The organism is Stappia sp. MMSF_3263 (genome assembly GCF_030733745.1).
Lineage (GTDB): Bacteria > Pseudomonadota > Alphaproteobacteria > Rhizobiales > Stappiaceae > Stappia.
Map to the genome: position 1 here is coordinate 1 of NZ_JASHIK010000017.1, position 57,241 is coordinate 57,241.

The window sequence follows — 57,241 nt, forward strand, 5'->3', positions numbered from 1 at the left end:
CCCCCCCCCCCCCCCCCCCCGCTTCCTGCCCTTTCTCAGGCAGGTAAACCTGCACAGGGACCACGCGCGTGCTCGGCTACACGATCAAACGACTGCTGCAGATGATCTTCGTCCTGTGGATCGTCTCGATCATCGTCTTCCTGATGATGAGCTTCACCGGCGATCCCGTCTTCATGGTGATCCCTATCGATTCCACGGATGCGGAGATCGAACAGGCGCGCCGCATTCTCGGCCTCGACCGCTCGCTCCCCGAGCAGTACCTGATCTTCCTCGAAGGTCTGCTGCGCGGCGATTTCGGCCGTTCCTACGTCTACCGCCAGCCGGCGCTCGACCTGATCCTGGAGCGCCTCCCGGCGACGCTGGAGATCGTCGTCGTGGCGATGGCGATCGCCGCGACGGTGGCGATCCCGCTCGGCGTCTATGCCGGCGCCAATCCGAACCGGCCGGAAAGCCGGGCGATCATGTCCGGCTCGCTTCTGGGCATTTCCCTGCCGAGCTTCTGGGTCGGGATGATGCTGATCTTCATCTTCGCGGTGAACTGGCGCGTCTTCCCCTCTTCCGGACGCGGCGACACCGTCGAGTTTCTCGGCCTCAAGACCTCGCTGCTGACCGCCGATGGCTGGCATCACATCCTGCTGCCCTCGATCACCCTGTCGCTCGGCACGATGGCGATCCTTTTGCGTATCACCCGCGCCGGGATGATGGAGGTGACCCGGCAGGATTTCATGAAATTCGCTCGTGCCAAGGGTGTCTCGCGGCGCGGCGTGCTCTACGGACACGGGCTGCGCAACGCCCTCATTCCCGTCGTCACGATCTTCGGCCTGCAGCTTGGCGACCTGATCGCCTTCGCCACGATCACCGAGACGATCTTCGCCTGGCCCGGCCTCGGCAAGCTGCTGATTGATTCCATTTACCGCGCCGACCGGCCGGTCATCGTGGTCTACCTGATGCTCGTCGCCTTCATCTTCGTGGTGATCAACTTCCTGGTCGACATGGTCTACACGTGGATCGACCCGCGCATTACGGTGAAATAAGATGAGCGCGACCTTCCTTTCTTCCGAATTCTTCCACAATTACAAGCGCAACCTGTCGGCGATCGCCGGCAGTGCGATCCTGCTCGCTTTTACCGTCATTGTCCTGGCCGGACCGCTGTTCGTTGCCCAGAACCCCTATGACGTCGCCCAGCTTGACCTGCTCGACAGCTACAAGCCCCCGGTGTGGCTGGAGGGGGGCGATGCCCGCTTCCTGCTCGGCACCGACGGCCAGGGGCGCGGCGTTCTCGCCGGCATCCTTTACGGTACCCGCGTCTCCGTGATGATCGGCGTCAGCGCGATGGTGATGTCCTGCCTCGTGGGGACGACGCTGGGGCTGCTCGCCGGCTTCTATGGCGGCCGGCTCGACGCGGCGATCATGCGCATCGCCGACATCCAGCTCTCCTTCCCCTCCATGCTCATCGCACTTTTCCTGATGTCCGCCTTCGGCACGGGCATCGACAAGGTGCTGATCGCGCTGACCGCGGTCGGCTGGGTCGTCTACGCAAGGACGGTGCGTGGCTCGACACTGTCCGAGGTGCAAAAGGAATACGTCCAGGCGGCGCGGGTGGCGGGCTTGCGCGACGGCAAGATCATTCGCCGCCACGTGCTGCCCAACGTTCTGACGCCGCTGATTGTCGTGGCGACCGTGCAGGTGGGCTCCTTCATCCTGATCGAGGCAAGCCTGTCCTTCCTCGGCGTTGGCGTGCCGATCACCGAACCCTCGCTCGGGCTTCTGATCAAGAACGGCTTCGACGTGCTGTTCTCCGGCCTTTGGTGGACCTCCGTCTTTCCCGGCCTGTTCATCATGGCGCTGGTTTTCGGCATCAACCTGTTCGGCGACTTCCTGCGCGATGAACTCAACCCGAGGCTGAAGTGATGGCGAACGACATGACAGTGGCCGACGCGCTGCTCAGCGTCGAGGACCTGCGAACCTGGTTCCACACATTCTCCGGCACGGTGAAGGCCGTGAACGGCGTCAGCTTCTCGTTGAAACCGGGCGAGATCATGGGGCTCGTCGGGGAAAGCGGCGGCGGCAAATCCGTCGTCGGCTTCTCGATCCTCGGCCTTATCGACCCGCCGGGACGCATCGAGGGCGGCCGCATCCTGTTCAATGGAGAGGACCTCGTCACGGCCGGCGAGCCGCGCCTGCGCCAGATACGGGGCCGCGACATCGCCATGGTCTTCCAGGACCCGATGACCTCGCTCAACCCGCTGCGGACGGTTGGCGAGCAAATGGACGAGATGCTGCGCCTGCACACGGAGCTGGACGCCCGCGCCCGCCGCGAGCGCTGCATCCGCATGCTGGAGGACGTCGGCATCTCGCGAGCGGCCGAGCGACTCGCCTCCTACCCGCACCAGTTTTCCGGCGGCATGCGCCAGCGCGTCGTCATTGCCATCGCCATGCTGGCGGAACCGAAACTGGTGATCGCCGACGAGCCGACGACAGCGCTCGACGTCACCATCCAGGCCCAGATCCTCAAGCTCATGCGGCATCAGATCCGCGAACACGGAGCCTCGATGGTGCTGGTCACGCACGACCTCGCCGTCGTCTCGGAAATGGCCGACCACATCACCGTTCTTTACTGCGGCAAGGTGGTCGAACGCGGACCGACGGACGATGTCATCCGCCGACCGGCGCATCCCTACACGCGCGGACTGATCGACAGCATCCCGAACCCGGAGCACCGCACCGCGCGGCTCAGCCAGATTCCCGGCGCGGTGCCGGACATCCGCAAGCTGCCGAAGGGCTGCACCTTCCGCGAGCGCTGCCCGCGCGCCGCCGCCATATGTGCCCAGAGCGAACCCGCCCTCACACTTGCCGGCGAGCGGGCCTTTGCCTGCCACTTCCCGCTGCAGGAAGGAGAGATCCGATGACCGCGATGCTGCAGGTGGACGACCTGCGCCAGGAGTTCCGCATCGGCGGATCGATGCTCGACCGGATGCGTTTCACCGACGGCCGGCTGCGATTCCCCGACCGGCGCGTCCAGGCGGTGAACGGGGTGTCCTTCGCCATCGAGCGCGGCGAGGTTCTGGCCCTTGTCGGCGAGAGCGGTTGCGGCAAGTCGACCGTCGCCAAGACCATTGCCCGCATCTATAGGCCGAGCGGCGGGTCGATTCGCATCGACGGAGAAGACATCTCCCGCCATGGCGTGCGCGAGATGCTGCCGGTGCGCGCCAAGATGCAGATGATCTTCCAGGATCCCTTCGCCTCTTTGAACCCGCGCCAGCGGGTACGCGACATTGTCGCGGAACCGCTGCTGGAGCAGACCAAGGGTCGTGCCGCGCGCAGGGAGGTCGCGGACAAGACGCTGGCGCTGCTCGCCCGTGTCGGGCTCAACACGGAACATGCCGGACGCTATCCGCACCAGTTCTCCGGCGGCCAGCGCCAGCGGATCGGCATCGCCCGCGCCCTGTCCGTGAACCCGGGGCTGATCATCGCCGACGAGCCGGTCTCCGCCCTCGACGTCTCGATCCAGGCCCAGATCCTCAACCTGATGATGGACCTGCGGGACGAGTTCGGCCTCGCCTATCTCTTCATCAGCCACGACCTCGCCGTGGTGCATCACATCGCCGACCGGATCGGCGTCATGTATCTTGGCTTTCTCGTCGAGACCGCGCCACGCGACCGGCTCTTCTCGGCTCCGCGCCATCCCTATACGCGCGCGCTGCTGTCCGCCGCGCCCTCCATCGAGAAGACCCGCCCGCGCGAGGAAATCGAACTGTCCGGCGAGGTTCCCTCCGCCCTCGACCTCCCTTCCGGCTGCTGTTTCCGCACCCGCTGCCCGCTCGCCTTCGAGCGCTGCAAGGTGGAGCGACCGACCCTGCGAGACACCGGCGGCGGCCAGCAGGTCGCCTGCCACCTTGTCGACGAACCGGAGCGCGATATCCAATGACCTCCGACCTGTCCGGCGTGGCGACCATCGCCCTGCCCCGCCTGCCGCTTGGCGATCCGCATGACTGCACCGATGCCAATGACGAGTTGAGCCTCTATCTCGCCTTCTACGACACGCTGGTGAAGCGCCGGAACGGGCATTACGTCCCGCATCTGGCGCGCTCCTGGCGCGTTGGCGAGGATGCGCGGAGCTGGACCTTCGAGCTGCGCCCCGGCATCCGTTTCCACGACGGCGCGACCTGCGACGCGGCAGCCGTTGCCGCCTCGCTGCGGCGCATGGCGCGCGAGGACAAAGGCTATACACTCGGTTCGCCAGCGGTCTGGCGGCAATATCTCGGCGATGCCGAGATCGACGCAGACGGGCTGACGCTGCGCATCCACCTCGGCGCACCGGTCGCCGACCTGCTGGACGTACTGGTCCAGGGCTTCATCGTCGCACCGTCGATCTTCGAACGGCTGGACAGCGGCGAGCGCGCGCTTGCCTGCGGCACCGGTCCGTATATCGCGGAAACCTTCGCCACCGGTCTGGTCGGCGCTCGGCGCAATCCCGACTGGTTCGCGGGACAGCCCGCCAATGCGGGTCTGCGCTTCGTGCTCGAACCGGATACCGGCACCCGGCTGGCGATGCTGCTGGACGGGAGGGCGCAGCTTGCCAACACCCTCGATCCGACAGCAGACGGCCCATCCTGCATCGACGGAGTGACATTGCACCGGTTCGCCGCGCCGGTCGCCATCATCTACCTGCTCAACGCTGCCAAGGGCCCGCTCGCCGATGCGCGCGTGCGTCTTGCCTTATCGCTGGCCGTCGACCGCGAGGCACTGATCGGGGCGGTTCTTCCGGGCGCCGCCGACCCGTTGCAGGGCTTCGTCAGTCCAAGGCATTTCGGTGCGGGAACACGACCAGCCGATGGCCCGGACCTTGCCCGCGCGAAAACCCTTCTCGCGGAGGCCGGCCACGGCAACGGCCTCACGCTTGGCCTCGACTGCCCGACACGCCTGCCGGACGAAGCGGAGCGCCTGACGGCGGCGCTCGGGGCGCAGCTTGCGCGTATCGGCATCCGTTTCGACGTACACCTCCACCCGGACCGCGAGGCCTATGCGCACATGGTCCGGCGCAAGGAGATCCGCGATCTCTGCGTCTTCGATTCCAGCCCGATGTCCACCTTCAGGGTGCTTCATGAAAAGATCGATTCCCGTATCGCCGGCGCGTGGTGGCAGGGCTATCGCAACCAGGTCGTGGAAGAGTTGATCGACATCGGCCGGGGCGCGACAGACGATGCGGCGCGCGCCTGCCGGTATCGTGCCGCCTACGAGGAATTGCAGCGCGATCCTCCCTGGCTCACCCTTTACAATCCCCATCGCGTCATCGGGCTGGCCGGGGATCATCCGGACTTCACCCTTCCCGACGACGGCGTCATCGACGTCGCCGACCTGCCCCTGCTTGCCCGGCAGGCCGCCATCTGAGGGATGATCATGACCAAGACACAAGCGGACCTCATCCTCTCCGGCGGCACGGTCATCCCGGTCGACGCCGGTCGGAGGATCATCGAGAACGGCGCGGTCGCCATCGCCGGAGGACGCATTCTCGCCGTCGGAACGGCGGCCGGGATCGAAGCCGCATTTGCGGCCACACGCAGGATCGACACGCGTGGCAAGGCGGTCATTCCGGGTCTTGTCGACGTCCATGCCCATGCCGGGCACGGTTTGATCAAGACCATGGGAATGGACCGGCCGGACCGCTGGGAAGCGATCTGCGGCGAGGTCTACACCACCGGATCGACACCGGACTTCTGGTATGCGGAAGCCAGGCTGGCGGCACTGGAGCGGTTGCGTTTCGGCGTGACCACCGGCGTCTCGCTGCTTGGCGGCGGCGACACGATCATGCGCACGGACGATCCCGCCTACGGTTCAGCGCATGCCAGTGGAGTCCAGGAGGTCGGCACCCGCTCGGTGATCGCGGTCGGCCCGACCCGCGCGCCGCATCCCCTGACCTATGCCAATGGAGGCAAGGACCCTCGCCCCGTCTCCTTCGAAACGCAGCTTGCCACCTCGGCCGAGCTTCTCAGGCGCTGGCATGGGGCAGCGGGCGGGCGCATCCGCGTTGCCCTCCTCTATCCCGTGCTGCGCGACGAACATGAGCGCGACATGTCGCCGGCCGACTACGAGGAAGCGAAGCGCCAGGCGTGCATGACCCGCGCACTGTCGCGGGAAACGGGCGTCCTGTTCACCCAGGACGGTCACAGGGGCGGATCGGTGCTGCGCGCCGAGAAGATGGGGCTGCTGGGACCCGATGCCCTGCTCTCGCATGCGGTCGATCTTTCCGAAGAAGAAATCCGCATCTGCGCGCGCACGCGAACGCGCATTGCCCATAATCCGTCGGCCATAGCCTCGGTCTTCGGGCGCTGCCCGGCCATCGAATTGATGGAGGCCGGGGTCACGGTCGGGCTCGGCTCGGACGCAACCGCGCCCGACAGATCCTCCGACATGTTCCGCCACATGCAGCACGCGATGCACTATCACCGCCGTCACTTCCGTGACGCCGATGTCCTGCCACCGGGCAAGGTGCTGGAGATGGCGACAATCGATGCCGCCGTCGCCCTTGGCATGGATCACGAAATCGGCTCCCTGGAACAGGGCAAGCGCGCCGACGTCGTCATCGTCGACATGAACCGGCCGCATCTGGCACCGCCCAACATGACGGCGCACCGATTGGTCTGCTTCGCCAACGGCAACGATGTCGAGACCGTGATCGTCGACGGCGAGATCTGCCTCGAAAACGGTCGGGCGACACGCGTCGCGGAGACCGAGATCCTGGAGCAGGCCGGTCGTGAGGCGGAGGCGATGATCGAGCGGATCGGCGGGCGCGACGACCTCGCCGTGCCGGCGCATTTCTGGGGCAACCCGCGCGGCCGCACCGCCATCCCGCATCCACCGGAGGCCGGCAAATGACCCTTCACATCCTCAACCCGAATTCCTCGCGCCTTGTCACCGACGGCATCGACGCCGCCGTCGCCCCCATGCGCGCCGTCTCGCCGGTCGAGATCCGCTGCCACCTGCTGCCCGAAGGACCGGCTGGCATCGAGACGCAGGCTCATGTCGATGGCGTCGTCCAGCCATTGCTCGCGCAGGCCGCCGCACTGGAGGCGACGGCTTCGGCGTTCGTCATCGCCTGTTTCTCCGACCCCGGCCTTGCCGCCCTGCGCGAGCAGAGCGCCCGTCCCGTTCTGGGCATCGGCGAAAGCGCCTATCTCACCGCGCTGACGATGGGACAGCGCTTCGGCATCGTCTCGATCAAGCGCGGTTCCGTCGCCCGCCACATCCGCACGCTCGGTGCCATGGGCCTGCTCGACCGCCTTGCCGCCGACCGGCCGCTGGAACTCGGCGTTGCCGAGCTCGCCGAACAGGACCGCACCCGAACGAGGCTGGAGGAGGTGGGCGCGCATCTGCGCGATGCCGACGGCGCCGACGTCCTGGTGCTCGGCTGTGCCGGCATGGCGGGTTACCGCGCGGCCCTTCAATCCACACTGGGCATTCCGGTGATCGATCCATGCCAGGCCGCAACGGCCATGGCGCTGGGACGCATCGCGCTCGCCCGCTGCACATGACACGGAACGGAAAGGACAACATGACCCGATTGAGCGAAGCGGCGCGGGGCGTCTACGTCATCGCGATCACCCCCTTCACGGACAACGGTGCCCTCGATCTCGAAGGCTGCGACCGGATGGTCGATTTCTATCTGGAGGCAGGCGCCACCGGGCTGACGGTCCTCGGCATGATGGGCGAAGCGCCCAAGCTGACGAGCGAGGAGTCCGGGATTGTCGTCAACCGCATCCTCAAGCGCGTTGCCGGGCGCGTGCCGGTCGTTGTCGGCGTGTCCTCCCCGGGCTTTGCCCAGATGCGGGCGCTGACCTTGCAGGTCATGGAGGATGGCGCGGCCGGCGTCATGATCGCACCGCCGGGTTCCCTGCGCACCGACGACCAGATCGTCGCCTATTACGGTCAGGCGGCCGAGGCGATCGGCGACGTGCCCTTCGTGCTGCAGGACTTCCCGCTCGCCACCGGGGTGCAGATGTCGGTGCCGGTGATCTCGCGCATTGTGGCTGACAACCCGACCTGCGTCTGCCTCAAGCACGAGGACTGGCCCGGGCTTGCGAAGATCACCGCGCTGCGCAAGGCCGGCACGCTCGACCGGCGGATCTCGATCCTGTGCGGCAACGGCGGCGTCTTCCTGCCCGAGGAGATGGACCGAGGCGCCGACGGAGCGATGACCGGCTTCGCCTATCCCGAAATGATGGTCCATGTCGTGGATGGACATGCCCGTGGCGACATGGAACGGGCCCGTGACCTGTTCGATGCCTACCTGCCGCTTGCCCGCTTCGAGCAGCAGCCGGGTCTCGGCCTCGCCATTCGCAAATACACTCTCTACAAGCGGGGCATCATCGATGCTCCGGCGCTGCGCAAGCCCGGAGCTGCCCTCGATCCGCTGACACGGGCCGAGGTCGACATGCTGATCGCCCGTCTCGAAAAGCGTCTGAAGGAGTTGAACTGATGGATCTCGGACTGAAGGGCAAGCGCGCCCTCGTGCTTGGAGCAAGCCGTGGCCTTGGCCGCGCGATCGCGGAAACGCTGGCGCGGGAAGGCGCAATCGTCATCGCGGCGGCCCGCAACGACGCGGCCATCGCCGAATGGGCAGCCGCCCTGCCCGGCACCGACGTCACGCCGCTCAGGATCGACCTTGCGGATATCGCCAGCGTCGATGCCGCAGCCGACCGGCTCCTTGCCGACGGCGGTGTCGACATCCTGATCAACAATGCCGGCGGACCGGCTCCGGGCACCGCGCTGGGCTCGCCGCGCGAGGGCTGGATAGGCAATTTCGAGGCGATGGCGGCAAGCCTCTTCCACCTCTCCTCGCGCCTGGTGCCGCCGATGCGCGAGCGCGGCTGGGGCCGGGTGATCACCATCGGCTCCTCCGGCGTCGAGCAGCCGATCCCCAACCTTGCCATGTCGAACGGCATCCGCGCCGCGGTGCTGGCCTGGTCGAAGACGCTGGCGAGCGAGGTCGCCGCCGACGGCGTCACGGTCAACATGGTGGTGCCGGGCCGCATCCACACCGCGCGTGTCGATGAGCTCGATGCCGCGGCCGCCAAGCGCACCGGCAAGAGCGTCGAGGAGATCGCGAAGGCATCGGCCGCCTCGATTCCGGCCGCACGCTACGGCCGGCCCCAGGAATTCGCAGACATGGTCGCCTTCCTGGCGTCGGAACGCGCCTCATATGTCACCGGCAGCCGCGTGCGTGTCGACGGCGGCGCCATCCGAAGCCTCTGACACGGGGCCGGCGCGCGGGGACGGGTCTCCCGCCTTCCGACACCTCCGGCAGGGCAGAAGATCCGGGACCGCCACGCGGTCCCGGATCGCTTCATTGCGCGTGCGGAGTTTCGACAATCTCGTGCAATTCTTCGACAATAGCCACGCGAGATTGTCGAGGTTGCGCTATCCGAAAAGCGCGCTCCGGCCGCGCGCGAGATAGCTGCCCTTGCCCTTCGCCGCAACCAGCTTCCCGTGCTCCACGGCCACCTCGCCGCGCAACAGAACCGTTACGGGCCAACCGGTTACAGCCATTCCCTCATAGGGGGTATAGTCGGCGCCGTGAGCCAGGTCCTCATTGCGGATCGTCCGGGCGCTTGCCGGATCCCACAGCGCAAGGTCGGCGTCGGAGCCGATGGCGATCGTCCCCTTTTTCGGATAGAGGCCGTAAAGCTTCGCATGGTTCGTCGCGGTCAGCGCGACGAAGCGGTTGATGTCGATGCGCCCCTTGGCAACCCCTTCCGAATACAGGATCGGCAGCCGGGTGCCGACACCGGGAATGCCGTTCGGGATCCACCGGAACGAGGCCTTGCCCTTTTCGCTCTTCTTGCCGGCCGGATCGTCGAAGCGGAACGGGCAATGGTCGGAGGAGTAAAGGTCGAAGACGCCGGTTTCCAATCCCTGCCAGCAAGCCTCCTGGCTCGGCTTGTCGCGCGGCGGCGGAGAACAGACATACTTCGCGCCTTCGAAATCCTCCGACTTCAGGTCCTCCGCGGTCAGCACCAGATATTGCGGGCAGGTCTCGCCGGCGATCTTCTGGCCGCGCAGCCGGGCCCGGCCGATCTCCTCCATCGCCTCGCGGTTGGAGACATGGACGATGACCACCGGCGTATCCACGATCTCGGCCAGCGACAGGGCCCGATGCGTCGCCTCCCGCTCGGCCGCCACCGGCCGGCTGGTCGCGTGATGGTAGGGCGCGATGTCCCCGTCCGCCTCGCGCCGTCCGATCAGGTAGCGGATCGCGTCCTCGTTCTCGCAATGAACGAGGACGACCTGCTGTGCCCGACGGGCGGCATCGAGGGTCGCCAGGATCTCGTCGTCGCGCAGCCGCAGTCCCTCGTAGGTCATGAAGACCTTGATCGAGGTATAGCCCTCCTCGGCCAGCGCGGGCATCTCCTGGCCAAGCACCGTCGGGGTCGGATCCGAGACGATCAGGTGGAAGCTTACATCGGTGTAGCAATTTCCGTCCGCCAGCGCGTGATAGGCCTTCAGCGCCGCGCGCAGGCCGACGCCCTTTTCCTGCAGGCAGAACGGCATCACCGTCGTATTGCCCCCGAGCAGGGCCGAGCGCGTGGCGCTCTCGAAATCGTCGGCCATGACGATCCCCTCGCCCGAGGGCTGGGCGATATGGACGTGGCTGTCTATCCCCCCGGGCAGCACGAGAAGCCCGCGTGCGTCGACCTCGCGATGCCCGGCGGCAAAGTCCTTGCCAAGAGCGACGATGCGGCCGTCGCGAATGCCGATGTCGGCGGCGAAGGTGTCGGCGGCCGTCACCACCGTGCCGCCGCGCACCACGGTGTCGAAGATCGCGCCGCTCACGCTCATGCCCCTCTCGCCGAACGCTGTGCCGCCTTCCGGCCGTCGATCACCCTGTCGAGCGCCGCCGTCAGCCGGTCGACTTCCTCAAGCGTGTTGTAGTGGACCATCGAAACCCGCAGCACTCCGCCGGTCTCGGCAAGCCCGAGGTATTCCACCAGGCGGCGCGAGTGGAAGTCGCCGTGGCGGATGGCGATATGCTCGGGATCGATCGCCAGCGACAGGTCTCCCGGAGCCCAGCCGTCGACGGTAAAGGAGATCGTGGGAATGCGCGTCGCACCGCCATCGTTCTGTGCCGCTCCCACGACATGCACGTCGCCCCGGCCCTTCGCCCAGCCGAGCAACCGGTCGACAAGCGTGTTTTCCTGGGCTGTGATCGCTGCAAACGCGGCCTCGACGCACCGGCGCGGCGATGCACCTTCCCCGGCGCCGCTGCGGCGACCGAGTTCCTGAAGGTATTCGACAATTCCGGTGAGCGAATAGGCAAGCTCGTAGCACGGGTTGCCCGCCTCCAGCTTTCCCGGAACGCGGTCCCGGCCGTAGAAGTAGTGGTAGAGGGTGTCCAGTTCCAGCAGGTGGTCGTACCGCCCGTACATCATCGCCAGATGCGGCCCGTAGGTCTTGTACAGGCTGAAGATGTAGTAGTCGGCGCCGAAGGCGCGCACATCCACCGCCCGGTGCGGGGCGTAGGCGACCGCGTCGACACAGATGCGGGCACCGCGCGCATGCACGAAATCGGCGATTTCGCGCACCGGATTGATCTCGCCGAGAATGTTCGACACGTGATGCACGCAGACAAGCCGCGTGCGCTCGCTCATCAAGGGCTCGAGATCGGCAAGCCGCAGCTTCAGGCTGCCCAGATCGAGCGGCCAGATCTTCACGACGATGCCGAATTCACGCAACCGCTCCCAGGGGCCGATGTTGGATTCGTGATCGGCGACCGTCACGACGATCTCGTCGCCTGGCGCCAGCTGGCTGCGCATGGCGTTCGCCAGGTTCTGGGTGAGCACGGTCGTCGAATGGCCGAAGACGATCTCCTCCGCCCGCTCGGCATTGACGAGCAGGCGGCCGGCCTCGCGAGACGCCAGCAGTGCCTCGGCCGCCTTTTGCGACACCTCGTAACTGCCGCCGATCTGGACATTGCGCTCATAGAGGAAGGCGTTGATGCGTTCGACCGCGCCTTTCAGGATCTGCGATCCGCCGGCATTGTCGAAAAACACCCAGCCGTTGTTCAGGCCGGGAAACTGGGCACGGACGAACTCCATGTCCAAGGGGGCATTGGTCAGCATGTCAGGCTCCGGACGGTCTTTGCGTCGTCATCAGTGATTGAGCACGGCACTCAGGAAGTCGCGGGTGCGCGGCTCCCGGGGCGCGTCGAAGATTTCGGCGGGCGTTCCGGTCTCCACGATCCGCCCTCCGTTCATGAAGATCACCCGGTCGGCGACCTGGCGGGCAAAGCCCATCTCGTGGGTGACGATCACCATCGTCACGCCGGTGCCGGCAAGCGCGCGCATGACGTCGAGCACCTCGCCGACCATCTCCGGATCGAGGGCCGATGTCGGCTCGTCGAAGAGCAGGACGCGCGGCTCCATCGCCAGCGCCCGGGCAATCGCGACCCGCTGCTGCTGCCCGCCCGAAAGATGCCCCGGATACTTTTCGGCCTGCTCGGCGATACCGACGCGGGCCAGCAGTTCGCGCGCCTTTTCCTCGGCCCTCGCAGCGGTCATCTTCCTCACCCGCATCGGCGCCAGCATGATGTTGCGCAAGACGCTCATGTGCGGGAACAGGTTGAAGGACTGGAACACCATGCCGACCTCGGCACGCACCTGCGCCAGATGGCGGCCCGGTTCCACCGGAATGCCGTCAACCGTGATGATGCCGCCGGCGGAGTAGCTCTCCAGCAGGTTGATGCAGCGGATGAGGGTCGACTTGCCCGACCCCGACGGCCCGATGACGCAGACGACCTCGCCCTCGGCGATCTCCAGGTCGATCTCCGTCAAGGCCGCGAAGGCACCGTAATGCTTTGACAGATTGCTGATCTTTATGATGCCGGCCATCAGCGTGTCCCCTGTCCCATGCGCCGCTCGAACCGTGACACCAGCGCCACCAGCGGCCAGAGGAAGGCGAGATAGATCAGCGCCGCGCCGATCAGCGGGCTCGGATTGGCGGCAAGCGCCTGCGCCTGCGTCGCCTGCTTGAGCAGATCGGGCATGGCGACGACCGAGGCGAGCGCGGTGTCCTTCATGACATTGATGCAGTTGTTGGTGAGCGGCGGAATGACGATCTTCACCGCCTGCGGCAGGATCACGTCGACCATCATGTCGCGGTAACCGAGACCGAGCGCCCGCGAGGCCTCGAACTGTCCGGCGGGGATCGCCTCGATGCCGGCGCGGAAGATCTCGGCCGTGTAGGCGCCGGAGACAAGCGTCAGCGCGACCACGGCCGAAAGGAACGGCGACAGGCGGATGCCGACGAAGGGCAGCGCGTAATAGACGACGATCAGCAGGACCAGCAGCGGGATCGAGCGGAAGATGTCGATATAGAGCCGCGCCAGCAGGACGACCGGCCGAGGGCCGTAGAGGCGCACGAGGCAGAGAAACAGGCCGAGTGCAAGGCCGGCGACGATGCTGGTCGCCCCGATCTGGATCGTCACCGCAAGCCCCGCGAGGAGCAGCGGGAAGGTGCGGATCAGGATCGGCACATTGAAAAAGGTGTCTAGGAGGTCCATGGGCTTCCCGGAACTGCAAGGGCCTTGGTGGGGCGATACGGGCCGGCCGGAGGGGCCGGAACGACAGGGTCCGGCGGGCGGCGGCCGAAGCCGCGCCCACCGGCCTTTTCCGGGATCAGTCCAGCTTCGGCATGTCCAGGACCTTGACGGTCGAGGTCGTGTCCTCCGGCGTCGCGCCGAACCACTTCTCGTGAAGGGAGGCGATGACACCCTCCTTCTTGAGGGCCGTCAGCACGTCGTTGACCTCGCCCGCCAGCGGCGCGTCCTTGGCGAACATCATCGAGTATTTCTCGCCGGTCTCGATACGCTCGACGACCGCCAGGTTTGGCTTGTCCTTGGTGTAGTAGAGCAGCGCCGGGATATCGCTGACATAGCCGTCGATCCGGCCGGCGGCCAGATCGAGCATCGCCGGTGCCAGCCCCTCGTAGCGGCGGATCTCGGCGAAGCCCTTGGCATCGGTGTTGGCGGTGGCCCACATGTCGCCGGTGGAGCCGGTGTCGACGCCAATCACCTTGCCCTTCATGTCATCGGTCGACTTGAGGCCGCTGGCCGCCGTCACGGTCAGCGACTGGTCGCTGTCATAGTAGGGCTGGGCGAAGGTCACCGATTCCAGGCGCTTCTGCGTGATGGTGATCGACGACACCGCGATGTCGATGCGGCCCGACTGGACAGCGGAGAACAGGCCGTTGAACGGAATGTTCTCGAAGGCAACGGTCTTGCCGAGACGGCTCGCGACCTCGGTGACGAGATCGATCTCGAAACCGACGGTCTTGCCGCTCTCGTCCTGGAACTCCCAGGGCACGTTGCCGATATTCGCGCCGACAGTGAGGTCGGCGGCCAACGAGGAAGCGGCGGGAGCGGCGATGGCGAAAAGGCCGGCGAAAACGGCGGATTTCATGAGCGTGCGGAACTGCATGATTGGTCCTCTGGTGCGATTTTTCTTTATTTGGTCTAACTGGTCTGACCAGTTAGACCAAATAACCCCTATGCAGCGACGGATGCAAGGTGGAAAGTTGCGTTTCACGGGACCCGCTTTGGTCGGGCAGTTCAAAAAACCGTCGCCGAGAGGGCGACAAAAAGGGCGAAAAGAGCGGAATGTTCACCCGGACACCGGTGCCGCAAAGCGTGGCCAGAAAACTCCAGACGATGATTCTGGACGGCGAACTGAAAGCTGGAGAGAAGATCCCCTCGCAGCGCGAACTGTCGGAGCGTTTCGGGATCAGCCGCGCGTCCTTGCGCGAGGCGTTGCTCACGCTGGAGACCGTCGGCCTGGTCAAGACCGAGGCGGGGCGCGGCACGTTCGTCGTCGGCACCTCCCCCTCCTCCTCCAAGACGATGGCCGAGTGGCGCTACTCGCAGGACTACTCGCTGCGTGAGGTATTCGAGACCCGCTTCATGCTGGAGAGCGAGATCGCCGCGCGGGCGGCCGGACGGCTGGGCCGGGAGGATCTCGACCTTCTGGCCAGGCTGACGGACGACATGGAGCGCTCCTGGGCGGGACGCGACTATCTCGCCAACGTGGAAGCGGACCTGCATTTTCACGAGATCATCGCGCGGGGATGCGCCAACCGGATGCTTGGCGAGCTCTACGGCCGGGTCCGCGAGCAACTGACCGAGACCCAGCGGCAGCCGATCCCGATCACCGACCCGGTGCGCATGCAGGCCTCCGTCGGTGAACACCGCCGCCTGGTCGCCGCGCTGGAACGCGGCGATGCCGAGGCCGCCCGAAAGGCGATGGCGGATCATGTCGCCAACACCGCCGCCTGCGCCGGCTATTCGGTCGGGCCCGCGCCTGCCTGAGCCGGGCGCTCACCTCAGGGCGAAAACCAGGATCGCGATGCCGGCAATCGCGTTCAGGGTCCAGTAGAGAGCAAGGATGCGCGCTTTCGACGAGCGCGGTCGGCGCATCTCAGTCATAGCGGAACCTCTCCGACAGGATCTGCGAAGGGGCGACGCCCAGATCGAGCAGCGCCTCCTCGACGGTTTCCATCATCGCCGGCGGCCCGCACAGGACATAGAGCCAGTCCCGGTGACGCGGCTCGGAGAAGAGCCGGCCGACAAGCGCGGCATCGATCATGCCGGTCTCCCCGTTCCAGTCCTCCGGCGGTTCGCTGACCACCTGCACCACTTCCGTGTGGTGGGCGCGGCGCATGCGGGCGAGATCCTCGGTGCAGGCGATTTGCGCCGCTGTCCTGTTGCCGTAGACCAGCCTTGTCGGCCGGGTGTCGCCATCGAGTTCCAGTTGCCGCAGCAGGCCGAGCATCGGGGCGATTCCCACACCGCCGGCGATGAAGGCGATGCCCAGCTCGCGGCGCCCGTCGATCGTCAGGTGGCCATGCGGACCGTCGACATGGGCGCGCGTGCCCGGCGGCACCTCGCCGATCATCCCGGTGGAATCGCCAAGCTCCTTGATGACGAAGCGCAGCAATGGTCCGTCACCGGGCGCGGAGGCGATCGAGAACGGGTTCTCCTTGAGCGAGAAGGCCTGTCCCGACAGGCCGATCCAGGCGAACTGGCCGGCCTTGTAGCGGAGCCCGTCATGACCGTCGGGCGCCAGCACCAGCTCCCAGGTGCGAGCCGCGAGACTGGCGACACGTTCCACACGCCACGGCCGCCGTGTCTTCAGCAGCGGTTTCACCGCATAGACATAGGCAAGTGACAGGATGCTGACCGCCAGCAACCCGCTCCACAGCCCCGCGAGCAGCGGGTCCTGGCTGTAACGGCCCGCATGCAGGGCATGAACCTGCACGAGAACGGCGATCGCGAGAGCGCCCAGGCCATGCACAAGCCGCCAGGTCTCATAGGTCCAGGAGATGCGGTCGCGCCCCATGGACAGCAACACGAAGGCAGGTAGCAGAATGAAGGCGAAGACACCTGCGACGAGGCCTTCCGCCTCGAAGGTCAGCGTCAGCTGGCGGCTCGGATCGTAGGGCAAGGGACGGGCGAAGGGCAGCGTGTAAAGAAAGGGATGGATGAGCGCGAGCGCCAGCGCGGTGCGGGCCAGAAGCTGGTGAAAGCGCATGGTGACGTCGAGGCCGACACGCCCGGAAATGCTCCGAAAGCGGCCAGACAGCACGAACTCCATGAGCAGGATCGCATAGGCGAGAAGACCGGCGGCGGACGCGATCTCGTCCATAACCGGACGAGGCGGCCGCAGGCTTGCCGCGGCCAGAGCCAGCGGCGCCACGGCAACCGCCAGGTAGAGCAGGATCAGCGCCGCGCCCGGCATGCCGTTCTCCCTTTGAGTGCCACCTCATCATAGGCGAGAGGCCCTGCCCGGCAATACCGCCAAACGCTGACAAGAATATTGCGCGCCCGCTCCCGCCCCCGCCTCCAGAGCGTCACAATCCGCATCATAAGGTGATCTGCTATTCTCGGCGGAGGACGTTGTGATGAAGGGTATTTTCCGGGTTCTTGCGATCCTTGCGGCGCTCCTGTCGGTGCAAGGCGCGGCGACCGCGCAGGATGTGCGTAGTGAGCGACTGCGATTTCCCGGCGGCGCGAACGGCATCGAGGTTCAGGGGCGGATCAGCGGCTATGAAACCGTCGACTATGTTCTTGGCGCAAGGGCCGGCCAGCGTATGAGCGTCACGCTCCAGAGCCGCAACCGCTTCGCCTATTTCAACGTGCTGGCGCCTGGCAGTGACAGCGCCCTCTTCGTCGGCTCCCGGGACGGCGAGCGCTTCGACGCGGCCCTGCCGGTCTCCGGCGACTACCGCATCCGCGTCTACCTGATGCGCAACGCGGCACGTCGCAACGAGCGTGCCCGCTACACGCTCTCCGCCTCCATCGCGGGCCGGCCCGCCGGCAGGCCCGAACGGCCCGGCCGCCCTGCCCCGGACTTCGCGGACGGACTGGCCGGCGGCCCCGACTTCTGGGAAGTGACCGGCGTTGGCGGACGCGACTATCTCAACGTCCGCACCGGTCCCGGCACCCGCAATCCGGTGATCGCGCGGCTCTCCGACGGCGAGGTGCTGCGCAATCTCGGCTGCCGCATGGTGAGCGGTCAGCGCTGGTGCAATGTCGAGCGCCCGCGCGGCGGCGACAATGGCTGGGTCGCCGGAGATTATCTGCGCGAGGCAAGCCGCCAGCCCGGCGCAGGTCGACCGGGCCGCCCTTCCCGCCCCGATCCGGCGCCGGATGCGCATGGCCCTGATTTCTGGGAGGTAACCGGCATCGGCGGGCGCGACTATCTCAATGTCCGCACCGGTCCTGGCACCCGCAATCCGGTGATCGCCCGGCTCTCCGACGGCGAGCTCCTGCGCAATCTCGGCTGCCGCATGGTGGACAGCCAGCGCTGGTGCAATGTCGAGCGCCCGCGCGGCGGCGACAATGGCTGGGTCGCCGGTGCCTTCCTGCGCGAGGCCGCCGCACAGCAGCAACCGGGCCGCCCCGAACGCCCGCGCCGGCCCCGTTTCGATCGCTGATCACCGCGGGCCTGGCCGGACAATCATCCGTGCCAGGCTTGCGGCACCTGCCGTCAGGCCAGTGCCGGCTGGCCGTCGAGAAGGGCGAGCAAATCCGGCAACCCGTCGATGACAAGGTCCGCGCCGAGTTCTTCCGCCGGCACGGTCGTGTAGCCGCCGCGCACAACGATGACGCGCATCCCGGCGGCGCGCGCCGAGGCCACGTCGGCGGAACTGTCGCCCACCATCACCGCGTCGTCGGCCGAGGCGCCGAGAGCCGCGGCCGCGTGCAACAGCATCTCCGGTTCCGGCTTGCGGGTGGCGCAGGTGTCCCCGCCGACCACGACCGCGACATGCGCGTCCATGCCGAAATGCAACAGGATTTCCCGCGAGAAGGCCTCGGGCTTGTTGGTGACGACCGCGAGTTTCAGGCCGGCACGAACGCTGTCCTCCAGCACGTCCATCGCACCTGGCAGAGGCACGGTCAGCCCGGTCAGGTTGTCCGCGTAGATGCCCATCATCCGCGCCGTCATCGCCGCATGCGCTTCCGCGTCGAGGCTGTGTCCGCGAGCGATGAAGACACGTTCGACCAGCTTCGGGATGCCGTGGCCGATCATGGCGCGCACCTCGTCGACGCCGAGCGGCTCGAAGCCTTCGCTTTCAAGCAGCAGGTTGGCGGCGCGCGCAATGTCCGGCACGCTGTCGACCAGCGTTCCGTCGAGATCGAAAAGCAGTGCCGAAACACCCGTCATCGCCTTGTCGCCGGTCTTTCGGCCTGTCTTTCCAGTCACGCTCACGCAACATCCTTCCTTCTGAACGAACGCCCTTCAGGGCGATCCGGACAGGCAGGGCATGGCGCTTGCGGCGCTGACCGCGAACAGGAACTCATGCCGCCCGGATTCCCGGGCGGACAATAAGGTGCTCGCCTGCGGGACACAATGTCAGCCGGAGACCCTGGCCCCGGCATAGGCGGCAAGCGCCTCGCGAACGCCGCCTCGCCAGATCGCCGCAAGCGCTTCGGCGAATGCAGCGGAAAACAACGGGTCGGCGGCAAGGTCGCCGAACACGCTGGCCATCTCGAGGAAGGCCTCCGGGCGGTCGCGGGCCGCCGTGGCGCGTCCGCGCAGTTCGTCCCGCCGTTCGTCGACGATCTCAATCGCCTCCCCCGCCTCGCCCGTTCCCGCGCAGTACCGGCACCACAAGGCTACCTCGAGCGCCAACCCGTCGATGGAAGCGCCCGCGCGAAGCCTGTCGCGCAGGGTAGGCAGGATGAATTTCGGCTGGCGGTTGGAGCCGTCGAGGCAGAGCCTTGGAACCGTGTCGCCGACTTCCGGGTTGGCAAAGCGTTCCTCGACGACCTGGAAATAGGCATCGAAGTCCACGCCCGGGATGGGAGCGAGCGTCGGGATCACCTCCCGGCGGGTGAGATGGCGCAGGAAGGCCGCCACATCGGGGTCCGACATCGCGTCGTGAACGAAGTGATGGCCGAGCAGCGCTCCGGGATAGGCGATCGCCGCATGTCCCCCGTTGAGAATGCGCAGCTTCATCAATTCGTGAGCGGCCACGTCGGAGACGAACTCGACACCGACCTCCTCCAGCCGCGGACGGCCGGCGGGAAAGTCATCCTCCATCACCCATTGCCGGAACGGCTCGCAGACGACCGGCGCCGTGTCATCGAGACGGAAGCGCTCGCGCAGCAGTTGCCGCTCGCGGTCCGACGTCGCCGGCGTGATGCAGTCGACCATGCTGTTGGGGAAAGCGACATTCGCGCCGATCCACTGTGCCAGGTCCGCATCGATCAGCCGCGCCAGCCCCAGCATCGTGGCCCGGGTGACGTGCCCGTTTTCCGGCAGATTGTCGCAGGACATCACAGTGAACGGCGCGGCGCCCACGGCATGACGGGCGCGCAGCGCAGCGATCAGGATGCCGAAAACGCTTTGCGGACGGTCAGGCTGCCCGGCATCGGCAACCATGTCCGGATGGTTGGCATCGAAACCGCCGGTCGTCGCATCGACATAGTAGCCGCCCTCCGTGATCGTCAGCGAGACGATGCGGATCTCGGGGCGTTTCAGCGTCGCGATGAGCGCGTCCGGGTCGACCTCTGCGAAATCGACCATCGCTCCCGTGACCCGCGCCGTCAGGCCGCCGGGATCGAGTTCGATGACGCTCGACAGCCAGTCCTGGCGGGCAAGCCGTTCGCGCATCGCCGCATCGCCCGGCCTGACGCCGGCACCGATCACGGCCCAATCGTGGTCGATCCCCTTGTTGAAGAGACGATCCAGATAGACGATCTGATGGGCCCGGTGGAAATTGCCGACGCCGATATGAACGATGCCGGGCGAGAGCGCGCCGCGCGCATAGGCGGGCCTTGCGACCTCGTCGCCCAGATCGGGCAGGCTTGAAAGGGACAGGCTGGTCGTCACGTTCGCCTCGGATTGATGCAGAGTCGGCCGCTGTCGGGGGAACGGACGGCCTCTCGCTTGGAAAGGAAGAGCAGGGACGCTCAGTTCATCCAGTTGCCGCCGTCGACATTGTAGGTCTGGGCCACCACGTAGGCGCTCTCCGGCCCGGCCAGGAAGACCGCCATGCCGGTCAGGTCCTCCGCCGTGCCCATCCGCCCATAGGGCACCGCCTCGCCGACGAGCCGCTTCTTCTCGCCTGGCGCCCTGCCCTCGTATCTGGCGAAGAGTGCGTCGACGCCCTCCCAGTGCTCGCCGTCGACGACGCCGGGCGCGATGGCGTTGACGTTGATGCCGTGGCGGATCAGGTCGAGCCCGGCCGACTGGGTCAGGCTGATGACGGCCGCCTTGCTGGCACAGTAGACCGCGACCAGGGGCTCACCCCGTCGCCCGGCCTGGCTGGCCATGTTGATGATCCGCCCGCCGCGTCCACGCGCGATCATCACTTTTGCCACCGCCTGCAACGTGAAGAGGCAGCCGGCGACATTGACGGAAAACAGCCGCTCGAAGCTGTCCCGCGTGATCTCGACGATCGGCGCGAGATCGAACAGGGCGGCATTGTTGACCAGGATGTCGATCCCCCCGAAGGCACGGTCGACCTCGCCCACAGCAGACCCGATGGAGGTCTGGTCGGTGACATCGAGGCGTATTGCCATCGCACCGCCGCCGATGGCGCCGGCGACCTCGCGCGCGCCCTCCAGATTGATATCGGCGACCGCGACCCTCGCGCCTTCGCGCGCATAGGCCTCGGCGAAGGCCCGGCCGATGCCGCGCGCCGCGCCGGTGACGAGCGCGCTCTTGCCCTCAAGCCGCTTCATCGCACCGCCAGTCCGTTCTCGTCGAAGCGATGCAGGTGCTCGGGCATTGGCGAGAGGCGCACCGCGTCGCCATGGCTGACACCGGCCTCGCCCTGGACGCGCACCGTCAACGGGTCGAGCCCTTCGACATGGACATGCAGGAACGTGTCGGAGCCCAGATGCTCGGCAACGCCGACCCGGCCGCTCCAGGCCCCGTCCTGCGCAAGCAGCAAGTGCTCCGGGCGGATGCCGATCGTGTGCGCACCGTGTTCCGCCGCCTTCTCGCCCGAGATGACGTTCATCTTCGGGGAACCGATGAACCCGGCGACGAAGAGGTTGCGCGGCGCCCGGTAGAGCTCCAGCGGCGAGCCGACCTGCTCGATGCGACCGGCCCTGAGAACCACGATCTTGTCGGCCATGGTCATCGCCTCGACCTGGTCGTGGGTGACGTAGATCATCGTCGTCTTCAGCGATTGGTGCAGCTCGGAGATCTCCAGCCGCATGTTGACGCGTAAGGCCGCGTCGAGATTGGAGAGCGGCTCGTCGAAGAGGAACGCGGACGGCTCGCGCACGATGGCGCGGCCGATGGCGACGCGCTGGCGCTGGCCGCCGGAAAGCTGCCCGGGTCGGCGGTCGAGATAGTCGGTGAGGTTCAGCGTCCTTGCGGCCGCGTTCACCCGCCGTTCCTGCTCGGCCGGGTCCATCTTGGCCATCTTCAGCGGGAAGGAGATGTTCTTGCGCACGCTCATATGCGGATAGAGCGCATAGGACTGGAACACCATGGCGAGGCCGCGTTTGGCCGGCGGCACGTCCGTCGCCGGTCTCCCGTCGATCTCGATGTGTCCGCCGGTGACATCCTCCAGCCCTGCGATCAGGCGCAGGAGCGTCGACTTTCCGCAGCCCGAGGGGCCGACGAAGACGACGAACTCGCCATCCTCGATGTCAAGGTCGAGCGCCGGGATGACTTCGACGTCGCCAAAGGTCTTGGTGACCTGCCTGAGAGAGATCTTGCCCATGTTCCGGGTCCTTACTTGACGGCGCCGAAGGTGAGACCGCGCACCAGCTGCTTCTGGCTGAACCAGCCGAGAATCAGGATCGGAGCGATGGCCAGCGTCGAGGCGGCGGAGAGCTTGGCGTAGAAGAGGCCTTCAGGGCTCGAGTAGCTGGCGATGAAGGCCGTCAAGGGAGCGGCCTTGGCCGCCGTCAGGTTGAGCGTCCAGAACGCCTCGTTCCAGGCGAGAATGACGTTCAAGAGCAAAGTCGAGGCAATGCCGGGCACCGCCATCGGGGTCAGCACGTAGACCACCTCGTCCCACAGCGAGGCGCCGTCCATGCGCGCCGCCTCGAGGATCTCGCCCGGGATCTCCTTGAAGTAGGTGAAGAGCATCCAGACGATGATCGGCAGGTTGATCAGGGTCAGCACCACCACAAGGCCGATGCGCGTGTCGAGCAGGCCGAAGTCGCGGAACATCAGGTAGATCGGGATCAGCACGCCGACCGGCGGCAGCATCTTGGTCGACAGCATCCACATCAGGATGTCCTTGGTGCGCTTCGCCGGAACGAAGGCCATCGACCAGGCCGCGGGAATGGCGATCAGCAGGCCAAGCAAGGTCGAGCCGAGCGAGATGATCACCGAGTTCATGAAATGCAACGGGTAGTTGGAGCGGGAGTTGACCTCGGCGTAATTCTCCAGCGTCCACTCGAAGGCGAGGAAGGACGGCGGCGAGGCGATGGCCTCGGCCTCGGTCTTGAAGCTGGTCAGGATCGTCCACAGGATCGGGAAGAAGATTGCCAGTCCGATCGCCCAGGCGATCAGGGTGACGACAAGCTGGCGGCGGCCGGAAACACGACGTGCCATGGGTCAGGCCTCCAGGTTCTTGCCGATCATCCGCATCAGGAAGATCGCGACGATGTTGGCGAGGATGACGGCGACGATGCCGCCCGCGGAGCCGCCGCCGACATCGAACTGGAGCAGAGACTGGGCGTAGACGAGATAGGTGATGTTGGTCGAGGCGTAGCCGGGGCCGCCATTGGTGGTCACCAGGATCTCGGCGAAGACAGACAGCAGGAAAATGGTCTGGATCAGGATCACCACGGTGATCGCCCGCGACATGTGCGGCAGCACGATGTGGACGAAGCGGCTGCCGAACTTGGCGCCGTCCATTTCGGAGGCCTCGAGCTGCTCCTGGTCCAGCGATTGCAGCGCCGTCAGCAGGATCAGCGTGGCGAAGGGCAGCCACTGCCAGGCGACGATGAGGATGATGGAGAAGAGCGGCGCGTGCGACAGGAAGTCGAACGGCTCAAGCCCCACCCCCTTGGCGAGATGCGCGAAGAGGCCGTTGACCGGGTTCATGAACATGTTCTTCCACACCAGCGCGGAGACCGTGGGCATGACGAAGAACGGCGCGATCACCAGGATGCGCACGATCCCCTGCCCCCACATCGGCTGGTCGAGCAGCAGCGCGAGCGCCGTGCCGCCGACAATGGTGATGACCAGCACGCCGCCGACCAGCAGCAGCGTGTTGGCCAGCGCCTCGAAGAAGGCCGGATCGGTGAGGAAGAACTCGTAATTGGCGAAGCCGACGAACTGTTCCATCCCCGGCATCAGCAGGTTGTAGCTGAGGAAGGAGAAATAGATCGTCATCGACAGCGGCACGATCATCCAGCCGAGCAGAAGCAGAACGGCAGGCGATAGCATGAGCCGCGCCGCGGCACGGGAATGAGCGGTTGCCATGGGTCGAACCCGTTCGGATCATCGGTTTTCGGGGATCCCGGGCCGGCCTGTCATGGCGGCCGGCCCGGTCGTCTGGTCGGCTTACTTGATGTAGCCGGCCCGCTTCATGGTGCGCTCCGTGGTCGCCTGCGCGTTCTGCAAGGCCTGGTCGATGCTGACCGAACCGGCGAGAGCGGCGGAGAACTGCTGCCCGACCGCGGTGCCAAGCCCCTGGAACTCGGGGATGGCGACGAACTGGACGCCGACATAGGGCACCTCGTCGACGGTCGGGTTCTGCGGATCGGCCGCGTTGATGCTTTCAAGCGTCATGCGGGCGAAGGGCGCGGCCTCCAGGTAGTCCGGGTTCTGGTAGAGCGAGGTGCGGGTGCCGGGGGGAACGTTGGCCCAGCCTTCCTTCTCCGCGACGAGCGCCAGATAGTCCTTCGAGGTTGCCCAGGCGATGAACGTCTTGGCCGCCTCGGTCTTCTGCGAACCGGCCGGAATGGCGAGGTTCCAGGCCCACAGCCAGTTGCCGCGCTTGCCCAGTCCCTTGTCGGGTGCAAGGGCGAAGCCGACCTTGTCGGCGACCGTGCTGTCATCCGGATTGGTGACGAAGGAGGCCGCCACCGTGGCGTCGATCCACATGCCGCACTTGCCGGTCTGGAACAGCGACAGGTTTTCGTTGAAGCCGTTGTTGGAGGCGCCCGGGGGGCCGTAATTGTTCATCAGGTCGAGATAGTCGGTCAGCGTCGCCTTCCAGGCATCGCCGTCGAACTGCGGCTTCCACTCCATGTCGAACCACTTGGCGCCATAGGAATTGGCCATGGCGGAGAGGAAGGCCATGTTCTCGCCCCAGCCGGCCTTGCCGCGCAGGCAGATGCCGTAGACCTCGTTCTCCTTGTCCGTCATCGCGGCGGCAGCCTGCTTGATGAAGTCCCAGCTGGGTGCATCCGGCATTTCCATGTTGGCCTTCTGCATCAGGTCCTTGCGGTACATGACCATCGAGCTTTCGCCGTAGAAGGGCGCCGCGTAGAGCTTGCCGTCGACGGTCAGGCCGCCGCGGATCGCCGGCAGCAGGTCGTCGACGTCATAGTCGGCGCCCAGGTCGTCGAGCTCGACCAGCCAGCCCTGCTTGGCCCAGATCGGCGCCTCGTAGGTGCCGATGGTCATGATGTCGTACTGGCCGCCCTTGGTGGCGATGTCTGTGGTCACGCGCTGGCGCAGGACGTTCTCCTCAAGCGTCACCCACTCCAGCTCGATGCCCGGGTTCTTCGAGGTGAAGTCGTCCGTCAACTTCTGCATGCGGATCATGTCGCCATTGTTGACCGTGGCGATGGTGAGCTTCTCGCCGAGCGCCGGGCCGGCCACGAGCGTGATGGCGGTCGCGCCCAGCAGGGCACGGATAAGAGTGGTCATGAGTTCCTCCCAGATGCCCATTGGGCATTTGCTAATTTTGCGGGCAAATACTCACAAAACGCGCAAAGGCCGTCAAGCGGGCGCAAGGGCCCGCACGGCAACTTTCGTTGCTGCAGTGCAAAACACGTCGACTTTACAGATAGATGCAAATACCCCTTGAAGGAACGCCGTCAGCCCGGCCGCCCCTTGAGAGCCTGTTTTCACCGCGCCGCGCCACACTTATTGCTCGAAATCGAGGCGCGGACTGCCCGCCTGGCGAGCGGGATCCGCCCCGGTACCGACAGGTTCCGCGCCCCCGAACGGTCCGGATTCCCGCAGCGCCGGTCAGCGTGCGAGCAGGCGCTCGGCGGTAAGCTCGTTGGTGATCAGGCCGTTGACGATGCGCCCGCGCAGCGCGCCCAGCATGGCGTCGACCTTGGCCTCCCCGGCGGCGATCGCGATGATCGGCTTGTCGGGAGAGCGCGCCAGCGGCGCGCTGGCGACGAGGTCGTTGGTCAGTCCCTCGATCAGGTCGCCGTCGCGGCCATAGACCCAACTGGTGATCTCGCCGATGGCACCGGCGGCGGTCAGGGCCGCCATCTCGTCGCGGCTGACGAAGCCATCGACGAAGAGCGGTGCGGTCTCGCCCATGTTGCCGACGCCGACAAAGGTCACGTCCGCGTCCTTGGCCAGTTCCAGGATGTTGTGAACCGGCTCCTGGTTGTGCAGAAGCTCGCGCTCCCGTTTCGAGCGGGCGAAGACGGGCAGCGGCATCGGGTAGTGGCGCGCGTTGACCCGGTCGGCCATGCGGATGATGACGTTGTAGGCCGAGGCCGAGCCGTCCGACATCATGTTGCCGAGCAGCGAGACCACCTTGTGCTGCGGGCAGTCCATCGTCGGCAGTTGGTCGATCGAGGCCCTGAGCGCCCGGCCGGTGCCGAAGGCGATGATCTTCGGCTCCTGCGACTTCAGGTGGCGCTCCATCTCGCTCGCCGCCGCCTGGGCGATGCCGACGATGGAGGCGGGCGTCGCCGGATCGCTCGGCACCACTTCGCAGCTCTGCAGGGGAAATCGTTCACGCAGCTTCTGCGCCAGTTCCATGCAACGGGCGATGGGATGGTCGAGACGCACCTTGACCAGCCGTTCGGTGACGGCGAGCGACACGAGCCGCTGCGCCGATTGCCGCGACACGCCGAGCTTGCGGGCGATCTCGTCCTGGGTGTTGCCGGCAACATAATAGAGCCAGCCGGCCCGGGCGGCCTCGTCGAGACGGCTTACGTCATTGTCGTTCTTGCCGGCCATGCTGTCGCGCCCCGTCACGTCTTCCCGAGTTCAGGGGCCATATCAAAAAACGCTTCCCAATTGTCAAAAAACGGCAATGGCGGGGACAGCACCGCGTCCGAACGGTCGAGATGCGCCCCGCCGATGAAGTGCCAGACCGACATGCCGGCGGCGCGCGCCGCCTCCAGCCCCGGCAGGCTGTCCTCGATGACCAGGCAGCGGGCGGGGGCGACACCGCATTGTGCGGCCGCGTGGAGAAAAAGATCCGGCGCAGGCTTGCCGTTGGCGACTTGCGAGGCGGTGAACACGTCCCCTCCGAAAAAGCGATCCAGCCCGGAGAGCTGCAGGGAGCGACCGGCCCTTTGCGGGCTGCTGCTGGTGGCGACGCAGGCGCGCACGGCAAGGCGCTCCAACACCCCGACGATGCCGGCGACCGGCTTCAGCTCGCGCTCGAATGCGGCGAGCAGCCGCGCCCGGTAGTCGCTCTCGAAAGTCTCCGGCAGGCGGACCCGGAAATCCTGGCGGATGCTCTCGGCGACGCGCGGAAAGCTGCGACCGAGGAAATGCGCCTTGAAATAGGGAAAGTCGACGGCAACCCCCGCCTCGTCCAGCGCCGCCATCAGGACGCGCGCGCTGATGATCTCGCTGTCGATGAGGACACCGTCACAATCGAAGATCACCAACTCGATGCCGGCGGCGGGGAGAAGGCGGCCGGTGGAGGGATCCAGGATTTCGGTATTCGCCACGCGTTGCTTCCCTCAAGGGCCCTTTCCGCCGATCGCGAAAACGCTCCCGCCCATCCTTCTTCCTGATGCCTGCGACACGGCCAAGTCAAGTGCGCCGCGGACGAAGGAGAGCAGTCCTCCGGCGCGAATCCCCGCCGCTCATCTCATTGGCAACCGGACGACATTGCAGGACGGAACAAGGTCAATCAAACTCAAGATTCTGATATTGCTAATGATTTGCGATCATAACACAAATATGCCACATTGATTGCGATTTGGCCGGGGTGCAGTCGCATGCCCGGCCCTGCCTTTGTGTGGCACACTGCTTCCTTCGGGAAGCGCTCTTGCATGCCGCGCCGAAGGCCTAGGTCGCCCGGACATCCGGACGGCCCTTCCGACCGCCCGCCGGCCCTGCCGGCAGCACCGCTTGCGGCCGGAAACCGTGCTTGGGCTTCGCACAGCGGAGCCGGACGAGATCGCGCCTTGCCGGCGCGGCACGAAAAACTCAGCCCCGGCCGCCCAGGCGGCCAACCCGATGTCGACCCGATGGGCGCCCTTGTCCATACGCGGCCGATTCAAGAACAAGATCAAGGATACAGAATGTCAGACCAGAACAGCGCCACCGGCATCCCAGAACCGGAAGGCGCGGCCGACATCATCGACACCGATTTCGAGATCGGCCAGCACAACCTGGAGGGCAATGTCGGACCGTTCGGCTTCGACATCCACAATCCGGTCTTCCTCATCTCCGGACTGTCGATCGTCGCCTTCGTCCTCTATGCGCTCGCGGCGCCCGAACAGGCGGCCAGCTTCTTCGGCTGGCTGCGACCGATGCTGACCAGCACGTTCGACTGGTTCTTCCTGACCGCCGCGAACATCTTCGTGCTGTTCTGCCTGTTCCTGATCGTCAGCCCCTGGGGCGGCGTTCGGCTCGGCGGCAAGGATGCGCGGCCCGACTACAACTATCTCGGCTGGTTCGCGATGCTTTTCGCCGCCGGCATGGGCATCGGCCTGATGTTCTTCGGCGTGCTCGAGCCCGTCTATCACATGGCGATCTCCGAACCGCTCGGCGTCCCCTCGCCGTTCGCGGCCGACGGCTCGATCATCCCGGAGAATGTCGAGGCGGCCAAGCAGATGGGCCTTGCCGCGACGATCTATCACTGGGGCCTGCACCCCTGGGCGATCTATGCGGTCGTGGCGCTGGCACTGGCCCTGTTTTCCTTCAACAAGGGCCTGCCGCTGTCGATCCGCTCCGCCTTCTATCCGATCTTCGGCGAGCGCGTCTGGGGCTGGACCGGCCATATCATCGACACGCTCGCGGTCTTCGCGACGCTGTTCGGACTGGCCACCTCGCTGGGTCTGGGCGCCCAGCAGGCCAATGCGGGCCTTGAGCATGTCTATGGCATCCCGAACTCGATCACCGTCCAGGTGATCCTGATCATCGCCATCACCTCCATCGCGCTGATCTCCGTGCTGCGCGGTCTCGACGGCGGCGTCAAGGTGCTGTCCGAGATCAACATGGTGATCGCCGCCCTGCTGCTGCTCTTCGTGCTGTTTGCCGGGCCGACCTCAGCCATTCTCAGCGACTTCGTCACCGGCCTCGTTGCCTATGCCACCGACCTTCCCGGTCTGTCGAACCCGGTCGGACGAACCGATGACGGCTACCGCGAGGGCTGGACGGCGTTCTACTGGGCCTGGTGGATTTCCTGGTCGCCCTTCGTCGGCATGTTCATCGCCCGGGTCAGCCGTGGCCGCACCGTGCGCGAGTTCATCACCTGCGTGCTGATCATCCCCTCGCTCGTCTGCGTGCTGTGGATGGCCGTCTTCGGCGGCGTTGCCATCGACCAGGTGCTGACCGATCCGGCAAGCGCGGTGAAGGCCAATGTCATCGACAGCTACAGCCCGGAGCTTTCGCTCTTCGCCATGCTCGAGGGCCTGCCTCTGTCGGCGATCACCTCGACGATCGGCATCGTGCTGGTGATCGTGTTCTTCGTTACATCGTCCGACTCGGGCTCGCTGGTGATCGACACGATCACCGCCGGCGGCAAGGTCGACGCGCCGGTGCCGCAGCGGGTGTTCTGGTGCACCTTCGAGGGACTGGTGGCGATCGTGCTGCTGATCGGCGGCGGACTGAGTTCGCTGCAGGCGATGGTGATCTCGACCGGACTGCCCTTCACCCTGGTGCTGCTCCTGATGTGCGTCGCGATCTTCCGCGGCCTGCAGACGGAAGAGCGCTAGGATCCGGGCTGCCGGACGCACAGCGATTCGGCACCAGCAACGACCAGGGGCGCGGCCGGCAGGTCGCGCCTCTTTTTGGTGCTCTCTTACCGGCCTGAAAACGCATGTCCCGCCTGTCCCGTGTAGACGGGAAATGACCGGAACTGGACGTTTTTTGAACTTGTCAGGCCGTGATAACCGGCCCTAGCATTGCCCATCGACAGTGTCCGTGGGCCGAACCGGACCCCGCAACAGGCAAACCCGTGCAAGGGCCCCTTCCCGGACCGCGGTTCAAACGCTACACGATGACGCAAGCATGTCAGGAACCGCGACAGCGTGACCCATACCGGGGCGCCTGATCGACTTGAACAAAGGATCGACCGCAGATGACCACTTTCGCCAAGCCCGCCGCCCTTCTTGCCGCCGGCGCGCTGCTTGTGACCGGCGCGACGCCGGCGCTCGCCCATCTCAATCCGGGCGAGCACGGCTCCTTCGCCGCCGGCTTCTCGCATCCGCTGTTCGGCGCCGACCACATCCTGGCGATGGTGGCCGTCGGCCTGTGGGCCTGGCAGATCGGCGGCAAGGCCGTCTACGCCGTGCCGGCCGCCTTCGTCGTAACGATGCTCGCCGGTTTCGGCCTGGCGCTCGCCGGCGTCGGCCTGCCCTTCGTCGAGCCCGCGATCCTCGCCTCGGTGGTCGCGCTCGGCCTTCTGGTGGCGCTCGCCGTCCGTCTTCCGGTCATGGCATCGGCCGCCGTCGTCGCGATCTTCGCGCTGTTTCACGGTTATGCCCATGGCGGGGAAATCGGGTCCGCGACGCAGGCCGCCTATGGCGCGGGCTTTGCCGCCGCGACCATCCTCCTGCATCTCGCCGGCGTGGCGCTCGGCTACGGCCTCGGCGTTCTCGCCTCGTCGAAGGGCCAGGCCGTGACGCGGGTCCTGGGCGGACTGACCGCGCTTGCCGGCGCGGCGCTGATCTACGGCTGACCGACACGCGGACAGTACAATTTCGACAATTCTGACGTCGGATTTGCGAGAAATTGTCGCAAACTTTTTCGAAATTGCATCATGTGATGTCGAACGCAGCAAGGCCCGGGTGGTTTCCGCCCGGGCCTTGTCGTTTCCAGCTCATGCATCTGCCGCGAACGAGGCTTGTCCCCGACAACGCCAGAGCGGTTATTCTGCAAACCTTCGACCACGGTCCTCGGGCCGAGGCGGGACCGGCTCAGGCGAGCCCGCGGCGACCGAAACCGGGGCGGCGCTGACCGCCGACGGCCGGCACGGAACGCTTCTCGACGATGACCGGCTGGCGTTGGGCGTGCATGGGCGCGCCCCCGGCGGCCTTGTCCGCCGCATGCCGCCGGATCAACTCGTCCATATGCGTCGCCGACCAGCGGTCGCTGTCGTCATATGCCCGGCCGCCCGCCAGGGACGCACCGTAGCGATTGGCGCCTTCAGCGCCGGGGAAGAAGGCGCAGACCGCAAAAAGCAGAATCGGGCCGACCAGCGGAACCAAAAGCCACGTGTACCACCACGCGCTTCGGCCGAGATCATGCAACCGCCTCGTGGTGATGCAGAAATTCGCCCAGGCCGCTGACAGAGCGGTGGCCAGGAACAGAAGGCCGAAGCTGATCGGCAGGCCGGAGGGCTTGCCCTTGAAACTCAACATCCAGAACAGCATGCCGAAGAACAGCACGCTTACAATCGTCGAACAGACCCACCATTCCAGACGACCGATACGCCCCCTGGGGCTGTAGAAACTCGCAAGCATGAAACCCCTCGCAATCCCTGATCCAATCTCGGGGAGAATAGCAAAGGGGAAACTTTCGGGAAGTTGCAGAGCCGGGCCGAATGCAATCCTGGTTAATTGGATGCAACCGGAGGGCGAAACCCGACGCATCGCCGCGCTCCGCACGCTTCAAGACTTCGCCCTTGCCCTCAGGTCCCGGCATCGCGCTGGACGATCCAGTCGTGGTCGGGGTGGTTCCGGAAGCGCCACTTGCGCAGAGGGCCGGCCATGACGTTGAGATAATACATCTCGTAGCCATGCGGTGCGCCGCAGGGGTGGTGCCCCTTGGGCACCAGCACCACGTCACCGTCGGAAACGGCCATGGTCTCGTCGAGGGAGCCATCCTCGGTGAAGACCCGCTGGAAGCCGAAGCCGGTCGCCGGGTCGAGCCGGTGATAGTAGGTCTCCTCCAGATAGGTCATATCCGGGAAGTTGTCCTCGTCATGCCGGTGCGGGGGATAGGACGACCAGTTGCCGGCCGGCGTGAACACCTCCGTCACCAGCAGGCTGTCGGCGACGTCCTTGTCCTCCATCGCGATCGGATGGATATGGCGGGTGTTGGCGCCCTTGCCGCGCGTCTCGAAGCCGATGTCGGAGATGACGGCGGCGGGATGGCCGCCCTTGCCCGGCGCGGTGCAAACGGCAAGGGTCACATCGGTGGTTGCCCTCGCCTCCCAGGAGGAGCCGTTCGGAACGTACAGACAATGCGGCTTCGTCTTTTCGAAGACGCTCATCCGCTCGCCCATCTCGCCGAAGGAGGCGCCGCCGGCGGAGAGTTCCGCCCTGCCCTCGACTAGGACGAGGATCGCCTCGCGCGTGCCAGTCGCTTCCGCAACCGTGTCGCCGGGCGCAAGGCGGTGGAGTGCAAAGCCCACATATGACCAGCCTGCGCTTTGCGGCGTGATGTCGTGCACCTTGCCGTGCGTGCCCTTCGGTTTCACAAGCAGGTCGGCCATGTCGTCCCCTCCCGAATTGTCTGCGTTCAGGCCCTGCGGCCTGGCTTATCCCCTGTCGAGGCCGGTGGCGCGGGCCAGCTCCTTCAGCGCCTTCAGACCCATCGACTGGTAGGTGACCGGGTCGCGGACAACCGGGTCCTGCTCCGCCTCGATGACCAGCCAGCCGGAATAATCATGGACGGCAGCGCTCGACAGGACGGGCGCGAAGTCGACCGCGCCGTCCGGATCGCCCGGCACGGTGAAGACGCCCCGGCGCACGCCCTCCAGGAAGCTGAGCCCCTGGGAGCGGACCTCTTCCATCACGTCGGGGCGCACGTTCTTGGCGTGGATGTGAGAGACGCGGGCCATGTGCTTTTCGGCAAGGCGGGCCGGATCGCCGCCGCCGAAATAGGCGTGGCCGGTGTCGAGCAGCAGGCGGGTGGCGGGGCCGGTCAGTTCCATCAGGCGGTCGATTTCGTCCTCGCTCTCGACGATTGTGCCCATGTGGTGATGGTAGACGAGCGGCACGCCCGCGCCCGCGCAATGGGTGGCGACCTTCTCAAGGTCCTCGCAGAAACGGGCGAAGCGCTCCGCATCGAGGCGCGGCCGGTCGTTGAGCGCGACGCCGTCCTGTCCGTGCACGGCGTTGGAGGTCTCGCAGGCGATCAGAACCGGAGAACCCATCGCCTTGAGGCGGGCAAGATGCTCGCCGATCGCCTCGATCTCCGTCTCGGGCGAACGGCTCAAGAGATGAAGCGAATACCAGGCGGAGACGAATTTCAGGCCGTGCGGCTCAAGCGTCGCGGCAAGCTCCGCCGGATCGGTCGGGAACTTGTGGCCGTTCTCGATGCCGTCGAAGCCGATTTCGGCCGCCTGCGACAGGCACGTCTGGAGGCTGATATGCGCGCCGAGCGACTGGTCGTCGTCATTGGACCAGGCGATCGGGTTGGTGCCGTAGAGAATCATGGCAGGGGTCTTTCGAAAAGGCGGCGACAGGCCGCCGGATGTCAGGGGTGGGACTGAACACCTAGGCGTTTCGCTTCTTCACCGCCGCCTCGTAGCCCGCGCGGGCGGCGCGGACCTCGGCGCGCCCGGACACCTCGGGCACGGCGACGTCCCACCAGTGGCCGCCAGCCTGCGTCGTTGCCAGCGGATCGGTGTCGATGACGATGACATGGCTGCGGTCGGAGGCGCGGGCGCGGGCGAGCGCCTCCTCCAGACTGGCAATGTCGTCGACCTTCTCGGCGATGGCGCCCATGGAGGCCGCATGGGCGGCGAAGTCGATGGCGCTCGGCACCGCGTGACGGGCAGTGTCGAGGAGGTTGTTGAAGCTCTCCCCGCCGGTCGCCATCTGCAGCCGGTTGATGCAGCCGTAGCCGCGATTGTCGAGCAGCACGACGACCAGTTTGTGACCGAGCATCACGGAGGTGGCGAGCTCGGAATTCATCATCATGTAGGAGCCGTCGCCGACCATGACGACGACCTCGCGGTCCGGATGCGCCATCTTGGCGCCGAGCCCGCCGGCGATCTCATAGCCCATGCAGGAGAAGCCGTATTCCATGTGATAGCCGTTGGGGCGCGAGGCCTTCCACAGCTTGTGCAACTCTCCCGGCAGGCCGCCGGCCGCGCACAGCAGGATCGCGTCCTTGTCGGTACCGCGCTGAACGGCCCCGATGACCTGCGCATCGCTCGGCAGGGCATTGCCCGACGGGGCGGCCGTCGCCGCGTCCACGGCGGCGATCCACTCGCTCTTCAACGCAGGCGCCGGCGGCTCGGCCCGGTGGTCGCCGAGCGCAGCGGAGAGGTCCTCGAGCGCCGCGCGGGCATCGGCGACAAGTGGCAGCGCGCCATGCTTGACCGCATCATAGCCGGTGATATTGAGCGACAGGATGCGGCAGTCGGGATTGCCGAACAGCGCCCAGGACCCTGTTGTGAAATCCTGGAAGCGGGTGCCGATGCCGATGACGAGATCCGCCTTTTCGGCGATCGCATTGGCCGCCGAGGATCCGGTGACGCCGATGGATCCCAGATTGAGCGGATGGTCCCAGGCAAGCGACGATTTTCCGGCCTGAGTCTCGGCGACGGGAAGCGCATGCCGGGTGACGAATTCGGCCAGCGCGTCGCCAGCACCAGAATAGAGGACGCCGCCACCGGCGATGACGAGCGGGGCCTTCGCGGCGCGGATCGCCGCGACGGCCGCCGCCAGTTCGGCCGTATCGGGACGCGGCCTGCGGCGGCGCCAGACACGCGGGGCGAAAAAGTCTTCCGGCCAGTCGAAGGCCTCGGCCTGCACGTCCTGGCAGAAGGCCAGCGTCACCGGGCCGCATTCGGCCGGGTCGGTCAGCACCGACATGGCGCGCGGCAGCGCGGCCAGAAGCTGCTCGGGCCGGGTGATGCGGTCGAAATAGCGCGACACCGGGCGGAAGCAGTCATTGGCCGAAATCGTGCCGTCGGCGAAGTCCTCGATCTGTTGCAGCACGGGATCGGGCGCGCGGCCGGCAAAGACGTCGCCCGGCACCAGGAGCACCGGCAGCCGGTTGACATGGGCAAGGGTGGCGGCGGTCACCATGTTGGTGGCGCCGGGGCCGATGGAGGTGGTGACCATCATCGCCTGGGCGCGGTTGACGGCCTTGGCATAGGCGATGGCCGCATGGGCCATGCCCTGCTCATTGTGGCCGCGCCAGGTGGGAAAATCGTCGCCCGCGCCCTGCAGTGCCTCGCCGAGACCGGCGACATTGCCGTGACCGAAGATCGCCCAGCAACCCGGGATGAGCGGTTCGCCCGCGTCATTCTCCTGGGCAATCAGAAAGCGCACCATGGCCTGCGCGGCGGTGAGGCGTATGGTCTGGGTCATGTCGGTTCTCCACGGGAAACAGGAACGGCCCGGCCGCGCGCACCGTCCCAGATGGCGCACAGTCTGGCAAATGTCGAGGCCATTGCCACCACTGCTTCCTCGTCGCCGATCTCGCCCGCAAGCCAGCGTTCGGCCGGCTCCAGGAAGATCGTGCGCCCCACGGCAAAGCCCTTGACCAGCGGAAAGCGGGCGGCGGCCTCGAAGCTTGCGGCGAGTTCGTGCAGCGGCGCGTCGAGACCAAGCACCACGATGCCGCGCACATGGGGATCGTAGCGCTCGATCGTGGCCGAGGTCTGCGCCCATCCGGCCTCGCTCGTCATCGGTTCCAGCTTCCACCAGTCGGGAAAGACGCCGATCTCGTAGAAGCGCTCGATGACCCGCGCCGTGGTGGCGTCGTCGACGGGGCCGACCTTGGAGGGGATCACCTCGAGCAGGAACTCCAGCGCGTTGGCGCGCGCGGCACGGGCAAGGCGCAGGACCGTCTCCTCCTGGCTTGCCTTCGTCACGGCATCGTCATCCGGATGGTAGAAGCACAGCACCTTGACGACGTGATTCACCGGCCATTCGGCAAGCGCCGAGCCGTAGTCCGCGCCGATCTCCAGCTCAAGCGGGCGCGAGCCCGGCCGCTCCACGGGGCGGCCGATCCAAAGGCCGGTGCCGGCCGCGCGGAACAACGCTTCCTCGCCCAGCCGGCCGTCGCACAGGATGCCGTAGCCAGCACGGCCGTCCTGCACCCGGCGCGCGGCCTCCAGGCAAAGCGCCTTGAAATGCGGGATGCGCGAGGGGTCGGCGGCAAGATCGCGGGCAAGGTCCTCCAGTTGCATGCGGTGGTCGAAGGCGAAGACCCGCATCACCGACCAGTCGCCGCCACGGGAGCGGTGACGGTTGGTCGACCAGTGGATCTGCTCCAGCTCCGCATCCTTGCGCAAGGCCGGCACGCGCACGCCGCGCTCCAGGAAGAAGCAGAGCTCCTCCCAGCTCGGATAGGACGGCGTGCAGCCGTGACGCGAGACGGCGAGCGCGCCGCAGGCATTGGCATAGGTCAGTGCCCGCTCCCAGCCTTCCTCACGCAGCCAGCCGCGCAAAAGGCCCGACATGAAGCCGTCGCCGGCGCCGAGCACGTTGAACACCTCGATGGGGAAACCGGGGCCGGAAATGCCCTCGTCGAGATCGTCGGGTATGGCGCCCTCGAAGGCGACGGCACCCATCGGGCCGCGCTTGCAGACAAGCGTCGCGGAGGAGACGGCGCGCACCGCGCGCAAGGCGGCGAGCGTGTCGGTGCTGCCGCCGGCGATGTGGAACTCCTCCTCCGTGCCGACAATCAGGTCGAAGAGGGAAAGATGCGCCTGCAGCTTGGCGGTGACGTCCGCCGAGGCGATGAAACGGCTCTCGCCCGCGTCATGCCCGGCCAGCCCCCAGAGATTGGGCCGGTAGTCGATATCGAGCGCGGTCCGGGCGCCGTTCCCGCGCGCCAGGCGCAGCGCCTTCAGCACGGCGGCTTCCGTGCGCGGATGGGACAGATGCGTACCGGTGACGGTGACGCAACCGGCCTCGGCAATGAAGGCCGGGTCGATGTCGCCCTCTTCCAGCGCCATGTCGGCGCAGTTCTCGCGGTAGAAGATCAGCGGAAACTGCTCGCGGTCGCGAATTCCCAGAAGCACAAGCGCGGTCAGCCGTTCGGGATCGGTCTTCACGCCGCGCACGTCGACGCCCTCGCGGGCGAGCTCCTCGCGGATGAACCGGCCCATATGCTCGTCGCCGACGCGGGTGATGAGGGCCGATCGCAGACCCAGACGGGCGGTGCCGGCGGCCATGTTGGTGGGCGAGCCGCCGATATACTTGGCGAAGCCGCGCATGTCCTCGAGACGGCCACCGACCTGGGCGCCATAGAGATCGACCGAGGACCGGCCGATGGTGATGACGTCGAGCGGCCTGTCGCCCCTGCCCGCGCCGGCTCCGGCTTTCGCGGATGTTGTGGCCGCCACGACCGCCTCCCCCTTGTCTTCTGCCTGGGCTTCTGTCTTGCCTGATGCTCGGCCTGCCGCCGCCGCAGCGCGCGGCACCTCGCTCAAAACGGAACATAAATTCCATTTTTACGACCCGCAACAGCTTTCTGGCCTTTTCCCGCGAAACCGGCGTCATGCGGCGACATGGCCCGGCGGGCACGGATGGGCAGCGCCCGCGCTCCGCCTCCAAAATTTCACTCACAGTGTCAGATTGTTAGATATCCTCCCAAGGATTCGCGGGGATCATGCAACCTGGCCGTTTGTTGCTCCCCACGAGCAAGGGAAGCCTGCCGGCGCCGCAGTTCCGGCAGCCGGCGATCGGCGCGGATGCGCCAGAACGACGGCACGCAGTCCCCGGCTCGTCACCTCGCTTTTCGGTGGAACCGCCCGGCGGCAGCGGTTTATGGAATTTTTGTTCCAAATCGCGCCGCAAACGATTTCCATTGCGCCGCAGCATGATCTGTGGTCTACGACCCTGCGACGGCGTCCGCGTAGAGACACGACCTTTCGTGCACGGCGCCCCGCGAAGCAACCTTCCTCCCGATCGTTGCCCAGAAGCCGCTCCAAGAGACACCGCCCGGCGGTGCGAGCGCATCCTCAAGGCAGCTGATCTGCGCAAGCTCCCTTCATTGTAAGACACGGACCGCGACCGGCCGCCCAATGATGGCGTGCGGGCGCGAGCAAGGAGTCCGCTTGACCACGTTCAACGACCTCGGCCTCGCCGAGCCGATCCTCAAGGCCATTGCGGCCGAGGGATATACCAGCCCGACGCCGATCCAGGCACAGGGCATTCCCGCGATCCTGTCCGGTTCCGACGTGATGGGCCTTGCCCAGACCGGCACCGGCAAGACCGCGGCCTTCGTGCTGCCGCTGCTGCATCGCATCGCGACACAGAACCTGCGCCCCGATCCCAAGACCTGCACCGCGCTGATCCTGGCACCGACGCGCGAGCTCGCCTCGCAGATCGCCGACAGCATCCGCGCCTACGGGCAGAAGGTGCGCCATTCGGCCACCGTCGTCACCGGCGGCGTGCGGCCGATGCCGCAGATCCGCTCCCTGTCGCGCGGCGTCGACATCGTCGTGGCCACGCCCGGCCGGCTGATCGACCACATGCAGACGGGCGCGGTGCGCCTCGACCGGACGACCACGATCGTGCTCGACGAAGCCGATCACATGCTCGACCTCGGCTTCCTGCCGGCGATCCGCCAGATCCTGGCGAGCCTGCCGCGCGAGCGCCAGACGATCCTGCTGTCGGCCACCATGCCCAAGCCGATCCGCGCGCTGGCCAACGACTTCCTGCACAATCCGCAGGAAATCGCCGTGGCGCCGGCCTCCAAGCCGATCGACCGGATCGAACAGAAGGTGCTCCTGATCGAGCGCGACGCCAAGCGCCAGGCGCTGCTTGACGTGCTGCGCAGCGACGACATGGACCGGGCGATCGTCTTCACCCGCACCAAGCATGGCGCCGACAAGGTGACCAAGCAGCTGGAACAGGCAGGCCTGTCGGCCTCGGCGATCCACGGCAACAAGAGCCAGGGACAGCGCCAGCGCACGCTGGACTCGTTCCGCGCCGGCCGCACGCCGATCCTCGTCGCCACCGATATCGCGGCACGCGGCATCGATGTCGACGGCGTGTCGCATGTGGTCAACTATGAACTGCCGAACGTGCCGGAAGCCTATGTGCACCGCATCGGCCGGACCGCGCGCGCCGGGACGAGCGGCATCGCCGTGTCGTTCTGCGACCGCGAGGAGCGTCCGTTCCTGCGCGACATCGAGCGGCTGATCGGCAAGACGCTGGTCGAGCGCGACGATGACGGCCCCTCGGGCGGCGCCCGCAAGCCCGGTCGTGGTGGCGGTGGCGGCGGCCGTGGCCAGCAGCAGCGCAAACCCTTCCGTCCGCGCATCGAGGGCGAAGGCCGCACGGAGCGTCCGCGCTTTGCCCGCGACGGGCAGCGCGCCGACGGCACGCGCGGCCAGAGCAATGGCAACGGCAACGGCAACGGCGAGCATCGTGGCGGCGCTGCGCGCAAGGACAAGGCGCATGCCGGTCCAGGCGCGGAAGGTCGCCGCGAAGGATTCCGTTCCGGCGCCCGTGACGGCGCGGGCGGGGGCAATGGCACCGGTGGCAACCGTGGACGCTTCCGCGGCCCCCGTTCGGCCAATGCCGGCTGATCCGGCCAGCTGAAACCAATACGACACATCGACGCCGGCGCGGGCCTCCCGCGCCGGCGTTTTCGTGTCTGTCGCCCGCTCAGCCGGCGGCGCGGACGGCCTGGCGCTGGACGCCGAGCCCCTCGATGCCGAGCTCGAGACGGTCGCCGGCCTTCAGATAGACCGGATCCGGCTTGATCCCCATGCCGACGCCCGGCGGCGTGCCGGTGGAGATGACGTCGCCCGGATGCAGGCTCATCATCTGCGACAGGTAGGAAATCACATGGGCGACACCGTAGATCATGGTCGCCGTGGAGCCCGACTGCATCCGCTTGCCGTTGAGATCGAGATACATGGACAGCGCCTGCGGATAGGCGACCTCGTCGCGGGTGACGAGCCAGGGTCCGAGCGGGCCGAACGTGTCGGCCGACTTGCCCTTGGTCCACTGCCCGGCCCGCTTGGTCTGGAAGTCGCGCTCGGACACATCGTTGGCAACGCAATAGCCGGCGACATGGGAGAGCGCATCGGCCTCCGACACGTATTTGGCATGGCGGCCGATGACCACGGCAAGCTCCACCTCCCAGTCGGTGGCGACCGACCCGCGCGGCAATTCGATGCCGTCATCGGGACCGCAGATCGCCGAGGTCGCCTTCATGAAGACGATGGGCTCGGGCGGCACGGCAAGGCCGGCCTCCGCCGCGTGATCGGAATAGTTGAGGCCGATGCAGATGAACTTGCCGACATGGCCGACGCAGGGGCCGAGGCGCTGGTCGCCCGCAACCAGCGGCAGGGAGGCGGGATCGAGCGCGGCGATGCGGGCGAGCCCCTCGTCGGAGAGCGCCGCGCCGGCGACATCGTCGACATGGGCGGAGAGATCGCGGATGCGGCCGTCGGCATCGACCAGGCCGGGACGCTCGGAGCCGGCGGGTCCGTAACGGACGAGTTTCATGGAGGTCCTCCCTTTGGGGTGTCGCGCGATCCGGGAATCGCTTTTTGCGGTGGGTGTCGTGATCTTAGGCATTGGCAGGCAATGAGCAATCGCTGCCAAGGACCATCATTCACCGACCAGGCCGGCGAGCGAATAACTGGTCGAGCGACCGCCGCCGGGATCGCGCACGAGGATGCCGCGGGCGAGAAGGTCGTTGATGTCGCGCAGCGCCGTGTCGGGCGAGACCTTCGCCAGCCTTGCCCATTTCGACGAGGTGAGCTTGCCCTCGAAACCGTCGAGCAACCGGTTGACGACCTTGCGCTGGCGCTCGCTCAGGGGTTCGCCCGCCATCGCTTCCCAGAACCGCGCCTTGCGCAGCACCTCGGCGAGGCTGTCGGCCGCTCCGGCGATGGCCTGGTCGAGACTGTCGAGGAACCAGAGCAGCCAGGGAGTGACGTCGAGATCGCCCTTCTGGGTGGCCTCAAGGATGGCGTAATAGGCCTTGCGGTCCTGCCGGATCCGCGCCGACAGGCTGTAGAAGCGCTGCGGGCTCTCTTCGGAGCGGGCCAGCATCATGTCAGCAATGGCGCGGGCGATGCGACCGTTGCCGTCGTCGAAAGGGTGGATGGTGACGAACCACAGATGCGCCAGCGCCGCCTTGAGGACGGGATCGAGGGGCGTTGCCGCGTTGAACCAGTCGAGAAAGGCGGCCATCTCGACGGCAAGGCGGTCGGCGGGCGGAGCCTCGAAATGCACCTTTTCGCGCCCGAAGGCGCCGGAAACGACCTGCATCGGTCCGGCCTGCGCGCCGCGCCAGGCGCCGACCGCGATCCTGGTCATGCCGCTGCGCCCGGTCGGGAACAGCGCCGCATGCCAGGCGAACAGGCGCTCGTCGTCGAGCGGCGCGGAAAAGCGCTGCGTCGCGTCGAGCATCATTTCCACCACGCCCTCGACATTGCGGTCGACAGGCGCGAGACCGCCGATATCGAGACCGAGACGGCGGGCGATGGAGGAGCGGACCTGCGATTTCTCCAGAATCTCGCCCTCGATCTCGCTGGACTTGATCACCTCGGCGGTGAGGCTTTGCAGGGTCGCCTCGGCGCGCAGGTCGAAGCCGAGCGTGTCCATGCGCCCAAGCAACCGCCCCTGCCGGTGACGGACGGCGGCAAGCCGCGTGGCGACGGTGTCGCGGTCCCAGCGAAAGACCGGCCAGGTATCGAGCTGATGGATATAGGTCGGCATTCTCCGCACTCCTTGCGGAGAATATAGACGTCATTCGCCGCAAGACCAAGGCCATTCGCCGCAAATCATGCGGAGAATGGAGGGGCCAATCTCCGCAACGCTCCCGCTTGCCCGGCCCTATGAAACCTTGCAGGCGGCCCTCACATCGCGTCGAAGTCGAGCACCACGGTGTCGGTGACGGGACGCGACTGGCAGGTGAGGACGAAACCCGCCTCGACCTCCCAGGGCTCCAGCGAATAGTTGACCGCCATGTCGACCTCGCCGGCCTCTACCTTGGCCCGGCAGGTGCAGCACATGCCGCCCTTGCAGGAGAACGGCGCCTCGACGCCGGCACGGATCGCGGCATCGATGATCGTCTCGCCTGCGGCGACAGGAACGGCAACGCGGGCGCCGTCGATGATCAGCTCGGCGCGCGCTTCGTGGCGGGTGTCGGCATCCGCATGGGCGGGCTTGGCCGCATGCGGGGCGGAGCCGTCGGCGGGGGTGAAGAACTCGCGATGGATGCGGGCCTCGTCGACGCCGAGTTCCTTCAGCGTCGCGGTCGCCGCCTCGATCATCTCGCCGGGACCGCAGAGGAAGAGCGCGTCCGCCTCGCGCGCCGGCACGACATGGGTAAGCAGGGTGGCGAGCTTGTCGCGGTCGAGACGGCCCGAGAGGATCTCGACGTCCTGGGTCTCGCGCGAGAGGACGTGGAAAACGCCGAAGCGGGTCGGGAAGAGGTCCTTCAGGTCCTCGATCTCTTCCTTGAAGATGATCGTCTGGGCGCTGCGGTTGCCATAGAAGAGGAAGAATTCGCTTTCCGGTTCGCGGGTCAGCACCGTGCGGATCATGGCGAGCACCGGGGTGATGCCGGAGCCGGCGGCGATGGCGACGAGGCTGCGCCGCCCGCCCTCATGCGCCGGCAGCAGGAAGCGGCCGGACGGGGTCATCACGTCGATCTCGTCGCCGGCGGCAACATTCTCGTTGGCGAAGGCGGAGAAGACGCCGCCGTCGATCTTCTTCACCGCGACGCGCAGCTCGCCGTCATCCTCGCCGGCGCAGATCGAATAGGAGCGGCGCACCTCGGCGCCGTCGATGACGGCGCGCAGGGTGAGATACTGTCCGGCGGAGAAACGGTAGGCATCGCGCAAAGCCTCCGGCACGTCGAAGGAAATCGAGACGGCCTCGGGCGTCTCGCGCTTCACGTCCTTGACCTTGAGCGCGTGGAATCGCGGCGACATGCGGTTATCTCCCTCAGATGCGGGTCTCGTTCGCCCGCCGGGCCGGCCGGTTGCGCCCGGCGGCACCTGTGTCAGTGGCACTTGAAATAGTCGAAAGGCTCGGCGCAGGCACGGCAGCGCCACAGCGCCTTGCAGGCGGTCGAGCCGAACTCGGAGACCTTTTCCGTGTCGAGCGAAGCGCAGCGCGGACAGGCGACGTCGTCGTCGCCGAACAGCGCCCGGCGCGAGGCCTTGCCCGCAGGAGGGGCAATGCCGTAGGCGCGCAGCTTCTCGCGCGCCTCGGCGCTCAGCCAATCGGTGGTCCAGGCCGGCGACAGGACGGTGTTGATGCGCACCCTGTCGAAGCCGGCGGCGGCAAGCGCCGTCTCGATGTCCATGGTGAAGACGGCCATGGCCGGGCAGCCCGTATAGGTCGGGGTGATGTCCACCTCGAGCGTGCCGTCGAGGCCCATGCGCACGTCGCGCAGCACGCCGAGGTCGCCGATGGTGAGCACCGGGACTTCCGGATCGGGCACCTCGGCGGCAACCTGGAAGGCCCGCCGGCAGGCGTTTTCCGCATCGAGATCGACGAGCCGCGCACCCATCGTCACCACCTCATGCCCGGGTAAGCGCGCTGCATGTACTGCATCTCGGTGAGGAGATGGCCGAAACCTTCCGAATGAAGGCCGGAGCGGCCGCCGGTCTGGAACCAGCCCTCAGGGGGAAGCGTCAGGGTCGCCTCGTCGAACACCTGGCGCAGGGTGGCGCGCCACTCCTCGCGCAGGCTCTCCGGGTCGACGGCGATGCCGGCGGCAACCAGACGGGAAACCAGATCGTCCGCCTCGAACAGCTCGCCGGTGTAGGGCCACAGGATGTCGACCGCCTCCTGGGCGCGGGCATGGCTTTCCACCGTGCCGTCGCCGAGGCGGATGGTCCACTCGGCCGAGTGGCGCACGTGGTAGGTCGCTTCCTTCTCGGCCTTGGCGGCGATGGCGGCGAGCGTTGCGTCCTGCGAGGCCATCAGCTTGCGCCAGAAGGGCAGCATGAAGGCGGAGAAGAAGAGCTGGCGCAGGATGGTCTGGGCGAAGTCGCCGTTCGGCTGCTCGACCAGCAGGCAGTTGCCGAACTCGCGTTCCTTGCGCAGGAAGCAGAGCTGGTCCTCGTTGCGGCCCTTGCCCTCGATCTCGGCGGCATGGGTGTAGAGGGCACGGGCCTGGCCGATATGGTCGAGGGCGATATTGGCAAGGCCGATATCCTCCTCGAGCGTCGGGGCGTGGCCGCACCATTCGCCCAGACGCTGGCCGAGAATGGCGGCATCGTCGGCAAGGCGCAGGGCATAGGCGAAGAGATCGCCCTTGAGGTCGGTTGCGGCGATGGTGTCGCTGGCGGTCATGTCGCTCCCCATCCCGCTCACATGTTCCCGACTTCTTCGGGGATCTCGTAGAAGGTCGGATGACGGTAGATTTTCGAGGCGGTCGGCTCGAACATCTCCTCCTTCTCCGAAGGATCGGAGGCGACAATGGCGGCGGACGGCACCACCCAGATGGAAACGCCCTCGCCGCGCCGGGTGTAGACATCGCGCGCCGCCTGCAGCGCCATCTCCTCGTCGGCCGCATGCACCGAGCCGCAATGGCGATGCGCCATGCCGGTGCGCGAGCGGATGAAGACTTCCCAGAGCGGCGTGTTCTTCTCGGTCATTGCTGTGTCCTCCTCAGGAGTGGCGCGCTTCCAGCCAGCGCTCGATATGCGGCAGGCCGTCCCAGCCAAAGGCGTGGTCGCTGTCGCCGTGTCGCCGCAGGTGGCCGAGCCGCCCGAATGCTTCTTCCATCGTCGGCCGGTGCCCTTCCGGCACGAGCCACATCACGAAATGGGGCCTGCCGAGATCCGCGAACCAATGTTCGCGCATGTCGTAGACCTGCCTGTGAACCGTGTTGCGGACGTAGTTCTCAAGGTCCGCGACCGTTTTCCAGAGCGACAGGTTGGCGATCACCTCATCGTCCCCGTCGCGCGGCAGAGCGGCGGCATCCGCTCCGGTCGCCACATAGCGCCAGACGAACCCCGGACTGCGGTCCGCCGCGGCGTTGACGCGGTCGAAACTGTTGACGAAACCGGCCATGCGCGGGCTGTCGATCCGGTGGCGCGGCTTCGAGATGTTGAACTGGGCGACGTGCACCGCCTTGCCCCCTATTCGGCGGCGTGGCGCGCGGCCTCGCGGCGGTCGCGGCGCTTCTGCGCATGGGCAAGGGCCGCCTCGCGCACCCAGGCGCCGGCCTCATGCGCCTTGCGCCGCGCGGCGAGACGCTCGCGGTTGCACGGACCGTTGCCGGCGATGACCCGGGAGAACTCCTCCCAGTCGATCTCGCCATATTCCCAGTGGCCGGTTTCCTCGTTGAGCTTGAGGTCCGGATCGGGAAGCGTCAGGCCGAGGTAATGGGCCTGCGGCACGGTCGCATCGACGAACTTCTGGCGCAGCTCGTCATTGGTGAAGCGCTTGATCTTCCAGGCCATGGACTGGGCGGAGTGCTTCGAATCCGTGTCGGAGGGGCCGAACATCATCAGCGAGGGCCACCACCAGCGGTTCAGCGCGTCCTGCACCATCTCCTTCTGCTCCTCGGAGGAGCGGCACATCTCCAGCAGCAGCTCGTAGCCCTGGCGCTGGTGGAAGCTCTCTTCCTTGCAGACGCGGATCATGGCGCGCGAATAGGGCCCGTAGGAACAGCGGCAGAGCGGGATCTGGTTCATGATCGCCGCGCCGTCGACGAGCCAGCCGATGGCGCCGATATCGGCCCAGGTCGGCGTCGGGTAGTTGAAGATCGAGGAGTATTTCGCCTTGCCCGACAGAAGCTGGCCGGTCAACTCCTCGCGCGAGACGCCGAGCGTCTCGGCGGCGGAATAGAGGTAGAGGCCGTGACCGCCCTCGTCCTGCACCTTGGCGAGCAAGGCCGCCTTGCGCTTCAGGGTCGGGGCGCGGGTGATCCAGTTGCCCTCGGGCAGCATGCCGACAATCTCGGAATGGGCGTGCTGGGAAATCTGGCGGACGAGCGTCTTGCGATAGCTCTCCGGCATCCAGTCATTGGGCTCGATCTTGTCTTCCGCATCGACACGCGCCTGGAAGGCGGCAAGACGCTCGGCGTCCTCGATCGCGGACGTCTCCGTGTCGCGGGCGTTCAGTGCCTGGGTGTACATGCGCAAGACCCTCCCTCGGTTGCCCTTGCGGACCATATGGGGCCCACCGGCGGCGCGGCCACTCCCCTCGCCCGGAAGCCGGCCTCATCATGACAGGCATGATACGTGACGATATTTTATAGTTCAAGATAATTTCGTCACACGTTGCGACGCGAAAGAGCGATTGCGGGCGCGCGCCGGGATGTCCGGGTCAGGTGAAGCGCAGCGTCTCGACAGCGTCGGCGGCGGGCATCGCCCCGTCGCGGGCGCGGGCATGGGCGGCGATCCAGGCCTCGGCGCCGGGGCGCAGGGCTCCGTAAAGGCGGGCGGCGAGCGCGTTGGCCGCATGGCCCGGCCAGTCGGCGGGCAGCAGCGCGCGCGGCAGAAGCGGATCGCGCAGGATCAGGCGCCGATAGTCGTGGATGAGCAGGATGCGGGCGACGATGGCCGCCTCGCCCGACAGTCGTTCACCGGTGGCAAGCGCCTCGGCCAGCGGCGCATGAGCGGCGACGAAGGCGCGGTAGCGGGCGGCGAGCGGGGCAAGGTCGAAGGCGCGCTCGACCAGTTCCTCCTGCGAGCCGGAGAGCAGCGAGGCGGCAAGCGTGACGATGCCGTTGCCGGCGGCATTTCCGGGAAGCTCGGCGCTAGATGGCGTGCCGAGCAGGATGCCGGGGCCGAGCTGGCCGTAGCCGGCGGCCAGGGCAGCGCCGCGCAGGGCGGCGCGGGCATCGCCCTCGGGCAGCACAAGGACGCGCAGTTCCGGCGTCTCGTCGTCTCCTGCCGCCGGAGCGAGCCGATAGACGCGCGCCAGCGCCGGGCCGAAGGCGCGGCGGCCCTCGCCCGAGAGCGCGCAATAGCTGAGCCGGCCGACCTTGACCCGGTCGAGCCAGCCGTCGCGGGCAAGGCGGGAGAGCGCGGCGCGCACGGCCGGCGCGTCGATGCGCATCAGGCCGAGCAGGTCCGACAGGGTGCCGGCCCAGACCTCGCCGCCGCGCGGGACGACGACATCGCCGAAGATGGTGACGATCAGCGACCAGACGCGCAGCGGCTGCGTCGCGTGCAGCCGCTCGACGAGGGCCTCGACGTGTTCCGCCGCGGCGCCCGCCTCAACCGGCGGCGTGGTGGGCATGCCAGTGCCAGGCGATGTCGATGCGCCGGGCCACCCAGACCTTCTCGTGCGAGGCGACATAGTCGAGGAAGCGGGCGAGCGCGGCGGCGCGCCCCGGACGGCCGACGAGACGGCAATGCAGGCCGATGTTCATCATCTTCGCCGCGCCCGCCTCGCCTTCCGCGTAGAGCGTGTCGAACGTGTCCTTCAGGTAGGTGAAGAACTGGTCGCCCGAGTTGAAGCCCTGCGGCGTGGCGAAGCGCATGTCGTTGGTGTCGAGCGTATAGGGAATGACGAGATGCGGTCCGGCCGGGCCTTCGACCCAATAGGGAAGATCGTCGGCGTAGCTGTCGGAATCATAGAGGAAACCGCCCTCCTCCATGACAAGGTCGCGGGTGTGCTCGGAGGAGCGCCCCGTGTACCAGCCGAGCGGACGCGAGCCGGTCACCTCCTCGTGGATGCGGATCGCCTCGTCCATGTGGCGGCGCTCGTCGTCGCGGGAGAAGTCCTTGTACTCGATCCACTTGAGGCCGTGCGAGGCGATCTCCCAACCGGCCTCGTTCATCGCCGCGACCGCGTCCGGGTTGCGCTGCAGCGCGGTTGCGACGCCGTAGACGGTGACCGGCATGGCGCGTTCGGTGAACATCCGCCACAGGCGCCAGAAGCCGGCGCGCGAGCCGTATTCGTAGATCGATTCCATGTTCATGTGGCGCTGGCGCGTCCAGGGCGCGGCGCCGACGATCTCGGACAGGAAGGCTTCCGAGTGGCTGTCGCCGTGGAGAACGCAGTTCTCGCCGCCTTCCTCGTAGTTGAGAACGAACTGGACGGCGACATTCGCCTCGTTCGGCCATTGGGGATCAGGCGTCTCGCGCCCGTAGCCGATCAGGTCACGCGGATAGGTGTCGCTCATGGAGGATCGTCCCGTGGAGTGGGCCAAGGCCCGCTGCCGGGCCGCTCATGGCTGCGAGGAAACCCAAAACCGCGCGCCGATGCAAGCACTTCGCACCCGGTGGGCCAACCGGTCAGGGACGTGGGCGGGCGGGAACGGCCACAAGGGCCGGCGCAAGCGGCCGGGAATGACGAGAACGACCGCCGCCGCCGGAACGGCTATCGCCGGAAGGAAGCGCCATGATCGCGGCGCCCATGGCGGCCGAGCACAGCGTGATCATCAGCCCGAACAGCAGCACAAGGGCGGGCAGCCACGGCTGTTCGGAAGCCAGCATGAGGCTGCGCAGGTGGCCCGTGTCGAACCACAGCAAGCCGCCCAGCACGAGGACGGCGACAAAGGCACCGATCAGCCAGTTGATCGCGAGCAGCCGGAAAAACGGCGAGGCAAGAAGCCACGCGATGCCGCGCAGGCGCTCGGGTCGCGTCCCGGTTCCCTCGTCCAAGCTCTCGTTCATATGCCGATCCACCATAAATTTTCCGGATGCCGCGCGAATTTCCGCGCCGGCGCCCTTTCCGGCTCCTCTCGACCAGGAAGCCTGAAAGGCAAGATGGGGCGCGGCGGCAACGATGTCGACGCGGTGGATTGGCGCAGGCTGGCCAAATGCCCCATGAAAAATTCAGCAAGGCGCGAAAAATTCATGCTTCGTGCTTGTGCGTACCCGACCTCCCCCTATATAAGGCGGAAGTATATCGGACCGATATATAATACAATTCGAAACTAGCTGCGCCCGCAGCCGCCGATGACGCCGCAGGTCATTGCCCGCAAGAGGCCGACCGCCATGCTGCCCGCGACGGCCAGGAAATGCGCAAGCGATATCGGTCCAGCCAGGCGAAAAAGACAAGAAGAGCCAGCACGAAAAAAAACGGCGACCGTGGCCCATCCGCGGCGAACCCGTTGCTGGCGACATCCCGGCGAGGGCGGAAAGGCCAAGAACATGAGCGTGAGAACACTGTGCCTAGCGATTCTGAACTTTGGCGACGCGACAGGCTATGAGATCCGCAAACTCTCGACCGAAGGCAAGTACAGCTATTTCGTCGATGCCAGCTTCGGCTCGATCTACCCGGCGCTTGCGCGGCTGGAGGCGGAAGGCCTCGTTACCGTGCGCGAGGAGATCCAGAGCGGCAAGCCGGCGCGCAAGGTCTATTCCATCACCGAGGCCGGCCGGACCGAGTTCGTGCGCGCGCTCAGCGAGCCGCCCGGCCCCGACATCTACCGCTCGCCCTTCCTGCTCGTTGCCATGTGCGCCGAGATGGTGGGAAGCGACGTCATCCGCAAGGCCATCGACGCACGCCTTTCGCATCTGCGCGAGGAGCTGGAGAAGCTCGACATGATCTGCAACGAGCCCTGCGACCGCCGTCCCGCAACCGGCTTCATCCTCGATTACGGGCGCCACTGCATGGCTGAGGACATCCGCTTCCTGGAAGCCAACCGCACGCGCCTTGAAACCATCGCAAGCGGCCTCACCCCCCTGCCCCAGGCAGCCGAGTGAGCCGAAAGCCCGGAGACTGACCGAATGAAGATCCGCTTCTCCCACATTCTCGCCGTTGGCATCACTGCCGCCGTCGCGGGCTGGATGTGGACCGGAACCTATGTGGAAGGCGGCCGGGCCGACGCCGCCAACGCCCAGCCGCCGCTCTCCGAGCAACGCGAAGAGGCCGACAAGACGCTGTTCAAGGTGTCGGTGCGCCAGATGTCGGCCGAGCCGCGCCGGTCGATGCTGGTGATCCGCGGACGCACGGAAGCCGACGCCAAGGTCGAAGTGCGGGCGGAGACCGACGGACGGGTCGCCGAGCGCCGGGTGAACGAAGGCGAGCGCGCGGCGAAGGGCGACGTCCTTTGCGTGCTCGACAAGGGCGCGCGCGAGGCAAAGGTGCTGGAAACCAAGGCACAGCTCGCCCAGGCCGAACTGGACCACACCGCCGCCTCGCAGCTCAAGGACAAGGGCTTCACCGCCCAGACCCGCGTCGCCGCGCTGAAGGCGGCGATGGACGCGGCCAAGGCCCGCCTCGAGGAGAACGAGCTGGAGCTGTCGCGCACGATCATCAAGGCGCCGATCTCCGGCGTCGTCGAGAGCCCGATGGTCAAGACCGGCACGGTGCTGGCGGTCGGCGGCATCTGCGCCACGATCATCGACGCCGACCCGATCCTGGCGATCGGCCAGGTGTCGGAGCGCGACATCGGCAAGCTGGAACTCGGCCAGCAGGCCGAGGTGGAACTGGTGACCGGCGACACAGCCACGGGCGCGATCCGCTACATCGCGCCGGCCGCGGACCCGGCCACGCGCACGTTCCGCGTCGAGGTCGAGATCGACAACAAGGACGGCGCCATTCGCGACGGCATCACCGCCACCGCGCGGGTGCCCTTGAGCGAACAGCAGGCGCACCGGCTGAGCTCCGGCGTGCTGACGCTGGACGATGCCGGCACGCTGGGCGTGCGCGCCGTCGATGAGGAAAACAAGGTCGTCTTCCACCCGGTCAAGGTGCTGGGCGGCGACACCGACGGGCTCTGGGTTTCCGGACTGCCCGAGACGCTCAGGCTGATCACCGCCGGGCAGGACTACGTGACCGAGGGACAGACGGTCGAGCCGGTGGTGACCATGGTGGAGGCCAAGCAATGATTTCCATGCTCGAAGGCGTTCTGCGCCGACCGAGAACCGTTCTCACGTTGATGGTCGTCATGGTCGCCGCAGGCGTCATGGCCTATATCGGCGTGCCGAAAGAGGCCGACCCGGACATCGACATCCCGGTGTTCTACGTCTCGGTGAGCCAGCAGGGCATTTCGCCCGAGGACGCCGAGCGCCTGCTGGCGCGGCCGATGGAAACGGCTTTGCGCGGCCTCGACGGCCTGAAGGAGATCACCACGATCTCCGCCGAGAGCCATCTGGGCGTGATCCTCGAGTTCGATATCGACTTCGACAAGGACAAGGCGCTCGCCGATGTCCGCGACAAGGTCGACCAGGCCAAGGCGGAACTGCCCGCCGAGGCCGAGGAACCGACCATCGTCGAGACCAATTTCGCGCTGCAGCCGACGATCTTCGTGGCGCTGTCGGGCGAGGTGCCCGAGCGCACGCTCTACCGCCACGCAAGGCGGCTGAAGGACCAGGTCGAGGCGGTGCCGACCGTGCTGTCGGCGGATCTTTCCGGTCACCGGGAGGAACTGCTCGAGGTCGTCATCGACGCGATGAAGCTGGAATCCTACCAGGTGACCCAGCAGGAGCTGCTGACCTCGCTATCGCAGAACAACCAGCTGGTGCCGGCCGGCTTCCTCGACAACGGCCGGGGCCGCTTCAACGTCAAGGTGCCCGGCCTCGTCGAGACCGCGGAGGATGTCTACTCGCTGCCGATCAAGCAGAGCGGCGAAGGCGTCGTCACGCTCGGCGATATTGCCGAGGTCCACCGCACCTTCAAGGACGCGGAGACCTATACCCGCGTCAACGGCCACCCGGCGATCACCCTCAACGTGGTGAAGCGCAAGGGCACCAACATCATCGAGAACAACGCCGCCGTGCGCGAGGTGGTCGAGACCGCGACCAAGGACTGGCCGTCCTCGATCCGCATCGACTACATCCTCGACAAGTCGGAAAGCATCTTCGAGATCCTCGGCTCGCTGCAGTCGTCGATCCTGACCGCGATCTTCCTGGTGATGATCCTGGTGGTCTGGGCGCTCGGACCGAAATCGGCGATCCTCGTCGGCATCTCGATCCCGGCCTCCTTCATGGTCGGCTTCCTGATCCTGTCGGCGATCGGCATGACCGTGAACACGATGGTGATGTTCGGCCTGGTGCTGACCGTCGGCATGCTGGTCGACGGCGCCATCGTCATGGTCGAGTACGCGGACCGCAAGATCGCCGAGGGCATGGAGGCGCAGGAAGCCTATATCCGCGCCTCGAAGCTGATGTTCTGGCCGATCGTCTCGTCGACGGCGACGACGCTCGCCGCGTTCCTGCCGATGCTGCTGTGGCCGGGCGTCGCCGGCGAGTTCATGAGCTACCTGCCGATCATGGTGATCATCGTGCTGTCGGCCTCGCTGCTGACGGCGCTCGTCTTCCTGCCGGCAACCGGTGCCGTCCTGTCGGGCATGATCTCGTGGACGGGCCGCAACGCGGAGTGGATCCTCGCCGGCATGATCGGCCTTGGCGTAGCGGTGGCGGTATCGGGTGCGGGCGGCGCCCTGCCCTTTGCCGTGCCGGCGGCCATGCTGGTCCCGCTCGGGGTCGTGCTCGGCCTCGTCGTCGGCGTCCTTGCCCATCGCGCTCTTTCACCGCTGGTGCGCATGTCGCGCCGGCGCGCCGAGCGCATGGCGGAGCAGGAGCAGGCGGAAGCCAAGCTGTTGTCGGCGGGCGAGCAGTTCGACGCCAACAAGGTGGGCGGGGCGACCGGCGTCTATGTGCGGCTGCTGCGCTTTTGCGCCGGCACACCGCTCGGCAACGTCGTGACCCTCGTCGCGCTGGTGGTCCTGTCCGGCGGCATCTTCGCCTACTTCATGCAGAACGCGCAGGGCGTCGAGTTCTTCGTCGAGGAGGAGCCGCCATCGGCTGTCGTGCTGGTCTCCGCACGCGGCAACTTCTCGGCCCGCGAGGCACTCGATCTCGTCGACGACGTGGAACGCGAGGTGCTTCAGGTCGCCGGCATCAAGAATGTCGTCATGGCGGTGACCACGGCGGGCGGCTCGACCGGCGGCGGAATGCTGGGCGGCGCCCAGGACAAGCCGGCGGACGTGATCGCCGAGCTCAATATCGAGCTTGCCGACTATTGCTGCCGGCGCAAGGCGGAGGACATCTTCGCCGAGATCCGCGAACGCACGGCACCGCTGCCGGGCATCAAGGTGGAAGTGCGCAAGATCGAGGGCGGCCCGCCGACCGGCAAGGACGTCCGGCTGCAGATCACCTCGACCAGCTATGACGACCTGACCGCGGCGGTCGCGAAGGTGCGCAATCATCTCGACACGATGAGCGGCCTGCAGGACCACGAGGACAGCCGGCCACTGCCCGGCATCGAATGGCAGATCTCCATCGACCGCGAGCAGGCGGGCCGGTTCCAGGCCGGCATCGGCTCTGTCGGCTCGATGGTGCAGCTCGTCACCAACGGCGTGCTGATCGGCAAGTACCGGCCGGACGATTCCGAGGACGAGGTGGACATTCGCGTCCGCCTGCCCGAGGCGGAGCGCACGCTCGACCGGTTCGACTCGTTGCGCCTCCAGACACCGCTCGGCCAGGTGCCGCTTTCCAACTTCATCGACCGGGCGCCGCAGCAGAAGGTGACCTCGATCACCCGCCGCGACGGGCTCTATGCGATGGACGTGAAGGCGAACATCATCCCGACCGAGACCATCACCACGGCGGAGGGCGTGACACGGCCGCTGACGCCGGACGACAAGGTGCAGGAGTTGCAGGCCTGGCTCGACACGCAGAGCTGGCCGGACAACATCTTCCTCAAGTTCCGCGGCGCGGACGAGGACCAGAAGGAGTCCGGCGAGTTCCTGATGAAGGCGATGGTCGGATCGCTGTTCCTGATGTTCATCATCCTGGTGACGCAGTTCAACAGCTTCTACCAGAGCTTCCTCACCCTCTCGACGGTGGTCATGTCGGTGTTCGGCGTGCTGCTCGGCATGGCGCTGACGGGGCAGAAGTTCTCGATCATCATGACGGGAACGGGCGTCGTCGCGCTGGCGGGCATCGTCGTCAACAACGCGATCGTGCTGATCGACACCTACAACCGGTTCCGTGAGGACGGGATCGAGCCGGTGGAAGCCGTGCTCAAGACCTCGGCCCAGCGTATCCGGCCGGTGCTCCTGACCACGACGACCACCATCGCCGGCCTGATCCCGATGGCGACGCAGATCAATTTCGACTTCTTCGAAAGGGTCATCGCCAAGGGATCGATCACCGCCGTGTGGTGGGTGCAGCTGTCGACCGCGATCATCTCGGGGCTGGCCTTCGCCACGATCCTGACGCTGATCGTCATCCCGACCATGCTGGCACTGCCGACGGTGTGGGGCGCGACCGCCCGAAGGGCCGGATCGTTCCTGGCTCATCTGTGGTACGTGGTCCGGGCTTATCTGGCCAAAAAGCTGTTCGGGCGGCACCTGGTGGTGCCGGCGCGGGCGGCGACTGCGGGCACTGCACCGGGCACACGCGAAACCCCCGCCGCCCCGGCAACACCGGCTTCGGCCGCCTTCGGCGCACCGGGGACTGCCACCGTCACCTCGATCGGGCCGCGCAAGGATCCGCCGAGGATCCCGCCGGACACGCTGCCCCAGGCAGCCGAATGACATGAAAAGGGCCCGCAGGCGAAACCTGCGGGCCCTTTTTGCTGGGCGAGACCAGCGCCTTGCAGGCGCGGGCTCCAGGCCTTCCGATCAGAGCTTTTCGAGATCGGCGACGCCCGCTTCCGTTGCCCCCTCGCCTGCACCGGCCGGCCGGTGCAGGGCGGGAAGGATCTCGGCGACGCTGTTGGCGACCCGGTAATCGACCTCGAAACCGGCGCGAATGAACCCTTCGCCGCGCATGTGCGCGAGCAGGTCGACCAGCGGCCGCCAGAAGCCGCCGATATCGGCGAGCACCACCGGCTTGCAGTGCTGGCCGAGCTGGCCCCAGGTCAGCATCTCCACAACCTCCTCAAGCGTGCCGATGCCGCCGGGCAGCGCGACGAAACCGTCGGCGCGCTCGAACATCGTCCGCTTGCGCTCGTGCATGTCGCTGGTGACGACGAGTTCGCTGACCTCCTGCATCATCACCTCGCGCTCCTCCAGGAAGGCGGGAATGACGCCGGTGACGTGGCCGCCGGCCTCCAGCGCGGCATTCGCGACCGCGCCCATCAGGCCGAGGGAGCCGCCGCCGTAGACGAGGCCGATTCCCTCTGCCGCGAGCATACGGCCGAGCCCGGTGGCGGCCTGCATATAGGCGGGATCGACGCCCTCGCCGGTGCCGCAATAGACGCAGACGGATTTCAGGCGAGGAGCGGTGGCTTCGTCGCCGCGAGGAAGATCGGGTTTTGTCATGAGGCTAGATGTGCAACCGGCATCGCGCCGGGTCAAGCCGTCGCGGCGCCGACAGGCGGGGAGCGGCCCCCGCTTGCTTGCCGGCTCGGGCTTTAGCGTATAACCATTCTGTGGAATTTCGGGGCGACTGGCACATATTCTGAGCCAGTGGGGAGAATCGCGGGGAGCGCAGGGTCTTCATGACGCGGAAACTGGTCATCCAACTGCTCGTTCTGGCAGGCGTCGTCGGCGCCGGCGGGCTCGGCTACATGTTCTGGCAGCGGGCGAACATGACGCCCGGCGAGAGCGTGCAGGCACCGGGCGAAACCGCCACCCCCTCGGGCGGCGAGAGCGTACAGGCGCCCGGCAGCGATGCGCCGGCCGCCGGAACCGCGACGGAGACCACCGCCCCCGCGCCGACCGGCGAAGGCGACAAGGAGCAGGCGACGGCGGATGCCGGCAAGGTCCCCAGTTTCGACCTGATGCGCGTCGAGAAGGACGGCTCGGCCGTCGTCGCGGGCCAGTCCGAGGCCGGCGCCATCGTGGCGCTGCTTTCCAACGGCAAGGTCGTGGGCAAGGGCATTGCCAACGCCTCGGGCGAATTCGCCATCGTTCTCGACGAACCGCTCGCCCCCGGCGCCCATGCTGTGACGCTGGAAACCCGCGACCAGAGCGGCGCGACGCTTGGCGCGTCCACCCAGTCGATGGCCGTCTCCGTGCCCGAGACCGCCGATGGCGACGTGCTGGTCATGCTGAACGAGCCGGGCGCGCCCTCGCAGGTGTTGCAGAAGCCGCAGATCGCCGATGTCGGCGCACCGGCGGGCGGCGCAACGCCCCAGGGCGGGACGAGCCAGGGCGACGGCACAACGATTGTCGCCGATGCCGGCCCCAATGCCGGCGGCGATGCGCAGTCCACGGCACCGATGGCGAGCCCCACGCAGGACGCAGCCGCGACGGCGGACGGGAGCGATACCGCCACGACCGCGCAGGCGGGTGCGCCGGCAACGGACCAGCCGGCAACCGACACGCAGACGGCCGATGCCCCGACGGGCGGCACCGGGCCCGACGACACGCAGACGGCCAGCAACCCGGCAACCGGCAACCCGGCAGGCACTGCTCCGGCTTCCGGAACGACGGCAACGCAGACAGCCGATGCCGGTGCGCAGGACAGGCCGGCGACCTCCGGCGCAGCGCCCGCGGGCGCAAGCGGCACCGCGACAGCAACGGCCAGCGACACGCCTTCCCCCGCCGATACTCCCTCCGCCATCGCCAAGGCACCCGGCGAAGGCACGGGCGGCGCGGCAGTTCCCGTCACGGTCGAGGCGGTGGAGACGGAGAAGGACAAGGTCTTCGTCGCCGGCGCGGGCGAGCCCAACAGCGACGTTCGCGTCTATGTCGACAACAAGCTTGTCGGCGAGGCAAAGACCGATTCCGGCGGCCGCTGGCTGCTGGAAACGCAGGGCGAGGTGAAGCCGGGCGAAGTCGCCGTGCGGGTCGACCAGGTGAAGCCGGGCGACGGCGCCGTCGTGGCGCGGGCCGAGGTCACCTTCGAGAAGGAGGCCGATGCCGTGGTCCTGCGCCCGGTCGCGCTGAGCGGCACGGCGGGGGGCGGGTCGGGCGACAGCGCCAGCACCGGCACGCGGGCGATCCCCAGCATCATCATCCGCACCGGCGACAACCTGTGGACCATCTCGCAGCGCCGCTATGGCGAGGGCGTGCGCTACACGACGATCTACCAGGCCAACAAGGACCAGATCCGCAATCCGGACCTGATCTATCCGGGCCAGGTGTTCATGATGCCGGAAGGCGACCGCAACTGGCCGGCAGCCCCCTCCTCCGGCGGCTGAGGCACGAACCGGCCCATTCCTCGCCGGACCGGACTTTTGCGCCTGTTGCGGCCGGTTTCAATCACCGCCCTCCGCTCGGCGGTCGCATAATGGTCCGCTGACGCCATCGAACCCGGTACGGGATCATGAACGGTGCGGCGCCCCGCTGCCGCCGTCGTTCGCGAAACGCGTCACGTCCGCAGCGACCGCCCTACCCTTCACGCCTGCCGGGGTTACCAATGGATCCCCGCGCGGAGGCGGGGATGACACCTGAGTGCGAGGCATGCGCCGTGCGCGTGCGCTCGATGCCGGGATGAGTGAGGCCTGAGTGGGAGGCATGCGCCCTGCGCCGCTGGCAGTGCGGGAGATGACGCCCGAGTTGGGGGCATGCGCCCGCGTGTCGTTGGCAACATTGGGGGATGACGCTGGAGCGGGTGTCCGGTTCGCCGTCAGGCCGACAGCGAGCGGGCGCCGTCGAGAATGAGGCGCGTGGCGATGCGGGCATAGTCGGCGCGGCTGACCGGGCCGCCGTCGCGGAACCACAGATAGTGCCAATTGACCATG

At 66.9% G+C, this 57,241-nt stretch carries 51 protein-coding genes (1 of these 51 cut by a window edge); 18 read left to right on the forward strand and 33 right to left on the reverse strand.

Going from position 1 to position 57,241, the window contains the following annotated elements; all coding sequences use genetic code 11:
* The first annotated feature begins 68 nt into the window (after positions 1-68).
* The 9 genes from RBB46_RS17065 to RBB46_RS17105 are packed head-to-tail and all read left to right on the forward strand — an operon-like array spanning position 69 to position 9,252.
* Positions 69-1,034: an ABC transporter permease gene (locus RBB46_RS17065; protein WP_306030216.1), complete on the forward strand. Its 966-nt coding sequence runs from the start codon at positions 69-71 to the stop codon at positions 1,032-1,034.
* A 1-nt stretch (position 1,035) separates the two neighbouring features.
* A complete protein-coding gene (locus tag RBB46_RS17070) occupies positions 1,036-1,911 on the forward strand; it encodes an ABC transporter permease (RefSeq protein WP_306030217.1) in 876 nt (291 codons plus the stop codon).
* 11 nt (positions 1,912-1,922) lie between these two features.
* Positions 1,923-2,909, forward strand: coding sequence for an ABC transporter ATP-binding protein (locus tag RBB46_RS17075; RefSeq protein ID WP_306030218.1), 987 nt, complete (start codon positions 1,923-1,925; stop codon positions 2,907-2,909).
* Positions 2,906-3,928 (forward strand): ABC transporter ATP-binding protein, encoded by a 1,023-nt coding sequence (locus RBB46_RS17080; protein ID WP_306030219.1) that lies wholly within the window; start codon positions 2,906-2,908, stop codon positions 3,926-3,928. Before RBB46_RS17075 ends, RBB46_RS17080 begins: the two co-directional genes overlap by 4 nt.
* Positions 3,925-5,391 carry an ABC transporter substrate-binding protein gene (locus tag RBB46_RS17085; RefSeq protein ID WP_306030220.1) on the forward strand — a complete coding sequence of 489 codons (1,467 nt, stop codon included), beginning with the start codon at positions 3,925-3,927 and terminating at the stop codon, positions 5,389-5,391. The genes RBB46_RS17080 and RBB46_RS17085 overlap by 4 nt, the downstream gene beginning before the upstream one ends.
* Positions 5,392-5,400: 9 nt before the next feature.
* Positions 5,401-6,876, forward strand: coding sequence for an amidohydrolase family protein (locus RBB46_RS17090; RefSeq protein WP_306030221.1), 1,476 nt, complete (start codon positions 5,401-5,403; stop codon positions 6,874-6,876).
* Positions 6,873-7,532, forward strand: coding sequence for an aspartate/glutamate racemase family protein (locus RBB46_RS17095; protein ID WP_306030222.1), 660 nt, complete (start codon positions 6,873-6,875; stop codon positions 7,530-7,532). Before RBB46_RS17090 ends, RBB46_RS17095 begins: the two co-directional genes overlap by 4 nt.
* A 20-nt stretch (positions 7,533-7,552) precedes the next feature.
* Entirely contained in the window at positions 7,553-8,476 is a 924-nt protein-coding gene (locus RBB46_RS17100; RefSeq protein ID WP_306030223.1) for a dihydrodipicolinate synthase family protein, read from the forward strand.
* Positions 8,476-9,252 carry an SDR family oxidoreductase gene (locus tag RBB46_RS17105; RefSeq protein ID WP_306030224.1) on the forward strand — a complete coding sequence of 259 codons (777 nt, stop codon included), beginning with the start codon at positions 8,476-8,478 and terminating at the stop codon, positions 9,250-9,252. The genes RBB46_RS17100 and RBB46_RS17105 overlap by 1 nt, the downstream gene beginning before the upstream one ends.
* Before the next feature lie 165 nt (positions 9,253-9,417).
* Here RBB46_RS17105 and hydA read toward each other — a convergent pair whose 3' ends face one another.
* From hydA to RBB46_RS17130, 5 genes are all read right to left on the reverse strand, one after another.
* On the reverse strand, positions 9,418-10,836 hold the full coding sequence (gene hydA, locus RBB46_RS17110) for a dihydropyrimidinase (protein ID WP_306030225.1): 1,419 nt from the start codon (positions 10,834-10,836) through the stop codon (positions 9,418-9,420).
* On the reverse strand, positions 10,833-12,116 hold the full coding sequence (locus tag RBB46_RS17115; protein ID WP_306030226.1) for a cysteine desulfurase-like protein: 1,284 nt from the start codon (positions 12,114-12,116) through the stop codon (positions 10,833-10,835). Before RBB46_RS17115 ends, hydA begins: the two co-directional genes overlap by 4 nt.
* A 30-nt stretch (positions 12,117-12,146) precedes the next feature.
* Positions 12,147-12,884, reverse strand: coding sequence for an amino acid ABC transporter ATP-binding protein (locus RBB46_RS17120; RefSeq protein ID WP_306030227.1), 738 nt, complete (start codon positions 12,882-12,884; stop codon positions 12,147-12,149).
* Positions 12,884-13,555, reverse strand: a complete 672-nt coding sequence (locus tag RBB46_RS17125; RefSeq protein ID WP_306030228.1) for an amino acid ABC transporter permease — start codon at positions 13,553-13,555, stop codon at positions 12,884-12,886. Before RBB46_RS17125 ends, RBB46_RS17120 begins: the two co-directional genes overlap by 1 nt.
* 115 nt (positions 13,556-13,670) lie before the next feature.
* Positions 13,671-14,471, reverse strand: a complete 801-nt coding sequence (locus tag RBB46_RS17130) for an ABC transporter substrate-binding protein (RefSeq protein ID WP_306030229.1) — start codon at positions 14,469-14,471, stop codon at positions 13,671-13,673.
* Positions 14,472-14,650: 179 nt separating this feature from the next.
* Between RBB46_RS17130 and RBB46_RS17135 the strand changes: the two genes are divergently transcribed.
* Positions 14,651-15,355, forward strand: a complete 705-nt coding sequence (locus RBB46_RS17135; RefSeq protein ID WP_306030230.1) for a FadR/GntR family transcriptional regulator — start codon at positions 14,651-14,653, stop codon at positions 15,353-15,355.
* 109 nt (positions 15,356-15,464) lie between these two features.
* On the opposite strand, the gene RBB46_RS17140 is transcribed toward RBB46_RS17135, so the two are convergent.
* Positions 15,465-16,784, reverse strand: coding sequence for a ferredoxin reductase family protein (locus RBB46_RS17140; RefSeq protein ID WP_306030231.1), 1,320 nt, complete (start codon positions 16,782-16,784; stop codon positions 15,465-15,467).
* Between the two features lie 163 nt (positions 16,785-16,947).
* Here RBB46_RS17140 and RBB46_RS17145 point away from each other — a divergent pair, with 163 nt between their 5' ends.
* Positions 16,948-17,982 carry an SH3 domain-containing protein gene (locus RBB46_RS17145; protein ID WP_306030232.1) on the forward strand — a complete coding sequence of 345 codons (1,035 nt, stop codon included), beginning with the start codon at positions 16,948-16,950 and terminating at the stop codon, positions 17,980-17,982.
* 53 nt (positions 17,983-18,035) lie between these two features.
* Here the strand turns inward: RBB46_RS17145 and gph are convergent, their stop codons facing one another.
* The 9 genes from gph to RBB46_RS17190 all read right to left on the reverse strand — a co-directional run bounded on the left by gph (position 18,036) and on the right by RBB46_RS17190 (position 27,352).
* Positions 18,036-18,758 (reverse strand): phosphoglycolate phosphatase, encoded by a 723-nt coding sequence (gene gph, locus RBB46_RS17150; RefSeq protein ID WP_306030233.1) that lies wholly within the window; start codon positions 18,756-18,758, stop codon positions 18,036-18,038.
* 144 nt (positions 18,759-18,902) lie between these two features.
* Complete coding sequence (locus tag RBB46_RS17155; protein ID WP_306030234.1) at positions 18,903-20,384, reverse strand: mannitol dehydrogenase family protein; 1,482 nt, start codon at positions 20,382-20,384, stop codon at positions 18,903-18,905.
* Positions 20,385-20,464: 80 nt separating this feature from the next.
* A complete protein-coding gene (locus RBB46_RS17160; protein ID WP_306030236.1) occupies positions 20,465-21,238 on the reverse strand; it encodes an L-iditol 2-dehydrogenase in 774 nt (257 codons plus the stop codon).
* Complete coding sequence (locus tag RBB46_RS17165; RefSeq protein WP_306030237.1) at positions 21,235-22,233, reverse strand: ABC transporter ATP-binding protein; 999 nt, start codon at positions 22,231-22,233, stop codon at positions 21,235-21,237. Before RBB46_RS17165 ends, RBB46_RS17160 begins: the two co-directional genes overlap by 4 nt.
* A gap of 11 nt (positions 22,234-22,244) precedes the next feature.
* Positions 22,245-23,075, reverse strand: coding sequence for a carbohydrate ABC transporter permease (locus RBB46_RS17170; RefSeq protein ID WP_306030239.1), 831 nt, complete (start codon positions 23,073-23,075; stop codon positions 22,245-22,247).
* Between the two features lie 3 nt (positions 23,076-23,078).
* Complete coding sequence (locus tag RBB46_RS17175) at positions 23,079-23,951, reverse strand: carbohydrate ABC transporter permease (protein WP_306030240.1); 873 nt, start codon at positions 23,949-23,951, stop codon at positions 23,079-23,081.
* An 81-nt stretch (positions 23,952-24,032) separates the two neighbouring features.
* Positions 24,033-25,346 carry a sugar ABC transporter substrate-binding protein gene (locus tag RBB46_RS17180; RefSeq protein WP_306030241.1) on the reverse strand — a complete coding sequence of 438 codons (1,314 nt, stop codon included), beginning with the start codon at positions 25,344-25,346 and terminating at the stop codon, positions 24,033-24,035.
* Positions 25,347-25,670: 324 nt separating this feature from the next.
* Positions 25,671-26,627, reverse strand: a complete 957-nt coding sequence (locus RBB46_RS17185) for a sugar-binding transcriptional regulator (RefSeq protein WP_306030242.1) — start codon at positions 26,625-26,627, stop codon at positions 25,671-25,673.
* A 14-nt stretch (positions 26,628-26,641) separates the two neighbouring features.
* The gene (locus tag RBB46_RS17190; protein ID WP_306030243.1) at positions 26,642-27,352 is read right to left on the reverse strand and encodes an HAD family phosphatase; all 711 of its coding nucleotides are present in this window, start codon (positions 27,350-27,352) and stop codon (positions 26,642-26,644) included.
* A gap of 579 nt (positions 27,353-27,931) precedes the next feature.
* Here RBB46_RS17190 and RBB46_RS17195 point away from each other — a divergent pair.
* Entirely contained in the window at positions 27,932-29,569 is a 1,638-nt protein-coding gene (locus tag RBB46_RS17195) for a BCCT family transporter (RefSeq protein WP_306030244.1), read from the forward strand.
* A 365-nt stretch (positions 29,570-29,934) separates the two neighbouring features.
* The gene (locus RBB46_RS17200; protein WP_306030245.1) at positions 29,935-30,534 is read left to right on the forward strand and encodes a HupE/UreJ family protein; all 600 of its coding nucleotides are present in this window, start codon (positions 29,935-29,937) and stop codon (positions 30,532-30,534) included.
* A gap of 238 nt (positions 30,535-30,772) precedes the next feature.
* Here the strand turns inward: RBB46_RS17200 and RBB46_RS17205 are convergent, their stop codons facing one another.
* The 5 genes from RBB46_RS17205 to iolC form a co-directional block, all read right to left on the reverse strand.
* Positions 30,773-31,447, reverse strand: a complete 675-nt coding sequence (locus RBB46_RS17205; protein ID WP_336623174.1) for a DUF805 domain-containing protein — start codon at positions 31,445-31,447, stop codon at positions 30,773-30,775.
* A 38-nt stretch (positions 31,448-31,485) separates the two neighbouring features.
* Positions 31,486-32,292 carry a 5-deoxy-glucuronate isomerase gene (iolB, locus tag RBB46_RS17210; protein WP_306030246.1) on the reverse strand — a complete coding sequence of 269 codons (807 nt, stop codon included), beginning with the start codon at positions 32,290-32,292 and terminating at the stop codon, positions 31,486-31,488.
* A gap of 45 nt (positions 32,293-32,337) precedes the next feature.
* Positions 32,338-33,237 carry a myo-inosose-2 dehydratase gene (gene iolE, locus RBB46_RS17215; protein WP_306030247.1) on the reverse strand — a complete coding sequence of 300 codons (900 nt, stop codon included), beginning with the start codon at positions 33,235-33,237 and terminating at the stop codon, positions 32,338-32,340.
* 61 nt (positions 33,238-33,298) lie between these two features.
* Positions 33,299-35,125, reverse strand: coding sequence for a 3D-(3,5/4)-trihydroxycyclohexane-1,2-dione acylhydrolase (decyclizing) (iolD, locus tag RBB46_RS17220; RefSeq protein WP_306030248.1), 1,827 nt, complete (start codon positions 35,123-35,125; stop codon positions 33,299-33,301).
* Positions 35,122-37,110, reverse strand: coding sequence for a 5-dehydro-2-deoxygluconokinase (gene iolC / locus RBB46_RS17225; protein WP_306030249.1), 1,989 nt, complete (start codon positions 37,108-37,110; stop codon positions 35,122-35,124). Before iolC ends, iolD begins: the two co-directional genes overlap by 4 nt.
* 714 nt (positions 37,111-37,824) lie before the next feature.
* Between iolC and RBB46_RS17230 the strand changes: the two genes are divergently transcribed.
* Positions 37,825-39,303 carry a DEAD/DEAH box helicase gene (locus RBB46_RS17230; protein ID WP_306030250.1) on the forward strand — a complete coding sequence of 493 codons (1,479 nt, stop codon included), beginning with the start codon at positions 37,825-37,827 and terminating at the stop codon, positions 39,301-39,303.
* Positions 39,304-39,382: 79 nt separating this feature from the next.
* On the opposite strand, the gene RBB46_RS17235 is transcribed toward RBB46_RS17230, so the two are convergent.
* The 11 genes from RBB46_RS17235 to RBB46_RS17285 all read right to left on the reverse strand — a co-directional run bounded on the left by RBB46_RS17235 (position 39,383) and on the right by RBB46_RS17285 (position 48,327).
* Positions 39,383-40,231 (reverse strand): fumarylacetoacetate hydrolase family protein, encoded by an 849-nt coding sequence (locus RBB46_RS17235; RefSeq protein WP_306030251.1) that lies wholly within the window; start codon positions 40,229-40,231, stop codon positions 39,383-39,385.
* A 105-nt stretch (positions 40,232-40,336) separates the two neighbouring features.
* Entirely contained in the window at positions 40,337-41,452 is a 1,116-nt protein-coding gene (locus tag RBB46_RS17240; RefSeq protein ID WP_306030252.1) for a Fic family protein, read from the reverse strand.
* 140 nt (positions 41,453-41,592) lie between these two features.
* The gene (paaE, locus tag RBB46_RS17245) at positions 41,593-42,672 is read right to left on the reverse strand and encodes a 1,2-phenylacetyl-CoA epoxidase subunit PaaE (RefSeq protein WP_306030253.1); all 1,080 of its coding nucleotides are present in this window, start codon (positions 42,670-42,672) and stop codon (positions 41,593-41,595) included.
* Between the two features lie 71 nt (positions 42,673-42,743).
* On the reverse strand, positions 42,744-43,256 hold the full coding sequence (paaD, locus tag RBB46_RS17250; RefSeq protein WP_306030254.1) for a 1,2-phenylacetyl-CoA epoxidase subunit PaaD: 513 nt from the start codon (positions 43,254-43,256) through the stop codon (positions 42,744-42,746).
* 2 nt (positions 43,257-43,258) lie between these two features.
* Positions 43,259-44,044, reverse strand: coding sequence for a 1,2-phenylacetyl-CoA epoxidase subunit PaaC (gene paaC, locus RBB46_RS17255; RefSeq protein ID WP_306030255.1), 786 nt, complete (start codon positions 44,042-44,044; stop codon positions 43,259-43,261).
* Between the two features lie 17 nt (positions 44,045-44,061).
* Entirely contained in the window at positions 44,062-44,349 is a 288-nt protein-coding gene (gene paaB, locus RBB46_RS17260; RefSeq protein ID WP_306030256.1) for a 1,2-phenylacetyl-CoA epoxidase subunit PaaB, read from the reverse strand.
* A 13-nt stretch (positions 44,350-44,362) separates the two neighbouring features.
* Positions 44,363-44,824 carry a DUF3291 domain-containing protein gene (locus tag RBB46_RS17265; protein WP_306030257.1) on the reverse strand — a complete coding sequence of 154 codons (462 nt, stop codon included), beginning with the start codon at positions 44,822-44,824 and terminating at the stop codon, positions 44,363-44,365.
* A gap of 11 nt (positions 44,825-44,835) precedes the next feature.
* Complete coding sequence (gene paaA, locus RBB46_RS17270; protein ID WP_306030258.1) at positions 44,836-45,837, reverse strand: 1,2-phenylacetyl-CoA epoxidase subunit PaaA; 1,002 nt, start codon at positions 45,835-45,837, stop codon at positions 44,836-44,838.
* 190 nt (positions 45,838-46,027) lie between these two features.
* The gene (locus RBB46_RS17275; protein WP_306030259.1) at positions 46,028-46,945 is read right to left on the reverse strand and encodes a PaaX family transcriptional regulator C-terminal domain-containing protein; all 918 of its coding nucleotides are present in this window, start codon (positions 46,943-46,945) and stop codon (positions 46,028-46,030) included.
* Positions 46,923-47,834 carry an allantoinase PuuE gene (puuE, locus tag RBB46_RS17280; protein ID WP_306030260.1) on the reverse strand — a complete coding sequence of 304 codons (912 nt, stop codon included), beginning with the start codon at positions 47,832-47,834 and terminating at the stop codon, positions 46,923-46,925. Before puuE ends, RBB46_RS17275 begins: the two co-directional genes overlap by 23 nt.
* 112 nt (positions 47,835-47,946) lie before the next feature.
* Positions 47,947-48,327 (reverse strand): hypothetical protein, encoded by a 381-nt coding sequence (locus tag RBB46_RS17285; protein ID WP_306030261.1) that lies wholly within the window; start codon positions 48,325-48,327, stop codon positions 47,947-47,949.
* A gap of 480 nt (positions 48,328-48,807) precedes the next feature.
* On the opposite strand from RBB46_RS17285, the gene RBB46_RS17290 reads away from it, so the two are divergent.
* From RBB46_RS17290 to RBB46_RS17300, 3 genes are read left to right on the forward strand one after another with little or no spacing between them, the layout of a single operon-like run.
* Positions 48,808-49,362 (forward strand): PadR family transcriptional regulator, encoded by a 555-nt coding sequence (locus tag RBB46_RS17290; RefSeq protein WP_306030262.1) that lies wholly within the window; start codon positions 48,808-48,810, stop codon positions 49,360-49,362.
* A gap of 24 nt (positions 49,363-49,386) precedes the next feature.
* Entirely contained in the window at positions 49,387-50,490 is a 1,104-nt protein-coding gene (locus RBB46_RS17295) for an efflux RND transporter periplasmic adaptor subunit (RefSeq protein WP_306030263.1), read from the forward strand.
* Positions 50,487-54,143 carry an efflux RND transporter permease subunit gene (locus RBB46_RS17300; RefSeq protein ID WP_306030264.1) on the forward strand — a complete coding sequence of 1,219 codons (3,657 nt, stop codon included), beginning with the start codon at positions 50,487-50,489 and terminating at the stop codon, positions 54,141-54,143. The genes RBB46_RS17295 and RBB46_RS17300 overlap by 4 nt, the downstream gene beginning before the upstream one ends.
* 87 nt (positions 54,144-54,230) lie before the next feature.
* Here the strand turns inward: RBB46_RS17300 and RBB46_RS17305 are convergent, their stop codons facing one another.
* Positions 54,231-54,872 carry a TIGR00730 family Rossman fold protein gene (locus RBB46_RS17305; RefSeq protein ID WP_306030265.1) on the reverse strand — a complete coding sequence of 214 codons (642 nt, stop codon included), beginning with the start codon at positions 54,870-54,872 and terminating at the stop codon, positions 54,231-54,233.
* A 179-nt stretch (positions 54,873-55,051) separates the two neighbouring features.
* Between RBB46_RS17305 and RBB46_RS17310 the strand changes: the two genes are divergently transcribed.
* A complete protein-coding gene (locus tag RBB46_RS17310) occupies positions 55,052-56,698 on the forward strand; it encodes an Ig-like domain-containing protein (RefSeq protein ID WP_306030266.1) in 1,647 nt (548 codons plus the stop codon).
* Between the two features lie 428 nt (positions 56,699-57,126).
* Here the strand turns inward: RBB46_RS17310 and RBB46_RS17315 are convergent, their stop codons facing one another.
* A protein-coding gene (locus RBB46_RS17315) for a TetR/AcrR family transcriptional regulator (RefSeq protein WP_306030267.1) crosses the window boundary here: on the reverse strand, positions 57,127-57,241 show its 3' portion. Its footprint extends 488 nt past the window's final position; 115 of the gene's 603 nt are visible here — the last part of the coding sequence; its start codon lies beyond the right edge, outside the window — the gene reads right to left on this strand; the stop codon is at positions 57,127-57,129.

Bases quoted from the DNA above. Each gene is read 5' to 3' on its own strand.
- RBB46_RS17075 (WP_306030218.1), top strand. From the start codon at position 1,923: ATGACAGTGGCCGACGCGCTGCTCAGCGTCGAGGACCTGCGAACCTGG.
- hydA (WP_306030225.1), bottom strand. From the start codon at position 10,836: ATGAGCGTGAGCGGCGCGATCTTCGACACCGTGGTGCGCGGCGGCACG.
- RBB46_RS17295 (WP_306030263.1), top strand. From the start codon at position 49,387: ATGAAGATCCGCTTCTCCCACATTCTCGCCGTTGGCATCACTGCCGCC.
- RBB46_RS17070 (WP_306030217.1), top strand. From the start codon at position 1,036: ATGAGCGCGACCTTCCTTTCTTCCGAATTCTTCCACAATTACAAGCGC.
- RBB46_RS17120 (WP_306030227.1), bottom strand. From the start codon at position 12,884: ATGGCCGGCATCATAAAGATCAGCAATCTGTCAAAGCATTACGGTGCC.
- RBB46_RS17165 (WP_306030237.1), bottom strand. From the start codon at position 22,233: ATGGGCAAGATCTCTCTCAGGCAGGTCACCAAGACCTTTGGCGACGTC.
- RBB46_RS17300 (WP_306030264.1), top strand. From the start codon at position 50,487: ATGATTTCCATGCTCGAAGGCGTTCTGCGCCGACCGAGAACCGTTCTC.
- RBB46_RS17195 (WP_306030244.1), top strand. From the start codon at position 27,932: ATGTCAGACCAGAACAGCGCCACCGGCATCCCAGAACCGGAAGGCGCG.
- RBB46_RS17115 (WP_306030226.1), bottom strand. From the start codon at position 12,116: ATGCTGACCAATGCCCCCTTGGACATGGAGTTCGTCCGTGCCCAGTTT.
- RBB46_RS17100 (WP_306030223.1), top strand. From the start codon at position 7,553: ATGACCCGATTGAGCGAAGCGGCGCGGGGCGTCTACGTCATCGCGATC.
- RBB46_RS17145 (WP_306030232.1), top strand. From the start codon at position 16,948: ATGAAGGGTATTTTCCGGGTTCTTGCGATCCTTGCGGCGCTCCTGTCG.
- puuE (WP_306030260.1), bottom strand. From the start codon at position 47,834: ATGAGCGACACCTATCCGCGTGACCTGATCGGCTACGGGCGCGAGACG.
- paaB (WP_306030256.1), bottom strand. From the start codon at position 44,349: ATGACCGAGAAGAACACGCCGCTCTGGGAAGTCTTCATCCGCTCGCGC.
- RBB46_RS17135 (WP_306030230.1), top strand. From the start codon at position 14,651: ATGTTCACCCGGACACCGGTGCCGCAAAGCGTGGCCAGAAAACTCCAG.
- RBB46_RS17310 (WP_306030266.1), top strand. From the start codon at position 55,052: ATGACGCGGAAACTGGTCATCCAACTGCTCGTTCTGGCAGGCGTCGTC.
- RBB46_RS17240 (WP_306030252.1), bottom strand. From the start codon at position 41,452: ATGCCGACCTATATCCATCAGCTCGATACCTGGCCGGTCTTTCGCTGG.
- RBB46_RS17080 (WP_306030219.1), top strand. From the start codon at position 2,906: ATGACCGCGATGCTGCAGGTGGACGACCTGCGCCAGGAGTTCCGCATC.
- paaC (WP_306030255.1), bottom strand. From the start codon at position 44,044: ATGACCGCCAGCGACACCATCGCCGCAACCGACCTCAAGGGCGATCTC.
- RBB46_RS17285 (WP_306030261.1), bottom strand. From the start codon at position 48,327: ATGAACGAGAGCTTGGACGAGGGAACCGGGACGCGACCCGAGCGCCTG.
- RBB46_RS17200 (WP_306030245.1), top strand. From the start codon at position 29,935: ATGACCACTTTCGCCAAGCCCGCCGCCCTTCTTGCCGCCGGCGCGCTG.
- RBB46_RS17205 (WP_336623174.1), bottom strand. From the start codon at position 31,447: ATGCGTCGGGTTTCGCCCTCCGGTTGCATCCAATTAACCAGGATTGCA.
- paaA (WP_306030258.1), bottom strand. From the start codon at position 45,837: ATGTACACCCAGGCACTGAACGCCCGCGACACGGAGACGTCCGCGATC.
- RBB46_RS17275 (WP_306030259.1), bottom strand. From the start codon at position 46,945: ATGCCCACCACGCCGCCGGTTGAGGCGGGCGCCGCGGCGGAACACGTC.
- RBB46_RS17235 (WP_306030251.1), bottom strand. From the start codon at position 40,231: ATGAAACTCGTCCGTTACGGACCCGCCGGCTCCGAGCGTCCCGGCCTG.
- RBB46_RS17185 (WP_306030242.1), bottom strand. From the start codon at position 26,627: ATGGCCGGCAAGAACGACAATGACGTAAGCCGTCTCGACGAGGCCGCC.
- RBB46_RS17160 (WP_306030236.1), bottom strand. From the start codon at position 21,238: ATGAAGCGGCTTGAGGGCAAGAGCGCGCTCGTCACCGGCGCGGCGCGC.
- paaE (WP_306030253.1), bottom strand. From the start codon at position 42,672: ATGTCGCCGCGATTCCACGCGCTCAAGGTCAAGGACGTGAAGCGCGAG.
- RBB46_RS17095 (WP_306030222.1), top strand. From the start codon at position 6,873: ATGACCCTTCACATCCTCAACCCGAATTCCTCGCGCCTTGTCACCGAC.
- iolD (WP_306030248.1), bottom strand. From the start codon at position 35,125: ATGACCCAGACCATACGCCTCACCGCCGCGCAGGCCATGGTGCGCTTT.
- RBB46_RS17175 (WP_306030240.1), bottom strand. From the start codon at position 23,951: ATGGCAACCGCTCATTCCCGTGCCGCGGCGCGGCTCATGCTATCGCCT.
- paaD (WP_306030254.1), bottom strand. From the start codon at position 43,256: ATGGGTGCGCGGCTCGTCGATCTCGATGCGGAAAACGCCTGCCGGCGG.
- RBB46_RS17290 (WP_306030262.1), top strand. From the start codon at position 48,808: ATGAGCGTGAGAACACTGTGCCTAGCGATTCTGAACTTTGGCGACGCG.
- RBB46_RS17170 (WP_306030239.1), bottom strand. From the start codon at position 23,075: ATGGCACGTCGTGTTTCCGGCCGCCGCCAGCTTGTCGTCACCCTGATC.
- RBB46_RS17090 (WP_306030221.1), top strand. From the start codon at position 5,401: ATGACCAAGACACAAGCGGACCTCATCCTCTCCGGCGGCACGGTCATC.
- RBB46_RS17125 (WP_306030228.1), bottom strand. From the start codon at position 13,555: ATGGACCTCCTAGACACCTTTTTCAATGTGCCGATCCTGATCCGCACC.
- iolE (WP_306030247.1), bottom strand. From the start codon at position 33,237: ATGATTCTCTACGGCACCAACCCGATCGCCTGGTCCAATGACGACGAC.
- RBB46_RS17180 (WP_306030241.1), bottom strand. From the start codon at position 25,346: ATGACCACTCTTATCCGTGCCCTGCTGGGCGCGACCGCCATCACGCTC.
- RBB46_RS17305 (WP_306030265.1), bottom strand. From the start codon at position 54,872: ATGACAAAACCCGATCTTCCTCGCGGCGACGAAGCCACCGCTCCTCGC.
- RBB46_RS17085 (WP_306030220.1), top strand. From the start codon at position 3,925: ATGACCTCCGACCTGTCCGGCGTGGCGACCATCGCCCTGCCCCGCCTG.
- RBB46_RS17105 (WP_306030224.1), top strand. From the start codon at position 8,476: ATGGATCTCGGACTGAAGGGCAAGCGCGCCCTCGTGCTTGGAGCAAGC.
- RBB46_RS17140 (WP_306030231.1), bottom strand. From the start codon at position 16,784: ATGCCGGGCGCGGCGCTGATCCTGCTCTACCTGGCGGTTGCCGTGGCG.
- iolB (WP_306030246.1), bottom strand. From the start codon at position 32,292: ATGGCCGACCTGCTTGTGAAACCGAAGGGCACGCACGGCAAGGTGCAC.
- RBB46_RS17130 (WP_306030229.1), bottom strand. From the start codon at position 14,471: ATGCAGTTCCGCACGCTCATGAAATCCGCCGTTTTCGCCGGCCTTTTC.